The sequence below is a fragment of the Pseudoxanthomonas winnipegensis genome (genome assembly GCF_030322905.1).
GTDB classification, from domain to species: Bacteria; Pseudomonadota; Gammaproteobacteria; order Xanthomonadales; family Xanthomonadaceae; genus Pseudoxanthomonas_A; species Pseudoxanthomonas_A winnipegensis.
This window is the reverse complement of record NZ_CP095475.1, coordinates 2742618-2800288: the sequence shown is the minus strand read 5'-3', so window position 1 is coordinate 2800288 and position 57671 is coordinate 2742618. Positions and strand designations below refer to the sequence as shown.

44 protein-coding genes and 2 pseudogenes (2 of these 46 cut by a window edge) are annotated in these 57671 nt (G+C 70.1%); 28 read left to right on the top strand and 18 right to left on the bottom strand.

Features of this window, described 5'->3' with window-relative positions:
• From leuS to rlmH, 6 genes are all read left to right on the top strand, one after another.
• Window positions 1-1547 carry the 3' portion of a leucine--tRNA ligase gene (gene leuS, locus MWN52_RS12340; protein ID WP_286574857.1) on the top strand. Its footprint begins 1105 nt before the window's first position, so the window shows 1547 of its 2652 coding nt (coding positions 1106-2652); its start codon lies beyond the left edge, outside the window; its stop codon occupies window positions 1545-1547.
• A 98-nt stretch (window positions 1548-1645) separates the two neighbouring features.
• Complete coding sequence (locus MWN52_RS12335) at window positions 1646-2188, top strand: LPS-assembly lipoprotein LptE (protein ID WP_130521457.1); 543 nt, start codon at window positions 1646-1648, stop codon at window positions 2186-2188.
• Entirely contained in the window at window positions 2188-3219 is a 1032-nt protein-coding gene (gene holA, locus MWN52_RS12330; protein WP_130521274.1) for a DNA polymerase III subunit delta, read from the top strand. Before MWN52_RS12335 ends, holA begins: the two co-directional genes overlap by 1 nt.
• A gap of 26 nt (window positions 3220-3245) precedes the next feature.
• A complete protein-coding gene (gene nadD / locus MWN52_RS12325) occupies window positions 3246-4016 on the top strand; it encodes a nicotinate-nucleotide adenylyltransferase (RefSeq protein WP_286574856.1) in 771 nt (256 codons plus the stop codon).
• A 33-nt stretch (window positions 4017-4049) separates the two neighbouring features.
• The gene (gene rsfS, locus MWN52_RS12320; RefSeq protein WP_130521277.1) at window positions 4050-4445 is read left to right on the top strand and encodes a ribosome silencing factor; all 396 of its coding nucleotides are present in this window, start codon (window positions 4050-4052) and stop codon (window positions 4443-4445) included.
• 95 nt (window positions 4446-4540) lie between these two features.
• Window positions 4541-5011 (top strand): 23S rRNA (pseudouridine(1915)-N(3))-methyltransferase RlmH, encoded by a 471-nt coding sequence (rlmH, locus tag MWN52_RS12315; RefSeq protein ID WP_130521280.1) that lies wholly within the window; start codon window positions 4541-4543, stop codon window positions 5009-5011.
• 80 nt (window positions 5012-5091) lie between these two features.
• On the opposite strand, the gene MWN52_RS12310 is transcribed toward rlmH, so the two are convergent.
• From MWN52_RS12310 to MWN52_RS12300, 3 genes are all read right to left on the bottom strand, one after another.
• A complete protein-coding gene (locus MWN52_RS12310; RefSeq protein WP_286574855.1) occupies window positions 5092-5763 on the bottom strand; it encodes an energy transducer TonB in 672 nt (223 codons plus the stop codon).
• A gap of 238 nt (window positions 5764-6001) precedes the next feature.
• Window positions 6002-9091, bottom strand: a complete 3090-nt coding sequence (locus MWN52_RS12305; protein ID WP_286577733.1) for a TonB-dependent receptor domain-containing protein — start codon at window positions 9089-9091, stop codon at window positions 6002-6004.
• A gap of 247 nt (window positions 9092-9338) precedes the next feature.
• Window positions 9339-10073, bottom strand: a complete 735-nt coding sequence (locus tag MWN52_RS12300) for an SIMPL domain-containing protein (protein WP_286574854.1) — start codon at window positions 10071-10073, stop codon at window positions 9339-9341.
• Window positions 10074-10209: 136 nt separating this feature from the next.
• Here MWN52_RS12300 and MWN52_RS12295 point away from each other — a divergent pair, with 136 nt between their 5' ends.
• From MWN52_RS12295 to tldD, 4 genes are all read left to right on the top strand, one after another.
• A complete protein-coding gene (locus tag MWN52_RS12295) occupies window positions 10210-10776 on the top strand; it encodes a Maf family protein (RefSeq protein WP_286574853.1) in 567 nt (188 codons plus the stop codon).
• A complete protein-coding gene (gene rng / locus MWN52_RS12290) occupies window positions 10776-12266 on the top strand; it encodes a ribonuclease G (protein ID WP_130521287.1) in 1491 nt (496 codons plus the stop codon). Before MWN52_RS12295 ends, rng begins: the two co-directional genes overlap by 1 nt.
• A 192-nt stretch (window positions 12267-12458) precedes the next feature.
• Window positions 12459-16391: a YhdP family protein gene (locus MWN52_RS12285; RefSeq protein ID WP_286574852.1), complete on the top strand. Its 3933-nt coding sequence runs from the start codon at window positions 12459-12461 to the stop codon at window positions 16389-16391.
• A 44-nt stretch (window positions 16392-16435) separates the two neighbouring features.
• Entirely contained in the window at window positions 16436-17881 is a 1446-nt protein-coding gene (gene tldD, locus MWN52_RS12280; protein ID WP_286574851.1) for a metalloprotease TldD, read from the top strand.
• A 148-nt stretch (window positions 17882-18029) separates the two neighbouring features.
• Here the strand turns inward: tldD and yjgA are convergent, their stop codons facing one another.
• Window positions 18030-18587 carry a ribosome biogenesis factor YjgA gene (gene yjgA, locus MWN52_RS12275; protein ID WP_286574850.1) on the bottom strand — a complete coding sequence of 186 codons (558 nt, stop codon included), beginning with the start codon at window positions 18585-18587 and terminating at the stop codon, window positions 18030-18032.
• 71 nt (window positions 18588-18658) lie between these two features.
• On the opposite strand from yjgA, the gene pmbA reads away from it, so the two are divergent.
• The 8 genes and pseudogenes from pmbA (at window position 18659) to MWN52_RS12240 (ending at window position 27239) form a co-directional block, all read left to right on the top strand.
• Window positions 18659-20020 carry a metalloprotease PmbA gene (gene pmbA, locus MWN52_RS12270; protein ID WP_286574849.1) on the top strand — a complete coding sequence of 454 codons (1362 nt, stop codon included), beginning with the start codon at window positions 18659-18661 and terminating at the stop codon, window positions 20018-20020.
• 148 nt (window positions 20021-20168) lie between these two features.
• Entirely contained in the window at window positions 20169-20612 is a 444-nt protein-coding gene (locus MWN52_RS12265; protein ID WP_286574848.1) for a FecR family protein, read from the top strand.
• Between the two features lie 17 nt (window positions 20613-20629).
• Entirely contained in the window at window positions 20630-21232 is a 603-nt protein-coding gene (locus tag MWN52_RS12260) for an OmpA family protein (protein WP_205956275.1), read from the top strand.
• Between the two features lie 13 nt (window positions 21233-21245).
• Window positions 21246-22322 (top strand): annotated as a pseudogene (locus tag MWN52_RS19650) (CHASE2 domain-containing protein); the annotation flags it as partial.
• A 297-nt stretch (window positions 22323-22619) separates the two neighbouring features.
• Window positions 22620-23097, top strand: a pseudogene (locus tag MWN52_RS19645) (HD-GYP domain-containing protein); the annotation flags it as partial.
• Between the two features lie 266 nt (window positions 23098-23363).
• Window positions 23364-23789, top strand: a complete 426-nt coding sequence (locus tag MWN52_RS12250; RefSeq protein ID WP_286574846.1) for a DUF4870 domain-containing protein — start codon at window positions 23364-23366, stop codon at window positions 23787-23789.
• A gap of 773 nt (window positions 23790-24562) precedes the next feature.
• Window positions 24563-25948 (top strand): DUF1800 domain-containing protein, encoded by a 1386-nt coding sequence (locus MWN52_RS12245; protein ID WP_286574845.1) that lies wholly within the window; start codon window positions 24563-24565, stop codon window positions 25946-25948.
• A gap of 145 nt (window positions 25949-26093) precedes the next feature.
• Window positions 26094-27239 (top strand): DUF1501 domain-containing protein, encoded by a 1146-nt coding sequence (locus tag MWN52_RS12240; protein WP_286574844.1) that lies wholly within the window; start codon window positions 26094-26096, stop codon window positions 27237-27239.
• 65 nt (window positions 27240-27304) lie between these two features.
• On the opposite strand, the gene MWN52_RS12235 is transcribed toward MWN52_RS12240, so the two are convergent.
• The 4 genes from MWN52_RS12235 to MWN52_RS12220 all read right to left on the bottom strand — a co-directional run bounded on the left by MWN52_RS12235 (window position 27305) and on the right by MWN52_RS12220 (window position 30827).
• Window positions 27305-28192 carry a polyprenyl synthetase family protein gene (locus MWN52_RS12235; protein WP_286574843.1) on the bottom strand — a complete coding sequence of 296 codons (888 nt, stop codon included), beginning with the start codon at window positions 28190-28192 and terminating at the stop codon, window positions 27305-27307.
• Window positions 28182-28442, bottom strand: a complete 261-nt coding sequence (locus MWN52_RS12230) for an exodeoxyribonuclease VII small subunit (protein WP_130521307.1) — start codon at window positions 28440-28442, stop codon at window positions 28182-28184. The genes MWN52_RS12235 and MWN52_RS12230 overlap by 11 nt, the downstream gene beginning before the upstream one ends.
• 35 nt (window positions 28443-28477) lie before the next feature.
• A complete protein-coding gene (gene tilS / locus MWN52_RS12225) occupies window positions 28478-29773 on the bottom strand; it encodes a tRNA lysidine(34) synthetase TilS (protein ID WP_286574842.1) in 1296 nt (431 codons plus the stop codon).
• Between the two features lie 139 nt (window positions 29774-29912).
• Window positions 29913-30827, bottom strand: coding sequence for an ankyrin repeat domain-containing protein (locus tag MWN52_RS12220; RefSeq protein ID WP_286574841.1), 915 nt, complete (start codon window positions 30825-30827; stop codon window positions 29913-29915).
• A gap of 133 nt (window positions 30828-30960) precedes the next feature.
• Between MWN52_RS12220 and radA the strand changes: the two genes are divergently transcribed.
• Window positions 30961-32355 (top strand): DNA repair protein RadA, encoded by a 1395-nt coding sequence (radA, locus tag MWN52_RS12215; RefSeq protein WP_286574840.1) that lies wholly within the window; start codon window positions 30961-30963, stop codon window positions 32353-32355.
• 256 nt (window positions 32356-32611) lie between these two features.
• Here radA and tsf read toward each other — a convergent pair whose 3' ends face one another.
• From tsf to MWN52_RS12185, 6 genes are all read right to left on the bottom strand, one after another.
• On the bottom strand, window positions 32612-33490 hold the full coding sequence (tsf, locus tag MWN52_RS12210) for a translation elongation factor Ts (RefSeq protein ID WP_286574839.1): 879 nt from the start codon (window positions 33488-33490) through the stop codon (window positions 32612-32614).
• Between the two features lie 131 nt (window positions 33491-33621).
• Complete coding sequence (gene rpsB, locus MWN52_RS12205) at window positions 33622-34404, bottom strand: 30S ribosomal protein S2 (protein ID WP_130521317.1); 783 nt, start codon at window positions 34402-34404, stop codon at window positions 33622-33624.
• Between the two features lie 504 nt (window positions 34405-34908).
• Complete coding sequence (locus tag MWN52_RS12200; RefSeq protein WP_286574838.1) at window positions 34909-35928, bottom strand: Csu type fimbrial protein; 1020 nt, start codon at window positions 35926-35928, stop codon at window positions 34909-34911.
• The gene (locus MWN52_RS12195) at window positions 35925-38339 is read right to left on the bottom strand and encodes a fimbria/pilus outer membrane usher protein (protein ID WP_286574837.1); all 2415 of its coding nucleotides are present in this window, start codon (window positions 38337-38339) and stop codon (window positions 35925-35927) included. The genes MWN52_RS12200 and MWN52_RS12195 overlap by 4 nt, the downstream gene beginning before the upstream one ends.
• Window positions 38293-38982 (bottom strand): fimbrial biogenesis chaperone, encoded by a 690-nt coding sequence (locus MWN52_RS12190; protein WP_286574836.1) that lies wholly within the window; start codon window positions 38980-38982, stop codon window positions 38293-38295. The genes MWN52_RS12195 and MWN52_RS12190 overlap by 47 nt, the downstream gene beginning before the upstream one ends.
• Before the next feature lie 75 nt (window positions 38983-39057).
• Window positions 39058-39582, bottom strand: coding sequence for a Csu type fimbrial protein (locus MWN52_RS12185; protein ID WP_130521326.1), 525 nt, complete (start codon window positions 39580-39582; stop codon window positions 39058-39060).
• Between the two features lie 334 nt (window positions 39583-39916).
• Here MWN52_RS12185 and map point away from each other — a divergent pair, with 334 nt between their 5' ends.
• The 7 genes from map to asnB all read left to right on the top strand — a co-directional run bounded on the left by map (window position 39917) and on the right by asnB (window position 49855).
• Window positions 39917-40693 carry a type I methionyl aminopeptidase gene (gene map, locus MWN52_RS12180; RefSeq protein WP_130521328.1) on the top strand — a complete coding sequence of 259 codons (777 nt, stop codon included), beginning with the start codon at window positions 39917-39919 and terminating at the stop codon, window positions 40691-40693.
• Window positions 40690-43317 carry a [protein-PII] uridylyltransferase gene (gene glnD, locus MWN52_RS12175; protein WP_286574835.1) on the top strand — a complete coding sequence of 876 codons (2628 nt, stop codon included), beginning with the start codon at window positions 40690-40692 and terminating at the stop codon, window positions 43315-43317. Before map ends, glnD begins: the two co-directional genes overlap by 4 nt.
• 37 nt (window positions 43318-43354) lie before the next feature.
• The gene (dapD, locus tag MWN52_RS12170) at window positions 43355-44200 is read left to right on the top strand and encodes a 2,3,4,5-tetrahydropyridine-2,6-dicarboxylate N-succinyltransferase (protein WP_286574834.1); all 846 of its coding nucleotides are present in this window, start codon (window positions 43355-43357) and stop codon (window positions 44198-44200) included.
• A 950-nt stretch (window positions 44201-45150) separates the two neighbouring features.
• Window positions 45151-46095 (top strand): glycoside hydrolase family 43 protein, encoded by a 945-nt coding sequence (locus MWN52_RS12165; protein ID WP_286574833.1) that lies wholly within the window; start codon window positions 45151-45153, stop codon window positions 46093-46095.
• Window positions 46096-46139: 44 nt separating this feature from the next.
• Window positions 46140-46499, top strand: a complete 360-nt coding sequence (locus MWN52_RS12160; protein ID WP_130522895.1) for an arsenate reductase — start codon at window positions 46140-46142, stop codon at window positions 46497-46499.
• Window positions 46500-46648: 149 nt separating this feature from the next.
• A complete protein-coding gene (gene dapE, locus MWN52_RS12155) occupies window positions 46649-47785 on the top strand; it encodes a succinyl-diaminopimelate desuccinylase (protein WP_286574832.1) in 1137 nt (378 codons plus the stop codon).
• Window positions 47786-48166: 381 nt separating this feature from the next.
• A complete protein-coding gene (asnB, locus tag MWN52_RS12150) occupies window positions 48167-49855 on the top strand; it encodes an asparagine synthase B (RefSeq protein WP_286574831.1) in 1689 nt (562 codons plus the stop codon).
• Window positions 49856-50237: 382 nt separating this feature from the next.
• Here asnB and MWN52_RS12145 read toward each other — a convergent pair whose 3' ends face one another.
• Entirely contained in the window at window positions 50238-51284 is a 1047-nt protein-coding gene (locus MWN52_RS12145) for a right-handed parallel beta-helix repeat-containing protein (protein ID WP_286574830.1), read from the bottom strand.
• Window positions 51285-51556: 272 nt separating this feature from the next.
• Between MWN52_RS12145 and MWN52_RS12140 the strand changes: the two genes are divergently transcribed.
• Window positions 51557-51925, top strand: a complete 369-nt coding sequence (locus tag MWN52_RS12140; protein WP_286574829.1) for a response regulator — start codon at window positions 51557-51559, stop codon at window positions 51923-51925.
• A 7-nt stretch (window positions 51926-51932) separates the two neighbouring features.
• Here the strand turns inward: MWN52_RS12140 and MWN52_RS12135 are convergent, their stop codons facing one another.
• Window positions 51933-54362, bottom strand: coding sequence for a penicillin acylase family protein (locus MWN52_RS12135; protein ID WP_286574828.1), 2430 nt, complete (start codon window positions 54360-54362; stop codon window positions 51933-51935).
• 168 nt (window positions 54363-54530) lie between these two features.
• Between MWN52_RS12135 and bfr the strand changes: the two genes are divergently transcribed.
• Window positions 54531-55022 carry a bacterioferritin gene (gene bfr, locus MWN52_RS12130; RefSeq protein WP_130531683.1) on the top strand — a complete coding sequence of 164 codons (492 nt, stop codon included), beginning with the start codon at window positions 54531-54533 and terminating at the stop codon, window positions 55020-55022.
• An 84-nt stretch (window positions 55023-55106) separates the two neighbouring features.
• On the opposite strand, the gene MWN52_RS12125 is transcribed toward bfr, so the two are convergent.
• Together MWN52_RS12125 and dnaE are read right to left on the bottom strand one after the other, a co-directional pair.
• Window positions 55107-56066 (bottom strand): acetyl-CoA carboxylase carboxyltransferase subunit alpha, encoded by a 960-nt coding sequence (locus MWN52_RS12125; protein WP_286574827.1) that lies wholly within the window; start codon window positions 56064-56066, stop codon window positions 55107-55109.
• An 86-nt stretch (window positions 56067-56152) separates the two neighbouring features.
• A protein-coding gene (dnaE, locus tag MWN52_RS12120) for a DNA polymerase III subunit alpha (RefSeq protein ID WP_286574826.1) crosses the window boundary here: on the bottom strand, window positions 56153-57671 show its final stretch. 2042 nt of this gene lie beyond the right edge of the window; 1519 of the gene's 3561 nt are visible here — the last part of the coding sequence; its start codon lies off the right edge, out of view — the gene reads right to left on this strand; it ends in the stop codon at window positions 56153-56155.

Below are 57671 nucleotides of genomic sequence, written 5' to 3'. Positions count from 1 at the left end.
AGCCGCGCAACGAGGCCGAGGCCAGCTACGACCCCACCGAATGGCGCGACTGGTACTCGGACAAGACCCGCGAGTTCCAGCTGATCAACTCGGCCGAGTTCGACGGCCTGGATTTCCGCGGCGCCTTCGAGGCGCTGGCCGAGCGCTTCGAGCGCAAGGGCCAGGGCCAGCGCCGGATCAACTACCGCCTGCGCGACTGGGGCGTGAGCCGCCAGCGCTACTGGGGCTGCCCGATCCCGGTGATCCACTGCCCGCGTTGTGGCGCGGTGCCGGTGCCCGACGACCAGCTGCCGGTGCTGCTGCCGGAGAACGTGACCCTGGACGGGGTGAAGTCGCCGCTGAAGGCCGACCCGGAATGGCGCAAGACCACCTGCCCGGACTGCGGCGGGGCGGCCGAGCGCGAGACCGACACCTTCGACACCTTCATGGAGTCCAGCTGGTACGTGGCCCGCTACACCAGCCCGGGCGCGGTCACGATGGTGGACAAGCGCGCCAACTACTGGATGCCGGCGGACATGTACGTCGGCGGCATCGAGCACGCGATCCTGCACCTGATGTATTTCCGCTTCTATCACAAGCTCATGCGCGACGCGCGCATGGTCGACAGCGATGAGCCGGCCACCAACCTGCTGACCCAGGGCATGGTGATCGCCGAGACCTACTACCGCGAGAACCCGGACGGCTCGAAGGACTGGATCAACCCGGCTCTGGTGGACGTGCAGCGCGACGAGCGCGGCCGCATCGTCGGCGCCACGCTCGCCGCCGACGGCCTGCCGGTGCAGATCGGCGGCGTGGAGAAGATGTCCAAGTCGAAGAACAACGGCGTGGACCCGCAGGCGATGGTGAACAAGTTCGGCGCCGACACGGTGCGCCTGTTCTCGATGTTCGCCGCCCCGCCCGAGCAGTCGCTGGAATGGAGCGAGGCCGGCGTGGAAGGCATGTCGCGCTTCCTGCGCCGCCTGTGGACCCAGGTGCAGAAGCACGCCTCGGAGGGCGTGATCGACGACGAGCTTTCTAAAATCACTTTTCTCTCGAATTTATTGAACGCCGAGCAGAAGGCGCTGCGTCGCAAGACCCACGAGACCATCGCCAAGGTCGGCGACGACTACGGCAAGCGCCACGGCTTCAATACCGCCATCGCCGCGGTGATGGAGCTGTCCAACGCCCTGTCCAAGTTCGACGATGCCAGCGACCCGGGCCGCGCCGTGCGCCAGGAGGCGCTGGAGGCCGCGGTGCTGCTGCTCAACCCGATCACCCCGCACTCCAGCCACGCGCTGTGGCAGCTGCTGGGCCATGGCGAGACCCTGCTGGAGGACCTCGCCTTCCCGCAGGCCGACGCGGCGGCCATGGTGCGCGACTCGGTGACCCTGGCCGTGCAGGTCAACGGCAAGCTGCGCGGCACGATCGAGGTGGCGGCAGATGCGCCGCGCGACCAGATCGAGGCGCTGGCCAAGGCCGAGCCCAATACCGCCAAGTTCCTGGAGGGCACGACCCTGCGCAAGGTGATCGTGGTGCCGGGCAAGATCGTCAACCTGGTGGTGGGATGAGGTCTCAAGCGCTGTTCACGCGGGATCGTGCAGGCTCGCCCGTCCGGTTGCCGCCTGCGCGCGCCTCGTCCAGACTTCCGTCCATGAATGTGACCCCGATGCTGCGCCTGCTGGCCCTGTCCCTGCTCGTGTCCGTGCTGAGCGCCTGCGGTTTCCACCTGCGCAGCAAGATCGCGCTGCCCTCCGACCTGGGCCCGGTGAAGGTCTCGGCCACCGACCAGTACAGCCCGCTGGCGCGCGATCTCTCGGTCGGCCTGAAGGCCGCTGGCGCCATCCCGGCCGACGATCCCAAGGCCAAGGTCGCCACCCTGGACATCATGTCCGAGCGCTGGGGCGACCGCCCGATCGCGCTGGACGAGCAGGGCCGCGCCCAGGAATACAGCCTGCGCTACGCGGTCGTGTTCCGCTTCCTGCGCGCCGACGGCAGCGAGCTGGTGCCGCAGCAGGTGGTCGAGCTCTCGCGCGACTACGTCGCCGAGGCGACCAACCTGACCGGCGCCACCTCCGAGCGCGAGATCCTCGCCGACGAGCTGCGCCGCGACATGTCCGCCTCGATCCTGCGCCGCATCGACAGCGTGGTGCGCGGCGTCGGCCGCCCCGGTGGCGCCACCGTGCGCTCGCCGGTCCCGCCCGCACCCTGATGGAACTGGCGCCGGACCGGCTGGTCGCCCAGAGCGCCGAGGGCGAGCTGGCGCCGGCCTACCTGATCGCCGGCCCGGAAACCCTGCTGGTGCTGGAGGCCGCCGACGCGGTGCGCCAGCGCGCGCGCGCGTTGGGCATCGCCGAGCGCGAAGTCTTCGACGTGGAAGGCCGCGACATCGACTGGGCCGGCCTGCAGGCCAGCTTTGACGCCCCCAGCCTGTTCAGCGCCCGCCGCATCGTCGAGGTGCGCCTGCCGACCGGCAAGCCGGGCAAGGAGGGCGCCGAGGTCATCAGCGCCTTCTGCGCGCGGCCGCCAAGCGATGTGATCCTGCTGGTCACGGCCGGCGAGTGGAGCAAGGCCCATCGCGGCAAGTGGGCCGACGCGATCGAGCGCATCGGCGTGCTGTCGGTGGCCTGGGCGATCAAGCCGCACGAACTGTCCGGCTGGGTGCAGGCGCGGCTGCGCGCGCGCGGCCTGCGCGCCGAGCGCGACGCCATCGCCCTGCTGGTCGAGCGCGTGGAAGGCAATCTGCTGGCCGCCGCGCAGGAGATCGACAAGCTGGTCCTGCTGGCCGCCGGGCGCACGCTGGACCTGGCGACGATGGAATCGCTGGTGGCCGACGCGGCGCGCTTCGACGTGTTCCGCCTGATCGAGACCACGCTCTCGGGCCACGCCGCCCAGGCCTCGCGCATGCTCGCCGGCCTGCGCGCCGAGGGCGAGGCCGTGGCCGCGCTGATGCCGATGATCATCCGCAACCTGCTCAGCACCGCGCAGTTGGCCAAGGTGGCCGAGCGCGGCGGCAATCTGGCCGCCGAGATGAAGGGGCAGGGCATCTGGGAGAGCCGGCAGGCGCCGTTCAAGCGCGCCCTGCAGCGCCATGCCAGCGCCGCGCGCTGGGAGCGCTTCGTCGCGCAGGCCTCGCGCATCGACCGCATCGCCAAGGGCCGCGGCGACGGCGACGCCTGGGTCGCCCTGGAGCGCCTGCTGCTGGCGATCGCCGACGCGGCGGCGGTGCGGTTGGTGGCGTGAGTAAGGCCGGGATTCGGGATTCGGGAATGGGGAATCGGGAAGAGCGTGGGTCGCTTGGATCTGCGGTGCCCAGTGCTTCGCCAAAGCAGCAGCGCGCGAGCGACGCGGATGCGTCTGCTTTTCCCGAATCCCGAATCCCGAATCCCGAATCTCCGCTCCATGTCATCTACGGCGGCACCTTCGACCCCTTCCACAACGGCCATCTGGCCATCGCCCAGCTGGCCGCGGCCGCGCTGGTGGCGCCGGTGACGCTGGTGCCGGCGGCCGATCCGCCGCATCGCCCGCCGCCCGGCGCCAACGCGCCGCAGCGCCTGGCGATGCTGCAGGCGGCGGTCGCCGGCCTGCCCCAGCTGCGTGTGGACCGGCGCGAGCTGGATCGGCCCGGGCATTCCTACACCGTCGACACCTTGCGTGGCCTGCGCGACGAGCTGGGCCCGCAGGCGCCTCTGGTCCTGCTGCTCGGCGCCGACAGCTTCCTGGGCCTGCCGGGCTGGCATCGCTGGCAGGCGCTATTCGCCCTGGCCCACCTGGTGGTCGCCGAACGCGCCGGCAGCGGACTGGGCGAGCTGCCGGCCGCGCTTGCGGCGCAGGTGCAGGCGCGCTGGGTGCAGGACCCGGCGGCGCTGCACGCCGCGCCGGCCGGTCAGGTCCTGCGCCTGCACCAGCCGCTGCAGCTGGAGTCGGCCAGCGAGGTCCGGCGGCGGATCGCCGCGGGCGGCGACTGGCAGGCGCTGGTGCCGCCGCCCGTCGCCGCGTTCATCCGTGCCCACGGCCTGTACGGGGTGGCGGGGCTATAATCGCGGCCTGTCCGGCCCCTTCAAGTGCTTCTTTTGTCCAGCCAAGCCCAAGTCATCAAGACCCGTCTGCCCAGCCCGCCCCCGGCCCTGCCGGTGCTGCTCGCCACCGTCCACGATGCCGTCAACGAGCTCAAGGCCAAGGATGTCGTCGAGATCGACGTGCGTGGCAAGTCCAGCGTCGCCGACTTCCTGATCATCGCCTCGGGCACCTCGACCCGGCACGTGAAGTCGATCGCCGACGAAGTGGTGAAGTTCGCCAAGAAGCTCGACGTGATGCCGCTGGGCGTGGAAGGCGAGCGCGAGGCCGAATGGGTGCTGGTGGACCTGGGCGATGTGATCGTCCACGTCATGCTGCCGCGCGTGCGCGAGTTCTACGCGCTGGAGCGCCTGTGGACCGTCGGCGATCAGCCGCCTGAAGAGCAGGAGTGAGTGCGGAAGGGTGAGCAGGAGCCAATGAAGCTGTCCGACCCTGCTTCCGTCTTCGCTCACTTCCCACTCCTCTCCACTCACGCCTCGCCCGAACCATGAAGGCCCGCCTGATCGCCACCGGTGAGCGCGCGCCCGCCTGGGTGGCGCAGGGATTCGCCGAATATCAGAAGCGTCTGTCGCACTGGCTGCCGTTCGAACTGGTCGAGGTCGCGCCCGGCCTGCGCGGCAAGCATCGCGACGCCCAGCGCGCCATCGAGGACGAAGGCCAGCGCGTGCTGGCCGCCCTGCCCAAGGGCGCGCACATCGTCGCGCTGGAAGTGACGGGGAAACAGCATTCTTCCGAGCAGCTGGCCCAGCGTCTGGAGCACTGGCGCGGGCAGGGCCGCGACCTGGCCTTCCTGATCGGGGGCCCGGAAGGGCATTCGCCGGACGTGCTCGCTGCCGCGCACGAGACCTGGTCGCTCGGCCCGCTGACCCTGCCGCACATGCTGGCCAGGCTGCTCGTCGCCGAGCAGCTCTATCGCGCCGCGGCCATGCTGGCCAACCATCCCTACCACCGCGCCTGATCCGGTTTGTCGGTGGTGGGCCGACAGGCGCCGGCGAAGATCGCCGGCGCCGTGGCAAGCGGCGGATGCCGCACGGACGATCAGCGCAGGCTGAAGTCCACCGGAACCCGGCCGTAGGCCTGTACCGCGTGGCCGTCCTGCATGGCCGGCTGGAACTTCCAGGCCTTGAGCACCTGCATCCGCGCGGCCCGGTCCAGGTCGCGATTGCCGCTGCTGGTCTCGATGGTCGCCTCCAGCGGCGTGCCATCCACGTCGACCAGCACGCGCAGGATCACGGTGCCCTCCGCGTGGCTGGCGATCGCGCTGCGCGGGTAGGCCGGCGCCGGCGCATGCACGTAGGACAGCGTGGCCGAGGCCAGTGGGCCGGAGGGCGCCTGGATCGCGCCGGTGTCCACCGCGGTCGGCTCGGCTACCGTGGCCGGCGCAGGATCGGCCATGGTCTGCGTGGCCGCGACGGGCACATCGACCGGCCGTGACACCGTGATCGGCGTCGGGGCCGGCGTGGTGCGCTGGGTCGGCGCGGGGCGCGTCGGGGTAGGCCTGGACGGCGGGGTGATCGGGGCTTCGATCGGCTTGGTGATCAGCACCACTTCCGGTCGCGTATCCCGTGCTGGCACCGCCAGCGGCGGCAGCGTTGCCGGGATCAGCAGCAGCATGAAGGCCAGCGCGTGCACCAGCATCGCCGCGGCGATGCCGCTGATGCGCGCCACATTGACTCGCCCTTCCGGGCCATAAGGGAGCGTACGAACCATGGACCACCTCCGTTGTCGGGACATGTCTCACAGGAACGCGCGGGACGCTGGAATGGGGTTGGCTTCCTCTGCCATGGTTCCCGCCTTCCGACTGTGCGCCTTTGGTGAGGCTGCATGCAATGCCTCGGCCGCACACGGGGGCACGCCCAAAAAAAGCGCCCCGGCTCCTTTCGGAGGCCGGGGCGCCGGTACTGCGGACTTCTGTAACGTTACAAGCTTATCGGTCTGGCTTCCGCGCTTAGAAATCGTAGGACGCGGAGAACTGGACGTAGCGCGGCTGCTGGTAGAACAGCGGCATGTCCCAGGTGTTGGACACGGTGTAGGCCGAGTCCGTTCCGAACGTGGCGTCGGTCTGGATCGCGCGCTGCTGGTTCAGGACATTGAAGACCTGCACCGCGAAGGCCAGCTTGCCGTCGCTGAAGCCCGGACGATACTGCAGGCCCAGATCCAGGATCTCGGTCCACGGCGTGCGGCCAGCCTTGCCCGGAGGCGAGGGCTCGCCGGCGCAGGTGTGGTACGAGGCGCCGTAACCGATCGGATCGGAGGCATCGGTACCTTCGACCACGCCGTTCGCGCTGAACAGGCCCAAGCAGGACTTGGGCGTACCGGAAGACACGCGCAGGGTGGCCGAAGCCATCCATTCCGGTGCGATCTGGTAGGCGCCGAAGGCCTTCAGCTGGTGGCGACGGTCGTTGGCGAGGTAACCACCGGCATAGGCCATGATCGCGGCCGCATCCCAGTCCTGGGTCTTGGAGACGTCGGTCTGGCCGATGTCGGACTTCAGCTGGCCTTCGGTGTTACCGAAGTTGCGCGACCAGGTGTAATCGACACGTCCCTGCCACTTGCCGTCGAACGGATGCTCCAGATACATGTTGACGGCGAAGTAGTTGCGCTTGGCCTTCTTGTTGAAGCCCCAGTCTTCCTTGCTCATCGTGAGCTCGGTACGGCCGCCGTCGACGTTGGCCAGGCTGAAGTCGTTGCTGTAGCCGGGGTTGAACATCACGCAGCCCGGGATGATCACCGAGTCCGGATCCACGCCATTGGCTTCCAGCTTGGTCTCCATGCGGGCCGGATCGCAGATGTCGTCGATCGCGGTCTGCAGCTTGCGGTACATCACCTTGGCACCAGCGGCCCAGCTGTCGCCGAGGGTCTTGTCGAAGCCCAGGATCAGCTCATCCTGATACATCGAGCGCAGATCGCCCGCAGCAAAGGCCTGCGCGTCCGGTGCCTGGCCGCACTCAAGGTTCGACGAAACCGTGAAGCTCGTGCCCGGGCAGACGCGATTGGTGTTGGTCAGCGGGACCGGCGTCAGGCCGGTCGGAACGCCGTCGGCGTTGATGCCGGTATAGGTGTAGTACTCGCGGGTGAACAGGGACGAGGAAGCACCGCGGATGGCGACGCTGTTCGGCAGGGCGAGGTAGTAACGGCCCAGATTGGCGTAAATCTTGAGCGAGGAATCGCCGAACACATCCCAGCTCGCGCCCAGGCGGGGCGCCCACTGGTTGCCGCTGTCGACATAGTTCTCGCCAGCGCTGTTCTTGTTGGTGAACTTGTCGTTGCGGACACCCAGGGACAGCAGCCAGTTGTCGGTGACCTGCCAGCGGTCTTCCAGGAAGTAGGCCTTCTGGTCGACGGTCATGTCGGTGGCGGTGACCAGAATGTAGCGCTGGACGAAGTAACCGTTGCCGCCGGCCGGGCCGACGCCAAGGCCGCCATTGACGGCGCTGCCGCCGTTGGCCGCCTTGCCGTAGATCCAGCGCTCGCCGTTACCGTCCATCGTCTGGCCTTCGTTCTCGGCCACGAAGTTCATGTTGTCCACGCCGGCGGTCAGCGTGTGGTCGCCGATGCGCCATTCCAGGTCGGCGCGCAGGCCACGCGTCCTGTCCTTGCCGTCAACGGCGGCGGAGGACACGTTCTGGTTGCCGATAGGATTTCCGCCATTGAGGGCCGGATTCTGCAGATTGGGGGTTGTAATCAGCGGCAGTGACTTCAGATTGCTTTGATTATAGGTCTGGTTGGTCCGGCGGCTGCGGCCCCACAGCGCGTTGAGCGTCAGGTTATCGGAGAGATAACCGGTGTATTTGAAAATGTCGTACCGATAATCGATCTTGGTGGTATCCGCGAACGAGCCGTTGGGGCCGCCGGCCTCCAGCGTGCTGTAGTCGTAGGTATAGTTCGTTCCGCTCGTACGATCGTTATTCTTGATGTACGTATATTCGAGCGTGTGGTTATCGGTGATATTCCAGTTGATTTTCCCGTAGACCTTGGGATTGCTGTAGTCGTAATGGGTCTGGTAGCCGTTGCCATCCGCGCCGGCGACGGTGACGTTCCGCGTCGAGACCCCTTCGGTCTTTTCCTGCTCACCCGCCAGGAAAATGAACAGTCGATCCTGGATCAGCGGACCGCCAGCGTACAGGCTGTAAGTGTTGACGCCGGTCTCGTCATCGCGACGCTCGCGATAGATGGTGCCGGGGACCGTCGCGTCTTCCCATTCGTACGGCGTCCCGGTGCCGGCCTGGGTGGGCAGCGTCCTGTTGGGATAGTAGGTGCTCTTGGGCGCAGCGCCGAGCGACTTGGGCTGATAGATCACCGCGCCGCCGAAGTGCCACTCGTTGGTGCCGCTCTTGCCGACCTGGCTGATGACGCCGCCGTTCGAACGGCCGTAGCGGGCGCTGTAACCGCCCAGATACATTTCCTGCTGATCGATGACGCCGTAGGGCAAGCCCACGCCGCCGATGTTGCTCAGCGGGTTACCAGTGCTGAAGCCGTTGATGTAGTAGGCATTTTCGGAAACGCCGGCGCCACCGAAGGACACGGTATTGCCCTGGCCGAAGTAGCCGCTGCCCCCAACCGTGCCGGGCGACAGCAGGGCGATGGCTTCGGCGCTGCGACCGATCGGCAGGCGCTGCAGATCCTGCGTGGTGAACACGGTGCGCGAGTCGACCGAGGTGACGTCGATCTTGGGCGCGCTGGTACCGGTCACCACGACCGTTCCCAGATCCGTGGCGCCGCCAGCGCCGGATCCACCGCCGGAGAAGGAGACATCCGTACCGGAGCTGACCTTGATCAGGACGTTCTTGCGCTGATCGACCACCTCATCGCCGCGGCGCAGCGTGATGGTATAGGTGCCCACCGGCAACGAGCCGATGTTGTAGCGACCTGAGGAATCGACCGTCGCAGTGCGGGTAATGCCCGTGTCGCCTTGGACTTGAACCGTGAGACCGGCTTCTGCCGGAACCGAGCCATAGACGCTGCCGGTCGTACTCTGCGCGAGCGCGCCCGAGCTGAAAGCCATTGCAAGGGCGACGCTTAGCGCGCTGCGGTGCATCGCGCGCTTGGTGCTGGGGTGAAGTGCCACAGTCTCTCTCCTGACTACGTACGAAATATTGGTTCCCGTTCGGCACACGATGGCAAGTGGCCGAACGGTTAACCGGAATTTAGCGACCTTCTCGCACGAAGTCACGAAAAATTAATTAATTGCCAATCGGATCAACAATTACTCCGTGGTCAAGCGTTTGTTCAGTTAAATGAACTGCAGTGCGGCGCGCACCCGGGTCTTTCCTGACCGGAGACTTCTAGCGCCCCAGCTCGAACACCACCTCGATGCTCACGCTGAGCGTGGTTTCGCCGGGCGAAACGGGCGTGGCGTCGGCCTTGGCGGCGCGGGCCATCATCATCACCGGGCGGGGCGCGCCGCCGCTGCCGGATTCGGAGATGCTGACGATGCGGCGCACCTTCAGGCCCAGGCCCTTGGCATAGGTCTCGGCGCGGGCCTGGGCCTTCTTCAGCGCGTCCAGGCGGGCCTGGTCGTAGACCGGTTCGGGCTGGTCGATCTCGAAGGTCGGGCCGTTGATCTCGTTGGCGCCCTGGGCGGCCAGCGCGTCCAGCACCTGGCCCAGGTCGGCGATCTTGCGCACCTTCAGGCTGACCGTGTTGGTGGCCTGGTAGCCGGTGATCTTGGGCGCTTCGTTGTCGCGGTAGTTGTACTGGGGGTTGAGCATCACGCCGCTGGTCTGGATGTCGCGCTCGGCGATGCCGGCCTTGCGGATGGCGGCCATGACCTGGGTCATCTGGGTGGCGTTCTGGCGCATGGCGGTGTTGCCGTCGGCGGCCTGGGTCACCACGCCGGCCGAGATCGTGGCGATGTCGGGTGCGCGGCTGGCTTCGGCCTGGGAGGAGATCGACAGCAGCGTGCCGTCGGTGGGCAGGGCGTAGCCGGCAGCGGCGGTCTGCGCGGAAGCGGTCATGGCGGGAGCTCCAAGGGCGAAGGCCAGTGCGATCAGCAGCGGGCGGAGGCGGTGGGTGCGCATCGTTGTGGTTCCTCGATGGAAGTGGGGGGAGTGTCGTTGCGGGAAGATGAACGGGCCGTCGGCCGCGGTGGGGTTTGCGGGCGCCGGAGGGGTGCGGCCTCCCGTTCAGTTTCGAGGCGCGGGTTATCCTTGGACGATGCTGTTCCTCGCCTCCCAATCCCCGCGGCGCGCCGAGCTGCTGGCCCGCCTCGGGCTGGCATTCGAGCCCCTGTCCCTGGACATCCCCGAACAGCGCCAGCCTGGCGAGGCCGCGCTGGACTATGTGCGTCGCGTGGCCCTGGAGAAGGCCCGCGCCGGCCTGGAACGGGTGCGTGAGCGCGAGGATGCGATCGTCCTGGGCGCCGATACCGAGGTGATCCTGGACGATGTGGTGTTCGGCAAGCCGGCCGATGCGGCCGATGCCGAGGCGATGCTGGCGCGGCTGTCCGGGCGCACCCATACGGTGGCCAGCGCGGTGGCCGTGGTGACGGCGCGGCGTCAGGCGCAGGTGCTGGACCTGTCGCAGGTGCGCTTCGCCGCGCTGAGCGCGCAGGCCATCGCCGACTACGTGCGCAGCGGCGAGCCGATGGGCAAGGCCGGGGCCTACGCGATCCAGGGGCGTGGCGAGGCCTTCATCGCCCACCTTTCCGGCAGTCATTCGGGTGTAATGGGATTGCCGCTGCATGCGACGGCGAACCTGCTCACGCAATTCGGAGTGCTTTGATGTCGGAGGAGATCCTGGTCAACGTCACCCCGCGGGAAACGCGGGTGGCGGTGATCGAAAACGGGATGCTGCAGGAGCTGCACATCGAGCGTGGCTGGCGCCGCGGCATCGTGGGCAACATCTACAAGGGCCAGATCCAGCGGGTGATGCCGGGCATGCAGGCCGCCTTCGTCGAGATCGGCCACGACCGTGCGGCCTTCCTGCACGCCAGCGACATCGTGCGCGCGGCACCGCCGGCCGCGGTGGCGGCGGGCGAAGAGGTGCCGCTGCCGCCTGCCGCGCCGGCGGCGATCCACGAGCTGGTGCGCGACGGCCAGGACGTGGTGGTGCAGGTGGTCAAGGACCCGATCGGCACCAAGGGCGCGCGCCTGACCACGCAGATTTCGATCCCGTCGCGCTATCTGGTGCTGATGCCGCAGTCCAAGGTGATCGGGGTGTCGGCGCGGATCGAGGACGAGGCCGAGCGCGCCCGCCTCAAGGGCCTGGTGAGCGATCTGGCCGCACAGCACGGCCACATGGGCTACATCGTGCGCACCAACGCCGAGGGCCAGCCGGCCGAGGCGCTGGCCGAGGACGTGGCCTATCTGTCGCGGGTGTGGAACGTGATCAACCGCCGGGTCGGCGAGATGGCTCCGCGCGCGCTGCTCTATGAAGACCTCAGCCTGCCGCTGCGCGCGGTCCGCGACCTGATCCGCAAGGACGTGGAGCGGGTCAAGGTGGATTCGCGCGAGACCTACGAGCGCCTGCAGGCGTTCGTGGCCAAGTACATGCCGCCGCTGGCGGAGAAGCTGGAGCTGTACTCGGGCGACCGGCCGATCTTCGACCTGTACGGGGTCGAGGACGAGATCGGCCGCGCCCTGGACAAGCAGGTGCCGCTGAAGTCCGGCGGCTATCTGGTCATCGACCAGACCGAGGCGATGACGACCATCGACGTCAACACCGGCTCGTTCCTGGGCCAGCGCAATCTGGAGGAGACCGTCTACCGCACCAACCTGGAGGCGGCGCAGGCGGTGGCCCGGCAGCTGCGGCTGCGCAACCTCGGCGGCATCATCATCATCGACTTCATCGACATGTCCGATGCCGAGCACAAGCGCCAGGTGCTGCGCACGCTCGAGAAGGGCCTGGCGCGCGACCACGCCAAGACCACGGTGTACGACTTCTCCCCGCTGGGCCTGGTGGAGATGACGCGCAAGCGCACCGTCGACAGCCTGGCGCGCCAGCTGTCCGAGCCCTGCGGCGCCTGCGGCGGCCGCGGCATGGTCAAGACGGCCGAGACGGTGACCTACGAGATCTTCCGCGAGATCACCCGCGCCACGCGCCAGTTCGAGGCCGCGCGCCTGCTGGTGATCGCCTCGCCGAAGGTGGTCGCGCGCATCACCGACGAGGAGTCCCAGGCGGTGGCCGAGCTGGAGGAATTCCTGGGCAAGTCGATCCGCCTCCAGGCCGACGCCGAGTATCTGCAGGAACAGTTTGATGTCGTGCTGCTCTGAGGGCGGGACCCGGGATCGGGTCGCCGGGACCAGGCAGCGCAGGTTGGGCCAGAGGGAGTTGCGGGTTCGGCCGGCGTCCGGCATGGGCTCGCGGGTTCGGGCGCGCGCGCGCTCGATCCTTCCGTTCGTGGGTACCGCGTCCCGGCGTGTTTGTGGTTGCCTCCCGTCTTCCCTGATCCCGGCTTCCCCCTGATGCCGCTTGCCTTTCACCATCGCCTGCGCGTGCTGCGCCGGTTGGCGTGGTATGCGCTGGCCGGTGGGCTGGTGCTGGTCGCGCTGGTGCTGGGCGTGCTCAGTCAGCTGCTGCCGCTGGCGCAGCGGCATCCCGACCAGGTGGCGGCCTGGCTGAGCCAGCAGGCCGGCCGCTCGATCAGTTTCGATGCGCTGCACACGGCCTGGACGCGGCGCGGCCCGCTGCTGCAGTTCGACGGCCTGCATGTGGGGCCCAAGGGGCCGGGCGAGGGCGTGGATATCGGCCAGGCCGAGCTGCTGGTCTCGCTGTATGCCGGCCTGCTGCCGGGCCGGGCCTTCACCGAGCTGCGTCTGCGCAATCTGGCGCTGGAGGCCGAGCGTGCCGACGACGGCAGCTGGTCGATCCGCGGCTTTCCGGGGCAGCAGACCCGCGGCGATCCCTTCGATGCGCTCAATGGCCTGGGCGAGCTGCAGGTGGTCGATGGCCGTCTGCGCGTGATCGCGCCGTCGCTGGGCCTGGACCTGCAGCTGCCGCACGTGGACCTGCGCCTGCGCGTGCAGGGCCGCGACGTGCACGCCGGAGCGCGCCTGCGCGAGCGCGTGGGCGGCACCCCGATCGACCTGGCCCTGCTGTTCGACCGCGAGCGCGGCGACGGCCGCGCCTATCTGGAAGCCCGGGCCTTGCGCCTGGCCGACTGGCCGGCGCTGTCCAACCTGGCCGGCCTGCGCCTGCAGGGCGGCCAGGGCGAGGTGCGCGCCTGGGCGCGCCTGAAGGCCAAGCGCCTGCAGCAGGCGCAGTTCGACCTGGACCTGCGCCAGGTCCGGCTGGGCGCGAATGACCGTCGTGGAGAGGCGGCCTTCGACCAGGTGCGCGGGCTGGCGCGCGTGCAGGTGCAGCCGGACGGCTGGCGACTGGATGTGCCGCAGCTCACGCTGGGCAAGGTCGGCGCCGGGCAGGGCGTGCGCGGGCTGACCCTGGCCGGTGGTGCGCGCTCGGCGCTGCTGGTCGACGCGCTGCAGGCCGAGCCGCTGCTGCAGGTGCTGGCGCTGCACGATCGCATCGCGCCCGGCCTGCGCGAGTGGCTGCGCCAGGCCCGTCCGCAGGTCGGCCTGTCCCAGGTCAGCGCCGCCGGCACCCTGCAGGGGCCGCTGCGGCTGCAGGCGCGGGTCGATGGCCTGGCGTTCGCGCCGGTCGGGCATGCGCCCGGGCTGTCGGGCCTGGGCGGCGAGCTCACCGGCGATGCGCAGGGCGTGGCGCTGGCGCTGGATCCGGCGCTGCCGTTCAAGTTCGACTGGCCGGCCGGTTTCGGCGTGGTCCATCCGGCCACGCTGCACGGCACGCTGGCCGCCTGGCGCGAGGGCGAGGGCTGGAAGGCCGGCACGCCGTCGCTGGTGGTGGACGGGCCGGATTTCGGCGTGACCGCGCGCGGCGATGTGTGGTTCCAGAACGATGGCACCCGGCCCTGGCTCAACGTCGCCGCCCAGGTGCACGACACCCCGGTGCCGGCCGCGCGCGGCTTCTGGGTGCGCCACCTGATGTCCAAGCCGGCGCTGGAATGGCTGGATCGGGCGATGCAGGGCGGCATGGTGCGCAACGGAACCGGCCTGGTCGGCGGCGATCTGGACGACTGGCCGTTCGTGCATCAGCAGGGCATCTTCGATGCGCAGGCCGACATCGAACAGGGGCGCATCCGCTTCCAGCCCGACTGGCCGGACATGACCGAGCTGGACGCGCACGTGCGCTTCCTCGGCAATGGGTTCTCGCTGGAAGGCAAGGGCCGCCTGGGCGAGGTGCCGGTCTTGCGCCTGCAGGGTGGTATCGCCGACTGGCACGAGACCGTGCTCAAGATCGACGCCGAGGGTGGCGACGATGCCGCGCGCCTGCTTTCGCTGCTGCGCCACAGCCCGCTGCAGCAGCGCTACGGCGAGGCGATGAGGGGCCTGAGCGTGTCCGGCCCGGCCAAGGTGCAGTTCGGCATGACCCTGCCGCTGCGCGGCGGCGCGCAGCCCGAGGTCAGCGGCCAGGTGCAGCTGGACCGCGCGCAGGTGGCCGACAGCACCTACGACCTGGCCTTCACCGACGTGCGCGGGACGGCGACGTTCTCGCAGGGCGGCTTCGACGCGCCGCAACTGGACGCGGTGCGCGCCGGCGCGCCGGCGCAGCTGGCGCTGCGTGCCGGCGATGCGGTGCAGGACGCGGCCCATGTGTTCGAGGCGCGCCTGGCCGCGCCGCTGACCGCGGCCGAGCTGCTCGCCCGCGTCCCCGAGCTGAACTGGTTGAACGCCTATATGCAGGGCCGCTCGCCGTGGACCATCGACGTCGGCGTGGGGGCGCCCGCGCAGGGCGGCGGCGATCCGCCGGTGAGCGTCACCGCGCAGTCCGATCTGACCGGCACCGCGCTCAAGCTGCCGGCGCCGCTGGACAAGCCGGCCGCGCGCGCGCTGCCGGCCACCGTGGCGGTGCAGATGCCGCTGGAGCAGGGCCGGGTGGACGTGAGCTTCGGCCGGCTGATGGCGCTGCGCGCGCAGCCGCGCGCGGGCGCCACCGGCGTGCGCGTGGACCTGGGCCGCGCGACCATTTCCCAGCCGGTCCCGGCCAGCGGCCTGAGCGTGGGCGGCACCGCGCCGGTGCTGGATGCGGCCGGCTGGATCGCGGTGGCGCGCGCCTCGGGTAGCGCGCCGGCCGACGATCCGCTGGTCAAGGCCGGCGCGGCCGCCGCGCCGCTGACCAGCCCGCAGGCCGGCGCGCCTCCGCCGCCGCCGGCGAAAAGCCAGCCGCTGGCGCTGCGCGGCATCGACCTGACCGCGCAGAAGCTGCTGCTGATCGGCGCCGCCTTCCCTAACACCCGCGTGCAGCTCAGCCCGGCCCGCGCCGCGCTGGACGTCAGGCTCTCCGGCGATGCGCTGGCCGGCCATGTGCACGTGCCCGACGACGCCAATGCCACGATCGAAGGCCAGCTCGACCGGCTGTACTGGACCTCGGCCACGCCGGCGCCGGACCCGGCCACCGCGGCGACCCGGCCGGCGACCTCACCCGACGGCTCGACCCCGGTCGAGGACGACCTGGACCCCACCGCGCTGCCGCCGCTGTCGCTGCAGATCGGCGATCTGCGCTTCGGCGATGCCAAGCTGGGCCAGACCACGCTGCGCACGCGCAAGCTGCCGGCCGGCCTGCACATCGACACCCTGCAGATGCGTGCGCCGCAGCAGAAGATCGACATCACCGGCGACTGGACCGGGCGCGGGCGCAGCGCACGCACGCATCTGCAGGTGCAGGTCGACAGCGACGATGTCGGCACCCTGATGGACGGGCTGGGATTCACCGGCCGGGTGCGCGGCGGCCACGGCAAGGTCGGCCTGGATCTGGCCTGGCCCTCGAGTCCGGCGGGCTTCACCCTGGCCGGGCTGGACGGCAGTGCGCGCTTCGACATCCACGACGGCGCGCTGCTGGAGGTCGAACCCGGTGCCGGCCGCGTGCTGTCCTTGTTCAGCCTGACCCAGCTGCCCAAGCGGCTGATGCTGGATTTCCGCGACTTCTTCTCCAAGGGACTGGCCTTCAACCAGGTCAAGGGCGAAGTGGATCTGGGCGGCGGCCAGGCCAGGACCGACGACACGGTCATCAACGGCTCGGCGGCCGAGATCCGCATCACCGGCAGCACCGACCTGAAGGCGCAGACCTTCGACCAGACCATCCACGTGCTGCCGCGCTCGGGCAACCTGCTCACCGTGGTCGGCGCCGTCGCCGGCGGCCCGGTCGGCGCGGCGGTGGGCGCGGCGGCCAACGCCGTGCTGCGCAAGCCGCTGAGCGAGGTCGGCGCCAAGACCTACCACGTCACCGGCCCCTGGAAGGATCCGGACGTGCAGGTGACCGAACACAACGAAGCCGCGCCCGCACCGGCGCCCACGCCAACCGCGCCCACGCCCACGCCGTAAGCGCGCGGCTTGCAATCGCCCCCCACACCCCGATCATTGCTGCCATGACCTCATCTGCCATCGCCCTCGCCGAATCGCGCCTGCTGCTGCCCGCAGGCCTGGACCAGACCGGACTGGACCGTGCCTTCGGCACGCTGCTCGGACCGGGCATCGACTTCGGCGACCTGTATTTCCAGCACACCCGGCGCGAGAGCTGGACGGTGGAGGACGGCATCGTCAAGGACGGTGCGCATTCGATCGAGCAGGGCGTCGGGGTGCGCGCGATCTCCGGCGAGAAGACCGGCTTCGCCTATTCGGACGACATCAACACGGCCGCGCTGCTGACCGCCGCCAGCTCGGCGCGGGCGATCGCGCGCGACGGCGCCAGCCATGCCCCGCGCGCCCTGGTGCGCGGCACCGGCCGGGCGCTGTACGCGCCGGAGGACCCGGTCGATGCGATGGACAACGACGCCAAGGTCGCCGCGCTGCGCGCGGTCGACCGGCTGCTGCGCGCGGCCGATCCGCGCGTGCAGCAGGTCAGCGTGAGCCTGTCAGGCGGCGTGGACACCGTGCTGGTGGCACGCAGCGACGGCGTGCTCGCCTCGGACGTGCGCCCGCTGGTGCGGCTGAACATCCAGGTGATCGTCGAGCAGAACGGCCGCCGCGAGTCCGGCTATGCCGGCTACGGCGGGCGCTATTCCTATGCGCAGCTGCTGGCCGACGGCAAGCCGGAGGAGTTCGCGCGCGAGGCGCTGCGCCAGGCGCTGGTCAACCTGGAGGCGGTCGACGCGCCGGCCGGGGTGATGCCGGTGGTGCTGGCCTCGGGCTGGCCGGGCGTGCTGCTGCACGAGGCCGTCGGCCACGGCCTGGAAGGCGACTTCAACCGCAAGGGCACCAGCGTCTACGCCGGACGCATCGGCCAGCAGGTCGCCTCGCGCGGCGTGACCATCGTCGACGATGGCACGCTGGAAGGCCGGCGCGGCTCGCTCAACATCGACGACGAGGGCCAGCCGACCCAGTGCACCACGCTGATCGAGGACGGCGTGCTGGTCGGCTACATGCAGGACAGCCTCAACGCGCGCCTGATGGGCATGGCGCCGACCGGCAACGGCCGCCGTGAATCCTTCGCCCATCTGCCGATGCCGCGCATGACCAATACCTACATGCTGGCCGGCCAGCACGAGCCGGAAGAGATGATCCGCTCGGTCAAGAAGGGCCTGTACGCGGTCAACTTCGGCGGTGGCCAGGTCGACATCACCAGCGGCAAGTACGTGTTCTCGGCGACCGAGGCCTACCTGATCGAGGACGGCAAGGTCACCGCGCCGGTCAAGGGCGCCACGCTGATCGGCAACGGCCCGGAGACGATGCAGAAGGTGCGCATGGTCGGCAACGACCTGGCGCTGGACGCCGGCGTGGGCGTGTGCGGCAAGGATGGCCAGAGCGTGCCGGTGGGCGTGGGCCAGCCGTCCCTGCTGATCGACGGGTTGACCGTGGGCGGCACGCAGGCGTGAGGGAAGCGGCTTGCTTCCCTTTTCTCACCGCGACGGTGGGCTGTCTGAGGAACAGGTGTCCGCAGCGCGGATGAGGGCGCCGGACGTGCTTCAGGCACTGCGCGCGCGCCGGGCCCTCACCCCGACCCCTGTCCCGAGGGAAGCGAGGCTAGTCTTCGTGCGCGTCGAGCGCGTCGGCACCGTTCGCGTCGGCCGCATCGATCAGGCCGCGGATCTCGCGATACAGCTCGCGGTAGGACGCCGGCGGCTTGTTCTTCCTGCGCTCCTCGGCGACGTTGCGCACCAGCTGGCGCAGGCGCTGGCGGTCTGCGTCGGGGAAGGCATCGACCAACTGGGTCAGCGCGTCGGGGTCGTCCAGCAGGCGCTCGCGCCAGCTTTCGGCCTGGTGCATCAGGCCGGTCTCGCGGCGCGCGGCGTCGCCGCCGGCGTCCAGCGCGTCGCGGATCGCCTCCAGCGTCGCGTCGTCCTCCTTGCGCATCTGCTTGGCCAGGTACTGCAGCTGGCGCTTGTGCGCGATGTGCGAGGTGACCTTCTGCGTGTCGCGCACGTGGTCGGCCAGCTCCTCGCTCATCGGCAGCTGGGCCAGGCGCGCGGCCGGCAGCGCCACCAGCTGTTCGGCCAGGGCGCGCACCTCCAGCGCGTCCTGCCGCTGCTGGGTGCGGCTGGGGCCGTAGAACTCACCGGTTTCCGGATCGCGTCCGCGCATCTCACACTTCTCCACGAGTCGGCGCGCGCAGCGCGCCGGATCAATCGAAATCCAATCAATAGGATAAGCCATTGAACGCCATCGCTTCCCCCGTGCATGACGACAGCAACGCGCGCCTGGACCATCTGGCGCGCCTGTCCGAGCGCCTGCTGGACATGGCCCGCGCGCGCGGCGCCAGCCAGGCCGAGGTCAGCTGCAGCGAGGATCGCGGCCTGAACGTCAACGTGCGCCTGGGCGAGGTGGAGACGGTCGAATCCACCCAGGACCGCGCCATCGGCGTGACCGTCTACTTCGGCCAGCGCAAGGGCAGCGCCAGCACCGCCGACCTGCGCGAGGACAGCCTGGCCGCCACGGTCGAACAGGCCTGCGCCATCGCGCGCTACACCGAGGACGATGCGGCCGCCGGCCTGGCCGACGCCGCGCGCATGGCCACCGCCTTCCCGGACCTGGACACCTGGCATCCGTGGGAACTGGACGCCGATACGGCCATCGACCTGGCGCTGGCCTGCGAGGCGGCCGGGCGGCAGGCCGATGCGCGCATCAGCAATTCCGACGGCGCCTCGGTGGGCAGCGGTTACGGGCTGTCGGTGTACGCCAATTCGCACGGCTTCATCGGGCGCGAGCGCGGCACGCATCATTCGATCAGTTGCGCCCTGATCGCCGGCACCGGCGAAGGCATGCAGCGCGACGGCTGGTACACCACCGCGCTGGCGCGCGAGCGGCTGCAGGCGCCGGAGGCCGTCGGCCTGCGCGCCGCGCAGCGCACCGTGGCGCGCCTGGCGCCGCGCGACCTGGCCACCGGCCAGTATCCGGTGCTGTACAGCGCCGAGGTCGCGCGTTCGCTGATCGGGCATCTGCTCGGCGCGGTCAGTGGCGGCGCGCTGTATCGCAAGGCCAGCTTCCTGCTCGATCGCGCCGGCACGCAGGTCTTCCCGGACTGGTTCTCGATCGAGGAGCGGCCGCTGCTGCGCGGCGGCCTGCGGTCGGGCAGCTTCGATGCCGAGGGCGTGGCCACGGTCGATTCGCCGCTCGTCGCCAATGGGGTGCTGCAGCGTTACGTGCTGGGCAGCTATTCGGCGCGCAAGCTCGGCCTGAGCAGCACCGGCAACGCCGGCGGCGTGCACAACCTCATCGTGTCCAGCAATGCCGGCGACCTGCCGTCCCTGCTGCGCGAGATGGGCACCGGCCTGCTGGTGACCGAGCTGATGGGGCAGGGCGTCAACGGCGTCACCGGCGATTACTCGCGCGGCGCCGGCGGGTTCTGGATCGAGAACGGTCAGATCGCCTACCCGGTCGACAACGTCACCGTGGCCGGCAACCTCAAGGACATCTTCGCCGCCATCGAGGCGGTCGGCAGCGACATCGACCCACGCTCGCACATCGCGATGGGCTCGCTGCTGGTGGGCAAAATGACGGTCGCCGGAGGCCAATAAGCGCCGCGTTCGCACGTGAACAGGGCGATCCGGGCCGGATCGCTAGAAATCACTTGCCCATCACATCGCTGACGTGCAATGTCGCCAACGCCGGATCGGCGTGACCGAGGCTTCGACCGCACCTGGTCGGCCCGGACAGGGGGACAACATGAAGCGACTTCTCTGCCTGCTGGCCTTCGGCTGGCTGCTAGGCCTTTCGACGACTGCGCTGGCAGCCGATGCGCACGTGGCGCTGGTCAAGCGCGTGGAAGGCAGTGTCAAAGTCCTGCGCGCCTCCGGTAGCGTCGAGGCGAGCGGCGGCACGCAGCTGCTGGTGTCCGACCGCCTGATCGCCGCGCCCGGTGCGACGGCCTCGATCGTCTTCCGCGACGGCACGCTGCTCACGCTGGGCTCGGGCGCCGACGTGCTGGTGCGCGACTACCTGTTCGAGCCCAAGGACGACGCGTTCTCCTTCTCGCTGTATCTGAACAAGGGCTCGGCGATCTACGAGTCCGGCAAGATCGGCAAGCTCAAGCCGGAGGCGGTCAAGATCGACACGCCCACCGCGACGGTCGGCGTGCGCGGCACCCGCCTGCTGATCGAGGCGAACTGAACGCCATGACGTGTTCGATGCGCCACGCCTGGATGCGGGTCGCCGTGCTGTGTGCCGCCCTCGGTCTGGGCGCCTGTGCGTCCACGCCGACCCGGGTGACGTTGCTGCCGGACCACGACGGCAAGGTCGGCGCACTGGTGGTATCCACCGCACAGGGCCAGCAGCGCATCGAGCAGGCCTACGCCACGGTCAGCGTCGGCGATGCCAAGGCCCGGCCGGGCGCGCCGCGCGGCCAGGACCAGGCGGCGTTCGAGCAGGCCCATCGCGCGCTGCTGGACGCCCAGCCCACGCCGCCGCGCAGCTTCGTGCTGAACTTCAGGTTCGACAGCATGGAGCTGACGCCGGAATCGAAGAAGCAGCTGCCCGGCGTGCTGGAGGTGGTGCGCGGCCGCCTGCCGACCGAGGTCACGGTGTTCGGCTATGCCGACTCGGCCGGCACGGCCAAGTACAACATGGACCTGTCCGAGCAGCGTGCCCGCGCCGTGGCCAGGCTGCTCAAGCAGATCGATCCGGACCTGCCGGTGGAAGTGCGCTGGTTCGGCGACAAGGTGCCGCTGGTGCCGACCCGGCCGGGGGTGCCGGAACAGCGCAACCGGCGCGCCGAGATCTTCGTTCTCTAGACGCGCGCCGACCATGCAGCTCGCGCCCGCCCTGACCGAATCCTCGCCCCGTCGGCGGCTGGGGTTCCTGCTGCTGGCCGTGCTGGTGGCGGTGCTCGTGGTCGCCAGCAGCCTGTGGAAGGACGCGCCGGTGGCGCGGCTGGACCGCGCGCTGCTGGACGGGCTGCTGGTCCATGCCGCCTCCGGTGTGCAGGCGCCGGACACGGTGGTGGTGGACATCGACGAGGTCAGCCTGGCGGCGGTGGGGCAGTGGCCGTGGCCGCGCTATCGCCTGGCCACCCTGATCGAGCGCGTCGCGGCCGAGCACCCGTCGGCGATCGCGCTGGACATCCTGCTGCCCGAGCCCGATCGCACCTCGCTGACCGACATCCAGCAGACCTTCAAGCGCGACTTCGACCTGGACGTGTCCTTCGCCGGCGTCCCGGCCGGGCTGCTGGACAACGATGGCTATCTGGCCCAGGTGATGACGCGGCACGCGGTGATCGGCGCGCGCTATTTCTACTTCGACCATGCCACCGAGGGCGCCGGGCCGGTGCGGCCCGGGGTGGGCTTCGAGGGGCGCCTGGACCGGCTGCAGTTGCCGCAGGCGCCTGGCGTGCTGGACAACGTGACGCCGATCGCCGCGCGCACGCGCACGGCGGGCTTCGTCAACATCCGCGCCGACGACGATGGCCAGCTGCGGCGCGCGCCTCTGCTGATCGCCCATCGCGGCGTGGTGCACGCCAGCCTGGCGCTGGCCGCGACCATGCAGGCGCTGGGCGTGCGCAGCGGCCAGATCGAACAGGATCGCGACGGCCTGTCGCTGCGCCTGGGCACGCACCGGGTGCCGATCGATGCGGCCGGCCAGGCCAGGCTGCGCTTCAACGGCGGTCCGGCCCAGTACGCCAGCATTCCGGCGGTGGACGTGCTGGCCGGACGCGCGCGCGGCCAGGATCTGCGCGGCCGGATCGTGTTCATCGGCTCCTCCGCCGTCGGGCTCAACGATCTGCATCGCACCGCGCTGGATCGCGACTTCTCCGGCGTCAAGCTGCAGGCGGTGCTGGCGCAGAATTTGATGGACGGTAACGCAGTGCGCGTGCCGAGTTGGGGCACGGGCGCGGCGCTGCTGAGCAGCGTGCTGGGCGCGCTGCTGCTGGCCTGGCTGTTCGCCGCCGGACGCGGGCTGGCCCTGCTGGCGGCGCTGGGCGCGCTGCTGGCCGCGGGCCTGCTGGCATTGGCGGCGGCGGTGTTCGCGCGCACCGGGGTGTACCTGCCGACCGGCGCGGCGCTGCTGACCCTGGGCCTGCTGCTGGCGCTGTGCTGTGGCGTGCGCCTGGCGACCCAGCATCGCCGCGCGCAGCGCTGGCGCAGGCAGCTGGAGAACGCTCGCCAGGTCACGATCGAATCGATGGCCGCGGTGGCCGAGACGCGCGACCCGGAGACCGGCGCGCACATCAAGCGCACCCAGCACTACGTGCGCGCCGTGGCCCGGCACCTGCAGCGCAGCGGCCACTACACCGACATCCTGACGCGCGAGTACATCGACCTGCTGTTCCTGTCCGCGCCGCTGCACGACATCGGCAAGGTCGGTGTGCCCGACCACATCCTGCTCAAGCCCGGCGCGCTGACGCCGGAGGAGTTGGTGATCATGCGCCGCCACGCCGAATACGGCCGCCAGATCATCCTGAGCACGTCCGGGCGGATCGAGGGCGACAACTTCCTGCAGATCGCCGGCGACATCGCCGCCACCCACCACGAGAAATGGGACGGCAGCGGCTATCCGGCCGGGCTGAAGGGCCAGGAGATCCCGCTGTCGGGCCGGATCATGGCCGTGGCCGACATCTACGACGCGCTGATCAGCCGGCGCTGCTACAAGGATCCGTTCCCGCACGAGCGCGCCAAGGCCATGATGCTCGAGCTGCGCGGCACGACTTTCGACCCGGTGGTGCTGGACGCGTTCTTCCAGATCGAGGCCGAGGTGCTGCAGATCGCCGCGCGCTACCGCGACGAGGACGATGCGTCGGACGGGGACTGGGACGACACGCTGGCCGGGCTGGATGGCCGCACCCGGCCTCAGGCCACGTAAGCTGCGCAGGTACCGGCGCACATCGCCGGCCGGCTTCCTTCCACCCTGGACCTGCGAGAAACGCGCATGAACGAATTCGAGAACGTCACCGCACCGCCGCCGCCCCCGCTGGGCACGCCTTCGCCCGAGGACCGTCAGTGGGCGCTGTTCGCCCATCTCTCGGCGCTGCTCGGCGGCCTGCTGACCTCCGGCTGGCTGGCGAGTCTGGGCTGCGTGATCGGCCCGCTGATCATCTGGCAGATCAAGAAGGACACGCTGCCCTTCGCCGCCGACCAGGCCAAGGAGGCGCTGAACTTCAACATCACCGTGGCCATCATCATGCTGGTGCTGACCCTCATCGGTCTGGTCACGCTGGGCATCGGCTTCATCGTCACCGGCCCGCTGATGCTGCTGGTGGGCATCGCCGCGCTGGTGTTCATCATCATCGCCGCGATCAAGTCCAACAACGGCGAGGCCTATCGGTATCCGTTCGCGTTCCGCTTCATCAAGTAGGCGCGCGCTTGCGGTGAACTAAAAAAGCCCGGCTCTGGCCGGGCTTTTTTTCTTGGCTTCGTGATGAGTTGGGCGCGCGGCGTGCGGGCACGTCTGAACTTCAAAGAGACGGCGGTCCGACGGGTAGTGGCACTTCGTCTGGGCCACGGCATCTGTCCTGCCTCAAATAGCCCCTCCATCGTCGTTCCCGCGAAAGCGGGAACCCAGGGACTTTCGCTCGGAGCACCAAGAAGAGGTGCTTCTCGCGCTTCCATGATCGCGTTGCAGTTGAGCGTTCTGGCTTCGGAGGGGCAGCGGTCCGGCGGGCGGCGTCCGCTTTTCCCTCGGTCGGGGCATCCTGCCCCGACTCGGGCGCTCGGCTTCCTGCCTCGCTCGTCGCGGCCACCGCCCGCCGGCCCGCTGCCTCGCGCGTCAGGTCGTAGGGCTTCGGTCTGCGGGGGCGTTCGAACCCCTCCTCACGCACAACGCGACCAGTGACGGGAAATCATCGACTTGAGGCCCCCTCCCTTGCGCGCAGCTCCCCTTCGCCTGCGGCGAAAGGGAGGGGGCAGAGCGCTTGCTCAATGCCTTTAAGCCGGGGCTGGTCGGCGATGTCCGCTCGCCTACTCACTCCGCAGTGATCGCATCGACCGCCTGGCTCCGCCTTACGCCGTGATAGCTGCAACGGACCGCTGGTCGGCAACCCAGCGGTCGCTGAATCGGCTGGCGCGGCGGTCAACCGGGACCGAGCTGGGGCGTTGTCCTGCTTGACCTTCGCCACGAGTGCGCTGCCGATGACCCGCGAACACGCCGTCAGTGCGGCCAACCGTTTCGGCCTGGGCGCCCGTCCGGGCGAACTGGCCGGCCTCGATGATCCGCAGGGCTGGCTGCTTGCCCAGCTGCGCCCGGCGCCCGTGCCCGCGGCCCTGGCCGCGCTGCCGGGCAGCATCGATTACCTGCAGCAGGACATTGCCCTGCAGCAGGCCCGGCGCGAGGCCAAACGCGAGGGTGGCGAGCAGCCCAAGGCGCTGGCCAGGACGCTGCGCCAGGGTCAGCTGGGCGAACTCACCGCGCGCTACCGGGTGGCCGTGGACAGCCAGGCCAGCTTCGTCGAGCGCATGGTGCGGTTCTGGTCCAACCACTTCGCCGTGTCGGTGGACAAGCGCGTGGCCGCGCCCTATGCCGCGCCGATGGAGCGCGAGGCCATCCGTCCGCACGTCACCGGCCAGTTCGGCCAGCTGCTGCTGGCGGTGGAGACGCACCCGGCGATGCTGCGCTTCCTGGACAACGCCCGGTCGGTCGGCGCGGATTCGATGCTGGCCCAGCGGGCGCGCCGGCGCGATCCGCACAAGGCGCCCGGGCTCAACGAGAACCTGGCCCGCGAGATCCTCGAGCTGCACACCGTCGGTGCCAATGGCGGCTATACGCAGGCCGATGTGACCGAGTTCGCCAAGGCCATCACTGGCTGGGGCGTGCCGGGCCCGCAGGACTTCCGCCGCGGCGGCGTGGAAAGCGCTTTCGTGTTCCGCCCCGCGGCGCATGAGGAAGGCGCGCGCACGGTGATGGGCAGGCGCTATGCGCAGCCGGGCATGGCCCAGGGCCGCGCCATCCTGGCCGATCTGGCCGTGCATCCGGCCACGGCGCGGCACGTGTCGGGCAAGATCGCGCGGCACCTGATCCGCGACACGCCGCCGCCGGTGGTGATCGAGGCGATGTGCAAGGCCTGGGCCAGGACCGACGGCGATCTGGCGGCCGTCTACACCGCGCTGATCCGCCACCCGGCGGCCTGGGATGCGCAGGCGCGCAAGTTCAAGACGCCCGACGACTACCTGGTCTCGGCGCTACGCGCCGGCGGTGCGCTGGACGATCGCCGGCCGCAGGCGCTGGCCACGCTGCTCGGTCGCATGGGGCAGCCGCCGTTCACCCCGCGCTCGCCGGCCGGCTTCGAGGACGACGCAGCGCAGTGGAGTGGCCCGGATGCCCTGTGGAAGCGCGTGCAGAGCGCGCAGGCGCTGGCCGAGGCCGTCCCCGAGGAACGGCTCGATCCGCTGCGCACCGCGCAGACCGTCTTCGCCGACACGCTCGATGCCGACACCGTGACCACGCTCAGGCGCGCCGAGTCGCCGCGCGACGGTCTGGCGCTGCTGTTCGCCAGCCCTGCTTTCCAGTGGCGGGCCTAGGCCTGATCTCGCCCTTCAATGTGCATGACTGAACTGTCTTCCGCGAAAAGTCCGATCGTCATTCCCGCGCAGGCGGGAATCCATGGACGTCGAGGTCGGACCTGCCACCAACCCCAAGCACCACGATCCTGCTGAGAGGCCACGCATGAAACTCACCCGACGCGCCTTCCTTGGCGCCGCTGGCGCGATGACCACGCTGACGCTGTGGCCGTCCATCGGCCTGGCCGCGCAGCGCGCCGATGACACGCGCCTGCTGGTGGTGCTGCTGCGCGGCGGGCTGGACGGCCTGCATGCGCTGGTGCCCAGCGACGACCCCAGCTACCGCAGCCTGCGCGGCGACATGGCGCCGGGCGATACGCTGAAGCTGGACGGCCAGTTCGGGCTGCATCCTTCGCTGGCCTTCGCGCACCAGCTCTACGGGCAGCGGCAGCTGCTGCCGGTAGTGGCGATCGCACCGCCTTACCAGCAGCGCTCCCACTTCGAGGCGCAGGACTGCCTGGAGAACGGCAGCGCCCGACCCAGCGGCGCCAACACCGGCTGGCTCAACCGCTGCGCCGGCGCGATGGCCGGCACCGAGGCGCTTTCGATCACCAGCGTGATGCCGCTGATCATGCGCGGCCCCGGCAATGCGTCCACCTGGTCGCCGCCGCTGCCCGAGCAGGTCAATCCCATCCTGCTGCAGCGGCTGCAGGACCTGTACGCGCGCGATCCCGTGCTGGCCGACAGTTTCCAGCGCGCGGTGGCGACGCAGGGCGCAGGCGAGGGCGGCGGCGAAGGGGCCGGCAAGGGACGCATGGCGGCGGCCACTGCCGCGGCGGCGCGCTTCATGTCCCAACCCGCCGGGCCGCGCATCGGCTTCGTCGAGGATTCGGGCTGGGACACCCACGCCGCCGAGGCGGCGATCCTGAAGAACAAGCTGTCCGAACTGGACAACGGATTGCGCGCCTTCCACGACGGCGCCCCGGACATCTGGGCCAGGACCGTCGTGGTGGTGGTGACCGAATTCGGCCGCACCGCCAAGGTCAACGGCACCGGCGGCACCGACCATGGCACCGGCGGCCTGGCCCTGCTGGCCGGCGGCGCCGTGCGCGGTGGCCGCATCGCCGGCGACTGGCCCGGCCTGTCCCAGCGCGCCCTCAACGAAGGCCGCGACCTGCGCGTCACCACCGACATGCGCGCCCTGTTCAAGGCGGTGCTGGCCGGTCACCTGCGCGTGGACCAGGGCAAGCTGGAGACCGTGGTATTTCCCGGCAGCGGCAGTGTGCGCGGGATGGAGGGATTGCTGGCCTGACGCCACCCGCCTGGCCCGCGTGGGGACGGACGGTGGCGTGTCCTCAAGGAGGCCGGCTTAAGGACTCAATGCCCGCGCCGCACCGTCAGCTCGCCCAGCGCGGCCAGCGCATCGGCGCGTTCGGCGAAGGGGGCGAAGGGGGCGAGCAGGTCGCGCATCTGCGCGGCCAGGTCGTCCAGCCTGGCCTTGGCGCCGTCCATGCCGAGCAGGGCGGGATAGGTGGACTTGTCCTGGGCGGCGTCCTTGCCGGCCGTCTTGCCGAGGGTCTCGGAGCTGGCTTCGACGTCGAGGATGTCGTCGCGCACCTGGAAGGCCAGGCCGAGCGCGTCGGCGAAGCGGTCCAGGCGCTGCAGCGTGGCCGCGTCCGCGCCGCCGGCCAGCGCGCCCAGCCGCACGCTGGCGCGGATCAGGGCGCCGGTCTTGAGCGCGTGCATGCGCTGCAGCGCGGACAGCGACTGCTGCTGGCCGGTGGCGTCGATGTCCAGCGCCTGGCCGCCGCACATGCCGGCCACGCCGCTGGCCTGGGCCAGGGTCTGCAGCCAGGCCACGCGCAGCGCGGGCTCGGCGTGCGCGTCGGCGAGCACTTCGAAGGCGCGCGTCTGCAGCGCGTCGCCGGCCAGGATCGCGGTGGCTTCGTCGAAGGCCACGTGGACGGTCGGGCGGCCGCGGCGCATCGCGTCGTCGTCCATCGCCGGCAGGTCGTCGTGCACCAGCGAATAGGCGTGGATCAGTTCCACCGCCGCGGCGGGCGCATCGAGCGTGGCTTCATCGGCGCCGGTCAGCGTGCCGGCCGCGTACACCAGCAGCGGGCGCATGCGCTTGCCGCCGCCGAGCACGGCGTGACGCATCGCCGCGTGCAGGCGCTGCGGGGCCAGGTCGGGCGCGGGCAACGCGGCCTCCAGCGTCGCTTCGACACGCTGTGCCCAGCGCGCGAACGCGGTCTCACTGCCCATCGGGCAGCGGCGCGAAGGGTTCGGCGGTCTCGGGGCGGTCCGGATCGGTGAGCAGGCGCACGCGCAGCTCGGCCTGTTCCAGCGCGGTGCGGCAGCTGCGATACAGGCCGACGCCGCGCTCGTAGGCGGCCAGCGACTCTTCCAGGCTCAAGTCGCCCTGTTCCATGCGCGCGACCAGCTGCTCCAGCTCGTCCAGCGATTGCTCGAAATGCGCCACGGGCGAGGCGTCGGCGGTGGGTTTGTTAGCCATGGGCAAAGTGTGGGGGCCATGCTGCGAAGGGTCAATCAAACGCGGTCCGACGGCGTCCAGTGCAATTGCGCGTTTTGGGCCTCAAGCCAGGCCTGGAACGGGCCGGACAGGAGGCGGTCGCCCATCGCCAGCACGCGGCCCTCGGCGTCGCGCAGCAGCGGCAGCTGCGCGCGCTGCCACGGCGGAATGCCGGCCGCCTGCAGCGCGTGCTTGAGCGCGTGCGAATGCGTCCGTCCGGGCAACTGGATGCGTTCGCCGCCCTGGCGTGCGCCGACCTGCACCGGGGCCTCGAACGCCGCGCCGTGCAGCCGGAGTTCGCCGCCGCCGGGCAATGCCAGCGGCGCATCGCCGCGCCAGTGCGTGCGCCATGCGCGCGGCAGCGGCGGCGTTGCGCGGCCGGCGTGCAGCAGGTCGCGCCAGCGCTGCAGGCGCGCCTCGCCCCAGTCGAAACGCGCCTGCGCATCGTGCCCGGCATCGAGCAGGTTGGTCTCCAGTTGGACGATGCCCTGCGCAGGCAGCGGTGGCAGGCCCAGCGTGGCGATCCAGCGGCGCACGGCGCGCGCACGCAGTTCGGGCGACAGCGCCCGCAGCGCGGGAACCGACAGCAGCTGCGCATCGTCGGTGCGCGCGCGGTCCAGCGCGTCCTGATCCAGCTGAAGCAACAGCGCGTCGGCCTGCGCGCTTAGCCCGGCGCTGCGCGCCAGGGCGGCGTCGGCGTGCGGCCAGCGCTGGCGCAGCAGCGGCAGCACGTGGTGGCGCAGGAAGTTGCGGTCCAGCGCGTCGTCGGCATTGCTGGGGTCCTCGACCCAGCGCAGGTCGTGGGCCTGGGCGTAGGCCAGGATCGCGCTGCGCGGCAGGTCCAGCCAGGGCCGCCACAGTTGGCCTTGCGCGAATGGGCGCAGCGGCCGCATCGCCGCCAGGCCTTCGGGACCCGAGGCGCGCAGCGCGCGCAGCAGAAAGGTCTCGGCCTGATCGTCGCGGTGGTGGGCGGCGACCAGCAGATCGCCAGGTCGCAGGACGCGGGCGAAGGCCGCGTGGCGCGCGCTGCGTGCGGCGGCCTCCAGTCCCTCGCCGGCACGCTCGACGACGACGCGTTCGACCCGCAGCGGCAGCTGCAGCCGTGCGCACAGCGCCACGCAGTGGGCTTCCCAGGCATCGGCGTCGGCATGCAGGCCGTGGTGCACATGGACGGCGTGCACGCGGCCGGGCCAGGTGGCGGCCAGCGCGTGCAGCAGTGCGGTGGAATCCAGGCCGCCGCTCAGCGCCACCCACAGCGCGGCCTCGGGCGTGTGTGCGGGCAGGGCGGCCAGCAGGTCGGTCGGTGAGGCCATCCGGGGATGGTGCCACGCGGGGTGCGTCGCGGCGACGCGCGGACCACCTGCGGTTGCGGCGCAGCGGCTGGCGCATCGAGTGCGGCCTGCGCCGATCCGTCGATCGCGCGCCGTCCGCAGGCAAGGCGCGCGATGCGGGCTACAGCGCGATGCTGCCCGGTCCCGCTTCCTGGTCGGAAGGCAGCGGGTCGCGCTGGCGCGGGCGCGGGGTCGGCGGCATCGGCGGGCGGCCGATGCCCTTGTCCAGCAGCCAGGCCTGGCAGGCGCGCTGCCAGTCGCGCATCGCCTCGGGCACGTTGCGGTAGAAGGCGTCCTCCACGATGGGCATGCGCCCGTCGTTGGACTGCGCGGTGCCGAGCAGGCGCGCGCCCTCCAGGTCGTGCATGCGCAGGGTCGGGTCGCCGCCGTGTTCCAGCAGCCAGTACAGCCGATCGAAGCGGCCGCTGCGCGCGTACCAGCTCAGCACGGTGTCGTAGTGGTCGGCGCCGTCCAGGACGGTGTCCTGGTTGGCGCCGGACAGGATCAGATGCTGCACATTGGCCCAGCGGCCGTGTTTGAAGGCCACGTACAGCAACGGCTGGCCTTCGGCGTTGCGCGTGTTGGGGTCACCGCCGCGCATCAGCAGTTCGGTCAGGTAGTCGGGATCGGACCGTTCGGCCGCCGGCACCAGCGCCGACTCGAACGCCGCGGCCGTGCCGGCCTGGCCGCGCACGTTCGGCGAGGCGCCGGCGTCGAGCAGCAGCTTCAGGCCCTGCGGGTTGGCGGTGAGCACCGGCCAGGCCAGCAGCGGGCGGCCGCTGCGGTCGAAGACGGTGTTCGGGTCGAGGCCCTGCTCGCGGATCAGTTGGTCGATGCGGCGCGTATCCAGGTGGTCCACCGCTCGCGCCAGCGCCAGACCCGGGCCGGTGAAGTACGCATCCGGGTCCAGCACGTGATTGGCGTTCCGCGGCAGGCTCAGGGCGACGTACACGCAGCCGCAGACCGCCAGCAGCACCAGCGGCAGCAGGAGCAGCAGGGTGCGCAGCGGGCCACGGGGCAGGCGGAGACGGCTCACGGGTAGGCGGCTTGGAGAAGGCTTCACGGGCTAAGGTACGTGGAAAGCGCGCCGTGCCGGCCCGCGCCGGTCTCGTCGGCCGAGACGCCGCCCGGCTACAGTGGCGCCCGGTTTTTTCTCCAGGGAACGCTCCATGGCCAAGGCCGCCTCCAAGGCCCGCACCGCCTATGTCTGCGGCGAATGCGGCGCCGAATACAGCAAGTGGCAGGGCCAGTGCACCGAATGCCACGCCTGGAACAGCCTGGGCCAGGTCGTGCTGGAGCCGGCCGCCGGCGCCGCGCCGGCCGCCGCGCGCCGCACCGGCTGGGCCGGCAAGACCGAGGCGCCGAAGATCACCGCGCTCAAGGACGTGCGCAGCGGCGAGGACGTGCGTGTGTCCACCGGCATCGGCGAGTTCGACCGCGTGCTCGGCGGTGGCCTGGTCGAAGGCGCGGTGGTGCTGGTCGGCGGCGATCCGGGCATCGGCAAGTCGACCCTGCTGCTGCAGGCGCTGGCGCGGATGGCCGCCACGCTGCCGGTGCTGTACGTCACCGGCGAGGAATCGCTGGCCCAGGTCGCCGGCCGCGCGGTGCGCCTGGACCTGCCGCTGGACGGCCTGCACGCGCTGGCCGAGACCGGGATCGAATCCATCCTGCAGCACGCCTCCACCGCGCGCCCGAAGCTGATCGTGGCCGACTCGGTGCAGACGCTGTGGACCGAGTCGCTGACCGCCGCGCCCGGTTCGGTCAGCCAGGTGCGCGAGAGCGCCGCGCGCCTGGTGCGCTATGCCAAGGAGACCGGCACGGCGGTGTTCCTGGTCGGCCACGTCACCAAGGAAGGCGGCATCGCCGGCCCGCGCGTGCTCGAGCACATGGTCGATGCGGTGCTGTACTTCGAGGGCGAATCGGGCAGCCGTTTCCGCGTGCTGCGCGCGTTCAAGAACCGCTTCGGCGCGGTCAACGAGCTGGGCGTGTTCGCCATGGGCGACAAGGGCCTGAAGGAAGTGCCCAACCCGTCGGCGATCTTCCTGTCCGGCGGCAGCACCCGCCAGCCCGGCAGCTGCGTGATGGTCACCCGTGAGGGCACGCGCCCGCTGCTGGTGGAAGTGCAGGCGCTGGTCGATGCCTCGCCGCTGTCCAACCCGCGCCGCGTCGCCGTGGGTCTGGAAGGCAACCGCCTGGCGATGCTGCTGGCGGTGCTGCATCGCCATGGCGGGATCATGGTCGGCGACCAGGACGTCTTCATCAACGTGGTCGGCGGCATCCGCGTGCAGGAGACCGCGGCCGACCTGCCGGCGCTGCTGGCGGTGCTCTCGTCCCTGCGCGACACGCCGCTGGCCGAGAAGACGATCGCCTTCGGCGAGGTCGGCCTGTCCGGCGAGATCCGCCCGGTGCCCAACGGCGAGGACCGCCTGCGCGAGGCCGCCACCCACGGCTTCAAGCGCGCCATCGTGCCCAAGGGCAACGCACCCAAGGCCAGCGCGATCAAGGGCATGGAAGTCGTCGCCGTCGAACGCCTCGCCGACGCGCTGGAGGCGGCGTTCGGCTGAAGATTCGCCTCGGCTGAGGCTCCCGGACAGGCGAGACGGCCCGGTGCAAATCCTGCCTTGCGGAAACTTGCCTGGCTGGAGCAACTGTCTCTTCCGGTCCAGTCGCGGTCGCCTTGTAGAGCGGAGCTTGCTCCGCTGCTCTCCGTTCGGTTCGTGGGGAAGGCCCAGCGGAGCAAGCTCCGCTCTACAGGGGCCAAAAAAGCGAAAGGCCGCGGTGTCCGCGGCCTTTCGGGTGTTGCTTTGGAGCGTGTGGCGATCAGGCCAGGCCGGCCTGCTTCATCACTTCGGCGGCGTAGTCTTCCACCACCTTCTCGATGCCTTCGCCCACGGCCAGACGCTTGAAGCCGACCGCTTCGGCGCCGGCGGCCTTGAGGGCCTGCTCGACGGTCTGGTTGGTGTCCAGCACGTAGGGCTGGCCGTACAGGGTCACTTCGCTGACGATCTTGTTGATCTTGCCGCTGATGATCTTTTCCAGGATCTCGGCCGGCTTGGACTTGTCCTTCTCGGACATCTTGGCCAGCTCGATTTCCTTCTCCTTGGCCACAAAGTCGGCCGGCACGTCGCTGGCCTTGTTGTACGGCGGGTTCATCGCGGCCACGTGCATGGCCAGGCCACGGGCCAGGTCGGCGTCGCCGCCCTTGACCTCGACCAGCACGCCGATCTTGCCGCCGTGGACGTAGGCGGCCACGTTGTTGGCGCTGTCGACGGCGACCAGGCGACGGATCTGCATGTTCTCGCCGAGCTTGGCGATGGCGGCGGCGCGGGACTCCTCGACGGTCTCGCCGGAAGGCAGCTTGGCCGACTTCAGCGCGTCCACATCGGCGGCGCCGGAGGCCAGGGCGGCCTGGGCGACGGCGTCGGTGAAGGCGACGAAGTTGCTGTCCTTGGCGACGAAGTCGGTCTCGGAGTTGATCTCGACCAGCACGGCCTTGCCGCCGTCCTGCGCCGCGGCGATGCGGCCTTCGGCGGTGACGCGGTCGGCCTTCTTGTCGGCCTTGGCCAGGCCGGACTTGCGCAGCCACTCGGCGGCGGTGTCGATGTTGCCTTCGTTCTCGGTGAGCGCCTTCTTGCACTCCATCATGCCGGCGCCGGTGCGCTCGCGCAGTTCCTTGACCAGGGAAGCGGTGATTTCCACGGTGATGACCTCAGTTGGGAATGGGGTGGACGGCGCAAGCGCCGGTCCTTGAAGCGACAGCGGCGGAGTCTGCGCTCCGCCGCCCTGAGCCGGCGCACAGTGGCGCGCCGGCGTTGCACGGCCGTGACGCCTTAGGCGGCGGCTTCGTCGCTCTTGCGGCCACGACGGGCCGGCTTGGCCTCGGCGTTGCCTTCGCTGAACTCTTCCTCGCGCACGGTGGCCGAGTTCGGCGCGGCGGCCTTGCCTTCCAGCACGGCGTCGGCGGCGGCGCGGGCGTACAGCTGCACGGCGCGGATGGCGTCGTCGTTGCCCGGGATGGCGTAGTCGACCAGGGCCGGGTCGTAGTTCGAGTCGACCACGGCGACCACCGGGATGCCGAGCTTCTTGGCTTCCTTGATGGCGATGTCCTCATGGCCGATGTCGATGACGAACAGGGCGTCGGGCAGACGGTTCATCTCCTTGATGCCGCCCAGCGAGGCCTGCAGCTTGTCGCGCTCGCGGCGCAGGCCCAGCACTTCGTGCTTGACCAGCTTCTCGAAGGTGCCGTCGGTCTCGGCCGCTTCCAGCTCCTTCAGGCGGGCGACCGACTTCTTCACGGTGGCGAAGTTGGTCAGCGAGCCGCCCAGCCAGCGCTGGGTCATGTACGGCATGCCGCAACGCTCGGCTTCTTCCTTGATGGCTTCGCGGGCCGAACGCTTGGTGCCGACGAACAGGATGGTGCCGCGCTTCTGGGCGATGGCGCTGATGAAGTTCATCGCGTCAACGAACAGCGGCAGGGTCTTTTCCAGGTTGATGATGTGGATCTTGCCGCGGGCACCGAAAATGTACGGGGCCATCTTCGGGTTCCAGTAGCGGGTCTGGTGACCGAAGTGCACGCCGGCTTCCAGCATCTGGCGCATGGTGATCTGGGACATCGTGAAAAACTCCAAGGCAGTGGAACCGGCCGCGCGTTTGGGATGCGGCACTGATGGTTCCGGGGTTGGGCCTCCCTGCGGCGTCCGTGGCCGAACCCTCCTGGTAAGGAAGGCACCCCGGCACGGGCTGTGGCAGCAGGTGTGTATTCGCCGGTGACGCCCGGCGTGGGCGGTCTCTACAAGGCCAGGCGGCCTTTCAGAGCCGGCGGATTATAGCCGGCGGGCGCAGGTGGGCGCAAATCGCGCCCTGGCGCGGGTCAGGCCAGCAGCGGGGCGGCGGCGATCAGGATGACGAGCAGCAGCAGACGGCGGGAGGAGGACAGGCGCATGAGGGTTTTCCGGGGGAGGTGGACGGGCGAGATGCCCGGTCTGCCCGGAGTCATGCAGGCGGCGTGCCAACTCCGGCATGGCGCATGAAGTCGCATCGCAGGGCGTTTTATGAGACCGCGTTCACAAGGAACACGCCCTGGCGTCGCCTGCGCGGGTCGGTTCTGACCTTGCGCGTCAGTAGGTGATGGTCACGGTGATGGTGTCGCTGTAGCTGCCGGCGGCCGCGCTCTGCCCGGACCGCACGCGGCCGTAGACGGTGGCGGTCTGGGCGGCGCCGGTCCCGGTGCCCTGCAAGGTGTCGGTGTTCAGAACGTTGCCCCAGTGCTGGCTGCGCGCGGGGTCGAGGTAGAGGTCGTAGGCAACGTACTGACTGGTCGCGCCCTGGCGCATGCGCCGCTGGCCGAGCAGGGCGTTGCTGCCATTGTCCAGGCCCAGCTGCCAGGCGGTGCGTCGCGTGCAGGTCAGGCCGATGGCGGAGGTCTGGTCGACATTGGCGGCGATGAAGCCCGCGACACTGCCGAAATCCAGATCGCTGGCGCTGTAGGCGTAGCACTGCCCCGGCACGTTGGCGGACGCGACGAAGGGGAAGGCGTCGTTGGCAGTCGTCGCGCCGGAGACATTGCAGGCGGCGGGAAAGCTCGCCGCGGCGCCCAGCAGCGGCGTGTTGGCCGCATAGGTCAGCACGGTGCTGGCGCCGGCAAAGGTGCTGCCGTAGCTGCCGGCCGCCAGCGCCTGATTGGCCGGAATCCGGCCATAGATCGTCACGGTCTGCGCCTGCGAGCCGCCGATGATCAACGGAACCGCGTAGTCGAAATCCAGCACCAGCACGGTGCTGACCGCATTGCCCAGCGCGCCCCAGATCTGGCTGCGGGCCGGGTCCAGATAGAGCTGGTAGTTGAGCGTGTCGCCGTCGGCGTTGCGCAGACGACGCGGCGACAGCGAGGTATCGACGCTGCCCGGACCCAGACCCACGCACAGCCGAACCTTGGTGTTGCTCAGCACGGCCAGCGCGGCGGTGCTGCAGGTTACAGTGAAGGAGGTGACGGTATCGGTGGGTTGTGTGGGCGCGACATTGCCGAAGGCCAGCACCGTCGGCGTGGTGGCGGTGCACACCGTCGCCGCGCGCGCGCTCGGCGCCCAGGCCCAGAGCGCCAGCAGGGCCAGCAGCAGGCAGCACGGCAGGCGGCGGCTCATTGGCGGGTCTCCGGGGCGCAGGTCAGCGGACCGATGCGTGGGATCCGGGCGGAGGCGATCCGGGCGGGATAGTCGAAACTCACCACGCAGGTGCCCGATTCGGCGCCGATCCGCAGACGGTTCCTGAGCTGCAGGTTGTCGAGGTAGGTCTCGCCGTCGTGGCCGACGACGGCGGCCGGCTCCTTCGCGCCGACCGGCGTCACCGTGCTGCCCACCGCGAGCGGCTGGCCGGCCGGATCGCGCAGGACCAGCGTGGCGGCGCGGACCTGGGTGATGGCGAAGGGCACCTTCAGGCCGGCGCCGGCGCGCGGGGTGACCACGCGTTCCACCTCGTCCACGCGCAGGTCGGCGGGCAGGTCGAGGATGTCGATCGAGACCCGGTTGCGCTGCCAGGGCTGTAGCGGGGTGACCAGCAGCAGGCCGTCGGCGTTGGTCTGGCCGATCAGGCGGTTCTCCAGCCGGACCGGGATGTGGGGTCGTCCGGTCGAGACCACGCCGAAGGCGTTGTCGACCGAACGCGCGGCCAGCACGCCGCCGCCCAGCCAGGCCAGGCTGCCACTGGCGCTGGCATAGCCGTAGGTGGTGCCGCCCTGGCTGGCCGCGCCCAGGCCGTAGCGGCCGACATCGTTCTGCCAGCCCAGTTCGGCCAGACCGCCGGCGCCTCCGGTCCCGCTGCGGGCCTGCACGCGCCAGCCCAGCCCGTTGGGGCCGCCGTCGCCGGGAACGGCCCGGGAGGCCTCGACGACCTGGGTGTTGAGGTTGCCGTTGCGCTGGGTCGAGACCGAGGCCCGGCGCAGCCCGTCCAGCGCCAGCGAGGCCGACAGATAGAGGCTGCGGTCGGAGGCGTCGTCCAGGTTCTGGTTCACCGACAGGTTGGCCGACCAGTCCTCGCCGAAGGTCTGCGACCAGAACAGGCCCGCATAGCGCAGGCTGGGTTCGTCCTCGTTGCGCAGCCGCACGTAGCTGGCGCTGAGCGAGCCGAAGCGGGGCAGGGAGACGCCGAAGATCGCGTGGTCGCTGGCGCTGACCGGGATGCTGCCCTGCAGGCTGCCGATATCGCGATAGCGCCCATGCGTGCGCTGGGTGCCGATGGCCAGGTTGAAGGTGCCGTTGTTCCAGGTGTGCTCGATCGCGGTCTGGCCGCCTGCCTCATCGCCGCGGCGGCTGCGCGCATAGGAGGCCGACAGCACACCGGCGCCGCCCAGCAGCCACAGTCCGCCCGCGCCGGCGTTGCTGATGTTGCCGCCATGCTCGGCGTGACCCTCGACGGTGAAGCCATCGCTGACGCCATAGCGGAACGTTCCGGTGCCCACCACCGTGTTGCCATAGCGGAACGAGCGCAGGCCGTAGTCCTCGCGCAGCACGCCCACCCCCACGCCGCCCTCGGACAGGCCCTTGGCCAGCAGCTCCTGGGTGCCGTAGAAGGAGAAATCCAGCGTGCGCACCTGGCCGAAGGCATCGGTGACCACCACCTGCGCGTTGCCGGTGCCGTTGATGCCGGGCAGGGTGGAGAGCTGGAACGGCCCGGCGGCGACCTGGCCGCTGTACTGGCGCAGGCCATCGACATACAGCTCCACCTGCGAGGGCACCGCGGCGTCGCCGAGGAAGGCCGGCAGGGGCGTGGTCACGCGATACGGCTGCAGCCCATAGTTGCGCCCGAGCTGGACGCCGGCCATGCGGATCGAGCGCGTCCAGTCCAGGGCGTCGCTGTAGAAATCTCCCAGCTGCAGGGTCAGCGCCCGGTCCGGCAGGTCCAGCTGCCAGTGGGTGTCCAGGCGCGTCGGTTCGACCCGCCAGCCGCGGGTGCCCTGGCCCTCATAGACGCGCATGACCGAGGTGTTGCTGAGCACACCCTGGCCGATGCCGAAGGCGCGCAGTTCCACGGTGGCGGCCAGATTGGTCTGGTCGGCAGTGCGATTGGCGTAGAGGTCGTAGTTGAGCAGCGCCCCCGGCGAGGAGGTGGCCTGCGGGGCGGGCTCCTGCTCGGGCGCGAGCACGGTGGTGTCCAGCTTCAGCGCGGACAGCGGCGCATCGAAGAACAGGCGCTGGACCTCGGGCTCGTAGCGCACCGCGACCTCGGGCATCGCATCCAGAGCGAGCACCTCCTCGGGCGCGCGCCCGTCCAGGCGGAAGCCGATCGCGCGCAGGGTCTGCACGGATCCATGCAGGCGCCCGCGGCGCAGCTCGAAGCGCTCGATCTTGCCCGTGTCGGTCTGGTTGAGGCTCACCTGCAGGTACAGCACCTGGTCGTAGCGCGGGTCGGCCATCGGCGCGGCGGGCGGCGGCGCCAGGTCGAAGGCCGCGACCGGCGGAGCGATCAGCAGGGCCAGCAGCGCAGCCCGCGCCAGTGCGGCAGACCAGCCTTCAGCGGGAGGGCGGCACGAGCGGCAGTGGACGCTTCTCGGCTTCACCGTTGATCCTGGCTTTGAAATGCGCGCCGACGTAGCGGCCGGCGGCGCCCGGGAGCGTCCAGCGCATCGTCTGACCTGGCAGCACATAGCCCACCAGGCCGGGCAGCAGCACGGTGTCCGGCCCGCTTGCCTGGACCATGCCCAGGTCGGCCAGTTGCGCGTGGCCGGTGCCGGTGTTGCGCACTTCCAGCGCGCTGGCGCCATCGGCGGCGGCCACCACCGTGGCGGCCAAGACCGGCTGCGGCGCCGCATCGCCCGGCTGCACGAACACCGGCACCGAGTAGCGCAGCACCAGCTGCAGCCCCTGTCGCGCATTGCCGTTGGGCAATTCGTCGACGAGGACGCGGTAGCTGGCCTGAGCGGCGACGGGCGAGCGGTCCGGGCGGATCAGCCGGACCAGCTGGCGCGCGCCGGGGGCGATGGTCTGCATCGGCGGGCTGGCGATCACCTCCTGGGTGGCATCCAGCGACTCAGTGCCGCCGGACTGGGTCCAGCGGAACACGCGCAACTGGACGTGGACCGGCTCGGTCCCGGTGTTGCTCAGCCACAGCGCGTCGGCATTGCGTGCCGGGGTGAGGGTGATCGAGGTGGGAGAAACCTGCAGACTCGTGGCAAAGGCCGTGTTGCCCAGCGTGGTGATCAACGCTATCCAGGTCCATCTGATTAGCCCTCTCCTGTGTTTCGCACGCGCATCCTGGGTTTTCCCCATATCGCTCCTTCAGTAGATGATCGTGGCGGTCACGGTGTCCTGATACGAGCCCGGGGCGGGATTGTTGGCCGCCAGGTTGTTGATCCGGCCGTAGACCGGATAGACCTGATTGATGCCCAGGCCCGTGCTGGCCAGCGTGTTGGTGCCGGTGGTGCCGCCCCACACGGTCGTGCGGCTCAGGTCGGCGTAGAGCTGGTAGCCGACATAGTTGTTGGTGGTGACGGTGGCGTCGGTGTGCTTCATCCGGCGCGTGGTCACATCCCCGGCCGTGGCGGCATTGGCGCCCGCGTTGAGCGCGATGGCGTACGGGGTCAGCGGCGTGCAGCGAACCGTCAGGCTGCCGGCGTTGTCGACGTTGGCGGTCACCGTGGAAGCCTGCGTGCCGAAGTCCACATCGGTCGCGGCGGCGGCCGTGATGGTGCAGGACTTGGTCACCACCAGCTTGACGTTGAAGGTGGTGGTATCTGCCGCCTGGGCGATGCCGCAGGCGGCCAGCAGGGCAACGGCGAGGGTGTTGGAAAGCAGGTAACGCATGGAGTCTCTCCCGGTCCTTGGGACCACAAGTACCGGCACCTTGCCGGCTCGGGTTTAAAGAAAGTGACCTTACGAACAGTGCTGACCTGCGCTGAATACAAAAAATTATTCATGCAAATCTGAGACTTGCGTCCTAGTAGGCGGCGTCTTGTGGTCCGTTACTAACGGGGGCGGCGCCTTCGGTGGAGGCGCGTGACCGTCATCGAGATGCGCGGTCGGAGTCTCCCGGGCGGTGGGTGCGAGGGCCTGGCCCCACTGCGGTCGGGCGCCGTTCCCCGGCCGCGAGACCGGACCTGCCCGTTCAGATGCGGGCGCAATCGGCGATAATGGGCGCATGAGCATCCAACTGAAATCCGCCGCCGACCTGGAGAAGATGCGCGTGGCCGGCCGCCTGGCCGCCGAAGTGCTGCAAGTGGTCGCCCCGCACGTGAAGCCGGGCGTGACCACCGCCGAGCTGGACCGCATCTGCCACGACCACATCGTCCACGTGCAGGGCGCGATCCCGGCCAATGTCGGCTACCGCGGCTTCCCGGCCACGGTGTGCACCTCGGTCAACAACGTGATCTGCCACGGCATCCCGAGCGAGGGCAAGGTCCTCAAGGAAGGCGACATCGTCAATATCGACGTGACCGTCATCAAGGATGGCTGGCACGGCGATACCAGCCGCATGTACTACGTCGGCACCCCGTCGGTGATGGCCAAGCGCCTGGTCGAGACCACCCGCGAGGCGATGTTCCGCGGCATCCGCGCGGTCAAGCCGGGCGCGACGCTGGGCGATGTGGGCCATGCGATCCAGCAGTACGCCGAGTCCGAGCGCTTCAGCGTGGTGCGCGAGTACTGCGGCCACGGCATCGGGCAGGTCTACCACGACGAGCCGCAGGTGCTGCATTACGGCCGTCCCGGCGATGGCGTGGTGCTCAAGCCCGGCATGACCTTCACCATCGAGCCGATGATCAACGAGGGCACGCGCTACACCAAGACCCTGCCGGACGGCTGGACCGTGGTGACCAAGGACCGCAAGCTGTCGGCGCAGTGGGAGCACACCGTGGCGGTGACCGAGGACGGCGTGGAGATCCTCACCCGCCTGCCAGGCGACGACAACGACCTGTGACCGCCCCGCCGGTTGCCAGCGGCGCGGCGCGCGCGCCGGCGCAGGCCGATCCGGCCACCGATGGCGCCTGGTCGCAACAGGCCCGCGCCGCGCTGGCGGCCACCGACGAGAAGCTGGCGCGCCGCTACGAGGATCTTGACCGCATCGACCACGTGCTGGCGCTGCGCGCGCGCGCGGTCGACCACCTGCTGCGCGAGGCCTGGCGGCGCTGCCTGCCGGCCGAGAGCGGGCTGTCGCTGTTCGCGGTCGGCGGCTACGGGCGCGGCGAACTGTTTCCGCAGTCGGACGTGGACGTGCTGGTGCTGGGCGAGCCCGAGGCCCAGCAGCTGCACCACGACGCGCTCGCCCGCTGCCTGGCGCTGGTCTGGGACACCGGCCTGAAGCTCAGCCATGCGGTGCGCTCGCCGGCGCAGTGCAGCGAGGCGGCGCAGGATCAGACCGTGGCCACCGCGCTGCTCGAGGCGCGTCCGCTGATCGCCGACGAGGCCGCGCGCAAGGCCCTGGCCGAGGCCGTGTCGCCCCGGCAGGTGTGGCCGCCGCGCGAGTTCTTCCAGGTCAAGCGCCAGGAGATGGCCCAGCGCCACGCGCGCTTCGGCGACACCTCGGACAATCTGGAGCCGGACATCAAGGACGGCCCGGGCGGCCTGCGCGACCTGCACACGCTGGGCTGGATGGCGCTGCGCACCTTCGGCGTGCGCGACCTGGAGTCGCTGGTGGGCATGGATCAGCTGGGCCCGGACGAGGCCGCCGCGCTGGCGCGCGAGCGCCGCGTCCTGGGCCGGCTGCGCTACGGGCTGCACCTGGTCGCCGGCCGGCCGGAGGAGCGCCTGCGCTTCGACTACCAGAAGGCGCTGGCCACGCGCCTGGGCTACCGGGACGCGCCCGGCAGCTTGGGCGTGGAGCAGATGATGCAGGCCTTCTACCGCAGCGCGGCGATCGTGCGCCGCATCGGCGATCGCCTGCTGCAGCGCTTCGAGGAGCAGTTCGAAGGCGAGGGCACGCCGCAGGCGCTGGATGCGGACTTCGAGCTGCGCCGCAACTACCTGGCCGCGCGCGATCCGCACTGGCCGGCCGATGTGGGCGCGGTGTTCGCGCTGTTCGCCACCTGGGCCGCGCAGGCCGAGGTCCGCGGCCTGCATTCGCAGACCGCGCGCGCGCTGGCTGAGGCGCTGCCGACGCTGCCGGCGTATGCGCGCGCCAGCGCCGAGCAGCGGGCGCAGTTCATGGCGCTGCTGCGCGGCCCGCGCGCGGTCGACACGCTGGCGCGCATGGCCCGCCTGGGCGTGCTGGGGCAGTGGCTGCCGGCCTTCGCCCAGGTGTCCGGGCGCATGCAGTTCGACCTGTTCCATGTGTACACGGTCGATCAGCACACGCTGATGGTGTTGCGCAATCTGGCGGCGTTCGCCAACGGCCGCGCCGACGAGCGCTTTTCCATCGCCCACGAAGTCTGGCCGCGCCTGCGCAAGCCCGAGCTGCTGCTGCTGGCCGGGCTGTTCCACGACATCGGCAAGGGCCGCGGCGGCGATCATTCCGAGCTGGGCTCGGCCGATGCGCGCGACTTCTGCGCGGCGCACGGGCTCAGCGAGGCCGATACCGAGCTGGTCGCCTGGCTGGTCGAGCAGCACCTGCGCATGTCGGTGACCGCGCAGAAGCAGGACATCGCCGATCCGGAGGTGATCCACCGCTTCGCCACGCTGGTCGGCGACCGCGAGCACCTGGACTATCTCTACCTGCTGACCTGCGCCGACATCGCCGGTACCAGCCCCAAGCTGTGGAACGCGTGGAAGGACCGGCTGCTGGCCGACCTCTACTTCGCCACGCGCCGTGTGCTGCGCGAGGGCCTGGAGCAGCCGATGGCCGCCGGCCAGCGCGTGGAGGAAGGCCGCGAGGCGACCCGCGCGCTGCTGCTGGCGCAGGGCTTCGACGCCGACACCATCGCGCGTCAGTTCGCCGAGATGCCCGATGAGAGCTTCCTGCGCTTCCGCCCCGAACAGCTGGCCTGGCAGGCGGCGGCGCTGGTGGACGTGCGCCACGGCCAGACGCTGGTGCAGGTGCGCCTGATCGACGACAACACCCGGGCGATGGAGGTGTTCGTGCACTCGCCCGACCGCGACGGCCTGTTCGCCGCGATCCTGGCCACGCTGGACAAGCAGGGCTTCGCCATCCACCAGGCGCGCGTGCTGGTGGGGCCGCACGGGACGGTGTTCGACTCCTTCGAGGTCCTGCCGGCCGACACCTATGCCAGCGACGACCCCGGGCACCTGGCCGATGCGCTGCGTCGCGCGCTGGCCGGCGCGCTGGACCAGGTGCGCGTGGCCCAGCGCACCGTGCCGCGCCAGCTGCGGCATTTCCGCTTTCCGCCGCGCTTCGAGTTCGGCAACACGCTCGATGGTCGCTACACGGTGCTGGACCTGGTCGCGCCCGACCGGCCCGGGCTGCTGGCCCAGGTGGCGCAGGTGCTGCGCCGCCAGCACCTGCGCGTGCACGATGCGCGCATCGCCACCTTCGGCGAGCGCGCCGAAGACCTGTTCCACCTCAGCGACGAAGGCGACCAGCCGCTGACCGACGCCGAGCGCGAATCCCTGCGCCAGGCCTTGGCCAGCTGCCTGGAAGCGGCCGCCTGATCTCCCTCACCCTCTGTCTGCAGGAACCCCACGCCCCATGTCCGCCGTCGATCTCGAAACCCTCAAGTCCACCCTGGAAGACGCCTTCGCGCGCCGCGCCGAACTCACCGCCGACGAGATCCAGGCGCAGCTGCGCCCGGCCGTGTACGCGGCCATCGACGGGCTGGAATCCGGCGCGCTGCGCGTGGCCGAGCCGCTGGCCGAGGGCGGCTGGCAGGTCAACGAGTGGCTGAAGAAGGCGGTGCTGCTGTACTTCCGCGTCAACGACATGCGTGTGATCGAGGCCGAGCCGGCGCCGTTCTGGGACAAGGTCGAGGCGCGCTTCGCCGGCTACGACGCGGCGCAGTTCAAGGCCGGCGGCGTGCGCGTGGTGCCCGGTGCGGTGGCGCGTCGTGGCACCTACTTCGGCAAGGACGTGGTGCTGATGCCCAGCTTCACCAATATCGGCGCCTACGTGGGCGAGGGCACGATGGTCGACACCTGGGCCACGGTGGGTTCGTGCGCGCAGATCGGCAAGCACTGCCATCTGTCCGGCGGCGCCGGCATCGGCGGCGTGCTCGAGCCGCTGCAGGCCTCGCCGACCATCATCGAGGACCACTGCTTCATCGGCGCCCGCGCCGAGGTGGTCGAAGGCGTGGTGGTCGGCCACCACAGCGTGATCGGCATGGGCGTGTTTCTCAGCCAGTCCACGCGTATCTACAACCGCGCCACCGGCGAGGTGAGCTACGGCTACGTGCCGCCGGGCAGCGTGGTCGTGTCCGGCTCCCTGCCGGCCAAGGACGGCACGCATTCGCTGTACGCCGCGGTGATCGTCAAGCAGGTCGACGAGAAGACCCGCGCCAAGACCAGCGTCAACGACCTGCTGCGCGGACTGGCGGACTGAGCGCGCCCTGGCGCGTGGCCTTTCTGCAATCGAACCGGAAGCTGAGGCGGTATCGAGCTATACCTTGGCTTCGGGTTTGATTTGGGTTCTTCGCCCGGTCGCGGAACCACGGCGCGTGGGCGTTTGGGACTTCGGAAGGGCAGCGGTCCGGCGGGCGGCGTCCGCTGATCCCCAATCAGGGCATCCTGCCCTGATTCGGGCGCTCGGCTCCTGCCTCGCTCGTCGCGGCCACTGCCCGCCGGCCCGCTGCCGCGTGCGTCAGGTCACAGGGCTTCGGTTTGCGGGGTGTTGCTAGCCCCTCCCTTGCGCACAAAGCGGCCAGTGACGGGAAGTTGTCGACTTGAGGCCCCCTCCCTTGCGCGCAGCGCAGGGGAGGGATGAGGAGGGGTCGGGGCTTTACCCGGCAAGCCACCGAAGCGAAGAGCAAAAGCACCCCACCCCGGCCCTCCCCTTCGCCTGCGGCGAAAGGGAGGGGGCAAAGCACTGCGCGATGCATTCGAATTGGAAGAATTCCTGTGCTATCCGCCGCAGCGCCTCCACCTGGGCGGGCGTGCGGAGAGCGGGCCTCAGGACGGCCCGCGGCGGCGAATCCGCCTTAGATGGCGGACCGAGCGGAGGAGCCGCGCCCGGCTGGGTCGAGGCTGGTCGGCGAAGTGGGATCTTCGACTTCGCCGCCATGCCATCAACTGATCCGCGTCCGCGCAATCCTGCGAAGAATCCGGATTTATTTATTCGTGCGGAGGCGCTCCCCGACGGCGGCACGACCGGATGTGTAACCGCCAACGCGAGGAGTTCACGGTCTTGTCGTCCACAGCCAGCGTTTGACTTTCGTCTTGTTTTGGATCGATCCAGTGCCGCCTAGACTCGGTGCTGGTCTATTGCGGCGGGAGCAGGGCATGCGGAATCGGGGCTGGAAGGCGGCGGCGCTGGGGTTGGTGATGGTCGCGGGCATGTCTGGCGCCTGGGCCGCGGAGCCGGCCGCCAAGGCGCGTGCCGGTAATCCCATCTTCCCGGGTTGGTACGCGGACCCCGAGGCGGCGGTCTTCGACAAGACCTACTGGATCTACCCGACCAGTTCGCTGCCGTACGCGCAGCAGACTGACTTCGATGCGTTCTCCTCGCCGGACCTGGTGACCTGGACCCGGCATCCGGGTGTGTTGAAGAAAGATGCGGTGTCCTGGGTGCGCGAGGCGATGTGGGCGCCGGCCGTGGTGGAGAACCGCGGGCGCTACTACTTTTTCTTCGCCGCCAACGACATCAAGAGCGATGCCGAAGTCGGCGGCATCGGCGTGGCCGTGGCCGACGCGCCCGCGGGCCCGTACCGGGACCTGATCGGCAAGCCGCTCATCGGGCAGTTCCACAACGGCGCCCAGCCGATCGACCAGTTCGTGTTCAAGGACGACGACGGCACCTGGTACATGATCTACGGCGGCTGGAAGCACGCCAACATCGTCCGCCTGAAGGACGACTTCACCGGCGTGCGGCCGATGGACGACGGCACGGTGTTCAAGGAGATCACCCCGGCGCCGGAGTACGTCGAAGGTCCGCTGATGTTCAAGCGCGGCGGCAAGTACTACTTCCTGTGGTCCGAGGGCGGCTGGACCGGGCCGGACTACGCGGTGGCCTATGCCATCGGCGACTCGCCGCTGGGGCCGTTCAAGCGCATCGGCAAGATCCTGCAGCAGGATCCGAAGATCGGCACGGGCGCGGGCCACAATTCCATTTTCCGCGGCCAGGACGACACTTGGTACATCGTCTACCATCGTCACCCGCTGGGCGACCACGATGGCAATCATCGTCAGGTCGCTATCGACCGCATGGTCTTCGATGCCCAGGGCCACATCCTGCCGGTGAAGATGACCAACGAGGGCGTCGCGCCGCACCCGTTGCGCTGACGCGGCGTCCTCGCAAGCCCCAAGGACTTGTGAGACACGCCTGCATGACTACCACGCTCTACGGACTGAAGAACTGCGACACCTGCAAGAAGGCCAGCAAGTGGCTGGATCGCTTCGGGGTGGCCTACACCTTCGTCGACTATCGCGAGCACAAGCCTTCGCCCGAGACACTGGTGGAATGGGCGGGCAAGGCCGGTGGCTTCGACGCGCTGGTCAACAAGTCCTCGACCACCTGGCGGCAGCTGCCCGAGAACCGCAAGTCGCCCGGCAGCGAGGCCGAATGGAAGCTGCTGCTGCGCGAGCATCCGCAGCTGATCCGGCGGCCGGTGGTGATCACCGACGATGGCACGCTGAGCCAGGGCTTCTCCGACAACGGCTTCAAGGCGCGCTTCGGGATCGCGTAGAGCGGAGCTTGCTCCGCTAGGGCTTTCCCGCTGATCTGGCCGCTGGAACTCTTCCTGGGGGCCTGACCCAAGAGCAGCGGAGCAAGCTCCGCTCTACGGGGGCGGGGGTCGTCGTATCCTTGTCGCCCGCTCAGCCGATCCGCTTTTCCATGAATGATGTCCTAGCGCTGACCTGCGAACTGGTCTCGCGCGCCTCGGTCACGCCCGAGGATGCCGGCTGCCAGGCTCTGATCGCCGCGCGCCTGCAGGCGGCGGGATTCACCTGCGAACATCTGCGCCTGGGCCAGGTCGACAACCTGTGGGCCACCCACGGCAGCGGCGCGCCGGTGCTGGTGCTGCTGGGCCATACCGACGTGGTGCCGCCGGGCCCGCTGGAGGCGTGGACCAGCGATCCCTTCGCCCCGCAGGTGCGCGAAGGCAATCTTTACGGTCGGGGCACCGCCGACATGAAGGGCAGCGTGGCCGCGTTCGTGGTCGCCGCCGAGCAGTACGTGGCCGCGCACCCCGACCATGTCGGCACCCTGGCCGTGCTGGTGACCAGCGACGAGGAGGGCGATGCCATCGATGGCGTGCGCCATGTCGCCAGGCTGTTCGCCGAGCGTGGCCAGCGCATCGACTGGTGCATCACCGGCGAGCCGTCCTCGACCGAGATCCTGGGCGATCTGCTGCGCGTGGGCCGTCGCGGCAGCCTGACCGGCACGCTGGTGGTCAAGGGCGTGCAGGGCCATGTGGCCTATCCGCACAAGGCGCGCAACCCGATCCACCAGGCCGCCGCGGCGCTGGCCGAGCTGACCGCGCGGCACTGGGACGATGGCTACGAAAGCTTCCCGCCGACCAGCCTGCAGGTCTCCAACCTGCATGCCGGCACCGGCGCCAGCAATGTGATCCCGGGCGAGCTGCGCATGCAGTTCAACCTGCGCTACACCCCGCACTGGGACGCGCCCAGGCTGGAGGCCGAGATCACCGCGCTGCTGGACCGCCACGGCCTGGAGTACACGCTGAGCTGGCATCGCAGCGGCGAGCCGTTCTACACGCCGGAGGGCCGCCTGCGGCGCGTCGCGCGCGAGGTGCTGGGCGAATTCGCCGGCGCGCCGCCGGAGGAAAGCACGGGCGGCGGCACCTCGGATGCGCGCTTCATCGCGCCGCTGGGCGCGCAGTGCATCGAGGTCGGCCCGGTCAACGCCACCATCCACCAGGTCGACGAGCACGTGCGCGTGGCCGATCTGGAGCGGCTGCCGGCCCTGTACCTGGCCCTGGTCGAGCGACTGCTGGTGGCGCAGGACTAGCCGGTCATGCGGCCCCGGGCGGTGTGGGCGACTGTCGGCCGCGCGCCATCGGCGCCTGTCGGAGGCCAGTTTCGTTGCGGCTGAAAGGGTTGCGCCGCGCGCGGAAGCCGGGTTAACGTCGCCCCATGCCGTCCGTCCTGGCCAACGTCGCGAACAACAACAACCGCAATCTGCGCGCGAATAATCGTGCGCGACCGATGCGGGTCTGCGACTAGGCAAAGCAACAACGACGAACGCCTGAGGAACCAGAAAACCCGCATCGGCAGATGCGGGTTTTTTTATGCATGTGCAGGTCCCTCTGCGAAAGGCCTGGCCATCCGTGGCCGGGGATCCAAATAGAAGCGCCACTTACCCCACGTCAGGTTTTTCAGGAGTTTTCCCATGTGTTCGATCTTCGGCATCTTCGGTCTGCAACCCGGCGATGATCTTGGCGCGCTGCGCCGGCAAGCGCTGGAGTGCTCGCAGCGTCAGCGCCATCGCGGCCCGGACTGGAGCGGCGTCTACGTCGACGACGGTGCCATCCTGGTGCACGAGCGCCTGGCCATCGTCGATCCGGCCGGCGGCTCGCAGCCGCTGCTGAGCGAGGACGGCGAGCTGGCCCTGGCGGTCAACGGCGAGATCTACAACCACCGCGAACTCAAGGCCGAGCTCCAGCAGCCCTACGCCTTCCAGACCGGCTCGGACTGCGAGGTCATCAACGCCCTCTACCGCGAGGACGACGTCGAATCCTTCCTCAACCGCCTCAACGGCATCTTCGCCTTCGCGCTGTGGGACCGCGCCGCCGGCCGGGTGATCATCGCCCGCGACACCATCGGCGTGTGCCCGCTGTACTGGGGCCACGACAGCCAGGGCCGCCTGCGCGTGGCCTCGGAGATGAAGTCGCTGTCCGAGCATTGCGCCGATGTGGCGCAGTTCCCGCCGGGCCACTGGTACGACAGCGCCACCGGCGAGCTCAAGCAGTACTACAAGCGCCCCTGGCGCGACTACGACTCCGTGGAGGGCGTCGAGGTCACGCCGACCGAGCTGCGCGAGGCGTTCGAACGCGCCGTGCACCGCCAGCTGATGACCGACGTGCCGTACGGCGTGCTGCTCTCCGGCGGCCTGGATTCCTCGCTGGTGGCTGCGGTGGCCGCGCGCTATGCGCGTCACCGCATCGAAGACGGCGACCGGACCGAGGCGTGGTGGCCGCGCCTGCATTCCTTCGCCATCGGCCTGAGCGGTTCGCCCGACCTGGCCGCGGCCAAGGTCGCCGCCGAATCGCTGGGCACGGTGCACCACGGCTTCGAGTACACCTTCGAGGAAGGCCTGGACGCGCTGCCCGAGGTGATCCGCCACATCGAGACCTACGACGTCACCACCATCCGCGCGTCCACGCCGATGTTCCTGCTGGCGCGGCGGATCAAGGCGATGGGGGTCAAGATGGTGCTCTCGGGCGAGGGCAGCGACGAGATCTTCGGCGGCTATCTGTACTTCCACAAGGCGCCCAACGCGCGTGAGTTCCATGAAGAACTCATCCGCAAGCTGGACGCGCTGTACAACTACGATTGCCTGCGCGCCAACAAGTCGATGATGGCCTGGGGCGTGGAGCCGCGCGTGCCGTTCCTGGACCGCGAGTTCATGGACGTGGCCATGCGCATGGATGCCGCGCACAAGATGATCACGGTCGGCGCCGATGGCAGGAAGCGCATCGAGAAGGCGGTGCTGCGCGAGGCCTTCGCCGGCTATCTGCCCGATTCCATCCTGTGGCGGCAGAAGGAGCAGTTCAGCGATGGCGTGGGCTATGGCTGGATCGACGGACTCAAGGCGCATGCCGAGGCCCAGGTTACCGACCGCGAGTTGGCCGCGGCCGACAAGCGCTTCCCGGTGAACCCGCCGCAGACCAAGGAGGCCTACTACTACCGCACGCTGTTCGAGCAGGCCTTCCCGTCCACCGCGGCGGCCGAGACCGTGCCGGGCGGCAAGTCGATCGCCTGCTCCTCGCCGGCGGCGATCGCCTGGGACGCGAGCTTCGCCGCGGCCGCCGACCCGTCCGGTCGCGCGATCGCGGGAGTGCATGCGCAGGCGCTGTGATGTCGACGCGTCGAGCCGCATGCAGTGCGTCTTCCGCAGCCGTTGAGACAGTCCTGTAAACCATCGTTCCCGCGAAAGCGGGAACCCATGGACGTTGCGCGATCTGCACGAAAGTCCCTGGATCCCCGCGTTCGCGGGGATGACGGCTTTGGGGTTAGCGGCGCGCAGGCGGTGGCCGCCGCTTAGGAGGCGCCTGTCTTACGGCTCATGCCACACGCGTCATGCCACACGCGTTAGCGAACTCTCCCCTCGTCGTTCCCGCGAAAGCGGGAACCCAGTGACTTTGCGTGGTGTGCCCGTCCCTGGATCCCCGCGTTCGCGGGGATGACGAGCGTCGGGTTTGCGAAGCGAATGCGGCCGCCGCTTCGACAACCAGCCCCGCCTACGGCTCATGCCGCACGCAATAGCCGTAGCGCTGCGGGTCCATGTCCACGCCTGAGGCGCTGGCCTGGTTGCTGGCCTTCCAGATGTTCGGCTTGAAGCTCGCGCTGGTGCAGTTGGCCGACTTGTCCATGCCGATGGTGTAGGTGAACGGGTCCTTGTCGAAGTGGTTGGCGTCGAAGACGTTGTCCTGGCTGACGCTGTTGTCCCAGCACTGGGTGCTGCCATCGGCGTTGCGGAAGCGGATCGCGCAGGTCAGGAACACGCCCGCGCCGTGGTTGCCGCTGAAGGTGTTGCCGGCGAACAGGTTGCCCGAGGAATTGGACAGGTAGGCGCCCTGGCTGCCGTTGTTCGACAGCACGTTGTCGCGGATCTGGCTGTCGCGCAGCTCCTCGGCGGTGATCCCGGCGGCGACGTTGTCGTGCACGCGGTTGTCGGTCATGGTGACCTTGGAGGTGCTGTTGAAGGACACCCCGTCCCAGACCGCGCCGGAGACATCGTTGTGGTCCAGGGTGATGTCGCGACTGCCCTGTTCGGTCAGCAGGCAGGCGCTGCGGCACTGGCTGGCATGCAGGCCGGTCAGGCGCACGTCGTGGCCGTTGCGCACCACCACCGCGCTGTTGCTCAAGTAGGGACGCTCGGGCATGAACTCGTGCTCGACGCCCTTGGCGCCGATCAGGCTCAGGTCGGCGATGGTGACGCCGGTGATCGGGCGGCGCGGCACCTGCTGCTGATAGTCGCCCACGACCAGCAGGGGCTGTTGCACGTCGGGCGCCATGCGCAGGGCGGTGGTCGGGCCGGCACCGTGCAGGGTGAGGTGGTCGCGCTGGATCGAGACTAGGCCCTTGAGCGGATACTCGCCCGCGGCCAAGCACAACGTCACCGGCGCGTCGCCGGCCGGCAGCGCGTCGATGGCCTGCTGCAGGTTGTCGCCCGGCTTGGCGCGCGCCGTGCAGCTGGACGGTTCATCGGCCAGCGCGGGCAGGGCGAGCGCGCCCAGTAGCGCAGCCGCGGTCAGTCGCAATGGGGTCGAGCGATGAATCTTCATGGGGGAGAAGGCAAGGGGGATCGACCTTCAAGAGCCTAAGGATCGCCGCTGAACGCCCGGCAGGCGATGCTTCACCGGGCTGTCCCGGCGGTCAGCATGGTCGAAGCCATGTGTGTGCGACGGCCCTTCTCCGACGGCTTTTGCGTATGCATGGTGTGCACGGCACGCACACGCGGTCTTGGCATCGGTCTCGCCATGATCCGCCCCGACAGTCACGAGGCGGCGCGGCAACCCGGACAGCGCGTCGTCTGCAACCGAGAGGACTCGACCGGATGGGCAAGCGCCTGCGAGTACTGATGGTGGACGACAACGCCGAACTGCTGCGCGTGGTGCAGGACGGGCTGTCGATGTACCAGGTGGACGTGGTGACGGCCGGCAGTGCCGGCGAGGCGCTGGACCTGCTGATCCGCGACGGCGGCTTCGACGTGGTGATGAGCGACGTGCTGATGCCGCTGGGCATGTCCGGCGTGCAGCTGGTGGAGATGGTGGCACGCGAGTATCCGCAGATCGCGGTGGTGCTGACCTCGGGCTACCCGCAGGCCAGCCTGCCGGAGATGCCGAGCGGGGTGCGCTTTTTGCCCAAGCCCTATCAGTTCAGCGGCCTGATGGCGGCGCTGAACGAGGAAGTCAGCCTGCACTGAGCACGCGTCAGCGCGCCGGCACCAGTTGCAGCGTGTGCTGCGCCGGACCGGGCAGGAACGGCGTGGCCCGCCCCTGGACCCAGTCGGCATGGCCCGCGCCCCAGAAGGGCGACATCGGATGACCGCTCTGCCCGCCGGGCATGTGCACGAAGCCGTCGGCCTCGTGGCCCGGCGAGACGACCATGCGCTCGGACGCGCCGAAGGCCGGTGCCTGCACACGCGGCATGTCCCCGGCGCCGGGCAGGCGATCCGGCGGCATGCACAGCCAGGACTTGAAGCGTGCGGGCAGCGCCGCCGCCAGCGGGTGACAGATCGCCGCCGTGTTCTGCTCGCCCCAGGTGCGCTTGGCCAGGGGGCCGATGGCGGTCAGTTCGCGGCGGGTCTCGTCGGCGGCGTCCTCCAGCAGACGCGACCAGCCGGCGGTGTCCTCGCAGGCAGCCCCTTGCTGGTCCGCCGCGCAGGCGAACCGGCGCGGCAACAGGTGCGCGGGTCGCTGCTCCAGCAGCGGCCAGACCACGCCTTCCAGCTGCGGGAGCAGCGCGGCTGGCGGCCGGTCGAGCGTCACGCCGGCCGGCGCCACCAGCCCCTCGGCAATGCGGTCCTGCACGGCCAGGCGCCAGCGCCGCACCAGGCGGAAGCTGACCGAATCCGCGCTCGCCCGGCCGTCCCAGTGGCCGGACGCCTTGGCCAGCGCCGCCAGCGCCGACGAGGGCGGCGCGCCCTGGGCTTCGCGCTGCAGCAGCGCCCACCAGCGCTGCAGGAACACGGCGCGGTCGTCCAGTTGCACGGCCAGCAGGCTGCGTTCGTCGGTGCGTTCGAGCCTCTGCAGGTCGTTGCGGATCTGCCGCGCGCGGGCGCCGAGCAGATAGCCGCCATCGCCCAGCACCGCCAGCAGCGGGCCGTCGGCGACGCGGTTGTTGGCCGTCCACAGCCGGCCATCGGCCGGATCGGCGAGCGGCTCGACCAGCTGGGTGGAGATCGGCCAGGCCGGGCAGGGCGCGGCGGGCCGGCCCTGCGCATCGAACGGGGCCGAGGCGCTGGGCAGCACCAGGGCGCTGGCCTCGCAGCCGGGCGTGCGCTGCGGCAGCGGCCCGAGCAGGCGCCAGGCGATGCGGCCCTTGGCGTCGGCGAGCAGCAGGTTCTGCGCGGGCACGGCGACGCGCCCGGCCATGCGCAGCGCGTCGTCCAGATCGCCGGCGCGGGCGAAGTCGTCCAGGCCCAGATTGAGCGCGCCGGGCAGGTGCCCGACCCAGCGCAGCGCCAGCGCCTGGCCGCCGGGCAGGTCCTCGACCAGCGGGCCGTAGGCGCTCTGGCGCACTTCGAGGGTCTGCGCCGCGGCGCCGGCCACGGCGAGCGTCTCGCGGTACACGCGCACCGGGGCGCAGCCCGGCGTGGGCGTGGCGGCGCAGGGCGTGATGCGGAACAGGTCGGCGGTGTCTGCGAAGCCGTTGGTGAAGCCCCAGGCCACGTGCGTGTTGCTGCCCACGATCACCGCCGGCAGCCCCGGCAGGCTGAAGCCGGTCACGTCCACGCGGCCGCCCGGCGCGCGCGGATCGGCATAGCGCAGGCGCACGCGGAACCAGAGGTTGGGCGCGCGCAGGGCCAGGTGCATGTCGTCGGCGACGATGGCGCGGCCATCGGCGGTGTGGGCCGCTGCCACGGCGAAGTTGTTGCTGCCCGGGGCCAGCGCTTCGCCGCCAGCGCCGGCCGGCGCGGCGGCCGGCAGGGTGCGCAGGTCCACGACATCGGCGCCGGGCAGCACCGCATCCTCGCGCGGCGCGCCCTGCAGGGGCGCGTCCCAGTGGCTGCCGTCGTGGCCGAGCAGGGCGAACAGGGCCGGCGGCAGGCGCTGCTGCAGCTTCCACAGCGACAGCGCGCGGGCGTCGTCGGCGTCCTGCAGGTCGAAGTACATCGCATCACCGGTGAGCACCGCATCGGCCGCGGTCCACGGCTGCGGCCGCTGGCGCAGCAGCAGGTAAGGCCAGGGCCGCACGCGCAGCGCGGCCAGGCCGGCGTTGACCCCGGCGGTGTAGGCGTCCAGTTCGGCGCGATGGTCGCCAGCGAAGGCATCCAGGCCGGCCTCGGCGCGGGCGCGCATGCGGTGCAGGCGATGGCGGCGGTCCAGCGGCAGGGCGCGGGCGCCGAACAGCGCGGCCAGCTCGCCGGCCGAGGTCCGGCGCATCAGGTCCATCTCGAAATAGCGCTCCTGCGCGTGGACGTAGCCGAGCGCGCGCGCCGCATCGGCCGGGTTGCCGGCCTCGATGGTCACCGTGCCCAGCGCGTCGCGGCTGATGCTCACCGGGCCCGACAGGCCGGCGATCCGGCGCTGTCCGTCCAGCGTGGCCAGGCTGCCGCGCAGCAATAGCCAGGCGACCAGCGCCAGCAGCAGGCACAGCACCAGCAGGGACAGCAGGACACGACGCAGCCAGCGGATCATTCGGGGCGATTCCGGCCAGCAGGGGGACGCTGGCCCGCGCACAGCATGCCCGGATTGTGTGAAGCCGGGACGGCATCGGCGCGGGCTGCGAGTGAAAGTGATTCCGTTTAAGACATCGTCCACGCCGATGCGCGACCATGGCGGCCGTTCCAGTCACGAGGTTCCGCCATGAAAGGCCATCCCGAGGTCATCGCCTGCCTGATCGACCTGCTGCGCGGCGAGCTTGCCGCCCGCGATCAGTACTTCCTGCATTCGCGCCGCTACGAGGACCAGGGCCTGCAGCGGCTGTACGAGCGCATCGGCCACGAGATGGAAGAGGAGACCGAGCACGCCGACGCGATCCTGCGCCGCATCCTGTTCCTGGAAGGCGACCCAGACATGCGCCCGCATCCGTTCACCCCCGGCAAGACCGTGGTGGAGATGCTCGAGGCCGACCTGCAGACCGAGTACAAGGTGCGCGCCGACCTGGCCGCCGGCATGAAGCTGTGCGAGGAGAAGGGCGACTACGTCAGCCGCGACATGCTGCTGGCGCAGCTGCGCGATACCGAGGAAGACCACGCCTGGTGGCTGGAACAGCAGCTGGGCCTGATCAAGCGCATCGGCCTGGCGCTGTACCAGACCTCCAAGATCGGCGACGGCAGCGCGACCGCGCAGCACTGAAGGCCGCGCCTAGGGTCACAACGCAAGACGCCGGGCAGTGCCCGGCGTCTTCGTTTGCGTCGATCGTGCGGCGCGCCGCGGTGCTCAGGCCGCCTCGTAGGCGCCGTAGCCGCGCAGGCGCTCGTAGCGGCGCTGCAGCAGGGTGTCCACCGGCACGTCGGCCAGGGCGTCCAGTTCGCCCAGCAGCACGGCCTTCAGGCGCGTGGCCATGGCGCGTGGGTTGCGGTGGGCGCCGCCGGTGGGTTCGCGCACGACCTTGTCCACCAGGCCCAGCTCGCGCAGGCGCCTGGCGGTCAGGCCCAGCTGCTCGGCCGCGTCCTTGGCCTTGCCCGCGTCCTTCCACAGGATCGAGGCGCAGCCTTCCGGGGTGATGACCGAATAGGTGCTGTACTCGAGCATGATCGTGCGATCGCCCACGCCGATGGCCAGCGCGCCGCCCGAGCCGCCTTCGCCGATCACGGTGCACACGATCGGCACCTTCAGCTCGGCCATCTCCATCAGATTGCGGGCGATGGCCTCGGACTGGCCGCGCTCCTCGGCGTCGATGCCGGGCCAGGCGCCGGCGGTGTCGATCAGGGTGAGGACCGGCAGGCCGAAGCGTTCGGCCATCTTCATCAGGCGCAGCGCCTTGCGATACCCCTCCGGCTTGGGCATGCCGAAGTTGCGCATGATCTTTTCCTTGGTGGCGCGGCCCTTCTGGTGGCCGATCAGCATCACCGGGCGCCCGTCGATGCGGGCCAGGCCGCCGACGATGGCCTTGTCGTCGGCGAAGGCGCGATCGCCGGCCAGTTCCTGGAACTCGTCGCAGAACACCTTGATGTAGTCCAGCGTGTAAGGCCGGGCCGGATGGCGCGAGAGCTGGCTGATCTGCCACGGGGTCAGGTCGCGGAAGATCTGCGCGGTGCGCGTGCGCAGCTTGGTCTGCAGGGCGCGCACTTCGGCATCGACATTGACCGCCGGACCGGCGCTGGCGCTGCGCAGCTCCTGGATCTTGGCTTCCAGATCGGCGATGGGCTGTTCGAAATCGAGGTAGTTGGGATTCATCGGCAAGCGGTGAGCCGTAAAGCGGGGGAGTTTAGCCGATGCGTGCACAAGGCCCCGTACCGGGGGGTGTGGTGCGGCGCGCGGGCCTAGTGCGCCCAGGGGCGGTGGCCGACGGCCATCTTCACGGTGCGCACGCCGGGCAGCTCGCGCAGGGTGCCCATCAGGTCGGCATCGACGCTCACCGACTGGCTGCCGTTGATCTCGACCATGCCGGCTACGCCGCCTGGCAGCAGCAGGTCCAGGCGCAGCGAGGTACGCCCGGGGCGATGCTGGTCGAGCAGGGCCTCGATGCGCTGCAGCACGCCGGGCACGCGCAGGTCCAGGCGCACCGACAGCTTCTGCGTGGCCTGGACCAGCTGGGCGTAGTCCCAGACCTGGCGCAGGCGCAGGCTGTAGCCGCCGTTGAACTCGTCCTCACGCAGCTCGCCCTTGACCACCAGGATGCGGTCGCGGGTCAGCAGCTGGCCGAACTCGGCCATCGCATCGGAGAACGCGCTGCACTCCAGCCGGCCGCGACCGTCCTCCAGGGTGATGAAGCTCTGGCTGTCGCGCTTCTGCCGCACGGCGACCACCTTGCCGGCCAGCACCGCGACCACGCCGGGGCGCCACTTGCGCTCGCCGCCGCCACCGCCGCCGGATTGGCTGGACCAGATCGTGTCCAGGCTGCCCAGGTCGTTGCCGACCAGGGCGCGCAGATCCTCGCGGTAGGGATCCATCGGGTGGCCGGACAGGTAGAAGCCCAGCGTGTCGCGTTCGGCCGCCAGCTTGTGCGCCAGCGGCGCCTCGTCGCATTCGGGCAGCTCAATGTGGATGTCGTCGCCGCCGGCGCTGGAGCCGAACATGTCCACGATGCCGGCGTTGCGGTTGCGCGCCAGCTGGTCGATGGCCTTCATCACCTCGGGCACCTGCAGCATCAGCGAGGCGCGGTTCTTGCCCAGCTCGTCCAGCGCGCCGGCGTTGATCATCGCCTCCAGCGTGCGGCGGTTCAGGCGCGCGGCCTCGGTGCGCTTGCAGAAATCCAGCAGGTCGCGGTACGGGCCGCCGCGCTGGCGCTCGGCCACGATCGCCTCGCACGCGCCCTGGCCCACGCCCTTGATCGCGCCCAGGCCGTAGCGGATGGTGGTCGCATCGGTGGCCACGAACATGAAGTCCGAATGGTTCACCTCCGGCGGCAGGATCTCCAGCGACAGCCCGCGCGCGTCGGCCAGGAAGCCCACCACCTTGTCGGTGTTGTCCATGTCCGAGGACAGCGTGGCGGCCATGAACTCGGCCGGGTAGTGCCGCTTGAGCCAGGCGGTCTGGTAGCTGACCAGCGCATAGGCCGCCGCGTGCGACTTGTTGAAGCCGTAGCCGGCGAACTTCTCCATCAAGTCGAAGATCTCGTCGGCCTTGGCCTGATCCACGCCGCCCTTGGCGGCGCCCTCGCGGAAGATCTCGCGGTGCTTGGCCATCTCGGCCGGCACCTTCTTGCCCATCGCGCGGCGCAGCAGGTCGGCGCCGCCCAGCGAGTAGCCGCCGACGATCTGCGCCATCTGCATGACCTGCTCCTGGTACACCATGATCCCGTAGGTGTCCTGCAGCATGTCCACCGTGCGCGGATCGGGG

Excerpts from the sequence above, each read along its gene's own strand:
- asnB (WP_286574831.1), top strand. The coding sequence starts at position 48,167 with ATGTGTTCGATCTTCGGCATCTTCGGTCTGCAACCCGGCGATGATCTT.
- MWN52_RS12145 (WP_286574830.1), bottom strand. The coding sequence starts at position 51,284 with ATGAAGATTCATCGCTCGACCCCATTGCGACTGACCGCGGCTGCGCTA.
- nadD (WP_286574856.1), top strand. The coding sequence starts at position 3,246 with ATGGGGAATCGGGAAGAGCGTGGGTCGCTTGGATCTGCGGTGCCCAGT.
- MWN52_RS12250 (WP_286574846.1), top strand. The coding sequence starts at position 23,364 with ATGAACGAATTCGAGAACGTCACCGCACCGCCGCCGCCCCCGCTGGGC.
- dapD (WP_286574834.1), top strand. The coding sequence starts at position 43,355 with ATGTCCGCCGTCGATCTCGAAACCCTCAAGTCCACCCTGGAAGACGCC.
- rpsB (WP_130521317.1), bottom strand. The coding sequence starts at position 34,404 with ATGTCCCAGATCACCATGCGCCAGATGCTGGAAGCCGGCGTGCACTTC.
- dapE (WP_286574832.1), top strand. The coding sequence starts at position 46,649 with ATGAATGATGTCCTAGCGCTGACCTGCGAACTGGTCTCGCGCGCCTCG.
- yjgA (WP_286574850.1), bottom strand. The coding sequence starts at position 18,587 with ATGCGCGGACGCGATCCGGAAACCGGTGAGTTCTACGGCCCCAGCCGC.
- MWN52_RS12140 (WP_286574829.1), top strand. The coding sequence starts at position 51,557 with ATGGGCAAGCGCCTGCGAGTACTGATGGTGGACGACAACGCCGAACTG.
- MWN52_RS12310 (WP_286574855.1), bottom strand. The coding sequence starts at position 5,763 with ATGGTTCGTACGCTCCCTTATGGCCCGGAAGGGCGAGTCAATGTGGCG.
- MWN52_RS12305 (WP_286577733.1), bottom strand. The coding sequence starts at position 9,091 with ATGCACCGCAGCGCGCTAAGCGTCGCCCTTGCAATGGCTTTCAGCTCG.
- tilS (WP_286574842.1), bottom strand. The coding sequence starts at position 29,773 with ATGGCCTCACCGACCGACCTGCTGGCCGCCCTGCCCGCACACACGCCC.
- MWN52_RS12245 (WP_286574845.1), top strand. The coding sequence starts at position 24,563 with ATGACCCGCGAACACGCCGTCAGTGCGGCCAACCGTTTCGGCCTGGGC.
- map (WP_130521328.1), top strand. The coding sequence starts at position 39,917 with ATGAGCATCCAACTGAAATCCGCCGCCGACCTGGAGAAGATGCGCGTG.
- MWN52_RS12300 (WP_286574854.1), bottom strand. The coding sequence starts at position 10,073 with ATGCGCACCCACCGCCTCCGCCCGCTGCTGATCGCACTGGCCTTCGCC.
- MWN52_RS12265 (WP_286574848.1), top strand. The coding sequence starts at position 20,169 with ATGAAGCGACTTCTCTGCCTGCTGGCCTTCGGCTGGCTGCTAGGCCTT.
- MWN52_RS12295 (WP_286574853.1), top strand. The coding sequence starts at position 10,210 with ATGCTGTTCCTCGCCTCCCAATCCCCGCGGCGCGCCGAGCTGCTGGCC.
- MWN52_RS12335 (WP_130521457.1), top strand. The coding sequence starts at position 1,646 with ATGCTGCGCCTGCTGGCCCTGTCCCTGCTCGTGTCCGTGCTGAGCGCC.
- rng (WP_130521287.1), top strand. The coding sequence starts at position 10,776 with ATGTCGGAGGAGATCCTGGTCAACGTCACCCCGCGGGAAACGCGGGTG.
- rlmH (WP_130521280.1), top strand. The coding sequence starts at position 4,541 with ATGAAGGCCCGCCTGATCGCCACCGGTGAGCGCGCGCCCGCCTGGGTG.
- holA (WP_130521274.1), top strand. The coding sequence starts at position 2,188 with ATGGAACTGGCGCCGGACCGGCTGGTCGCCCAGAGCGCCGAGGGCGAG.
- bfr (WP_130531683.1), top strand. The coding sequence starts at position 54,531 with ATGAAAGGCCATCCCGAGGTCATCGCCTGCCTGATCGACCTGCTGCGC.
- radA (WP_286574840.1), top strand. The coding sequence starts at position 30,961 with ATGGCCAAGGCCGCCTCCAAGGCCCGCACCGCCTATGTCTGCGGCGAA.
- MWN52_RS12240 (WP_286574844.1), top strand. The coding sequence starts at position 26,094 with ATGAAACTCACCCGACGCGCCTTCCTTGGCGCCGCTGGCGCGATGACC.
- MWN52_RS12200 (WP_286574838.1), bottom strand. The coding sequence starts at position 35,928 with ATGAGCCGCCGCCTGCCGTGCTGCCTGCTGCTGGCCCTGCTGGCGCTC.
- MWN52_RS12235 (WP_286574843.1), bottom strand. The coding sequence starts at position 28,192 with ATGGGCAGTGAGACCGCGTTCGCGCGCTGGGCACAGCGTGTCGAAGCG.
- MWN52_RS12230 (WP_130521307.1), bottom strand. The coding sequence starts at position 28,442 with ATGGCTAACAAACCCACCGCCGACGCCTCGCCCGTGGCGCATTTCGAG.
- MWN52_RS12185 (WP_130521326.1), bottom strand. The coding sequence starts at position 39,582 with ATGCGTTACCTGCTTTCCAACACCCTCGCCGTTGCCCTGCTGGCCGCC.
- tldD (WP_286574851.1), top strand. The coding sequence starts at position 16,436 with ATGACCTCATCTGCCATCGCCCTCGCCGAATCGCGCCTGCTGCTGCCC.
- MWN52_RS12160 (WP_130522895.1), top strand. The coding sequence starts at position 46,140 with ATGACTACCACGCTCTACGGACTGAAGAACTGCGACACCTGCAAGAAG.
- MWN52_RS12165 (WP_286574833.1), top strand. The coding sequence starts at position 45,151 with ATGTCTGGCGCCTGGGCCGCGGAGCCGGCCGCCAAGGCGCGTGCCGGT.
- MWN52_RS12285 (WP_286574852.1), top strand. The coding sequence starts at position 12,459 with ATGCCGCTTGCCTTTCACCATCGCCTGCGCGTGCTGCGCCGGTTGGCG.
- MWN52_RS12125 (WP_286574827.1), bottom strand. The coding sequence starts at position 56,066 with ATGAATCCCAACTACCTCGATTTCGAACAGCCCATCGCCGATCTGGAA.
- MWN52_RS12135 (WP_286574828.1), bottom strand. The coding sequence starts at position 54,362 with ATGATCCGCTGGCTGCGTCGTGTCCTGCTGTCCCTGCTGGTGCTGTGC.
- MWN52_RS12260 (WP_205956275.1), top strand. The coding sequence starts at position 20,630 with ATGCGCCACGCCTGGATGCGGGTCGCCGTGCTGTGTGCCGCCCTCGGT.